This window comes from Pseudomonas sp. SDT291_1_S447, assembly GCF_054070155.1.
Map to the genome: position 1 here is coordinate 1 of NZ_JBSVXS010000031.1, position 55,600 is coordinate 55,600.

The 55,600-nt window shown below is 60.2% G+C and carries 55 protein-coding genes and 1 pseudogene; 26 read left to right on the forward strand and 30 right to left on the reverse strand.

Going from position 1 to position 55,600, the window contains the following annotated elements; genetic code table 11:
* Positions 1–67: 67 nt before the first annotated feature.
* Positions 68–475: a flagellar basal body-associated protein FliL gene (locus ACW9IR_RS12815; protein ID WP_026000663.1), complete on the reverse strand. Its 408-nt coding sequence runs from the start codon at positions 473–475 to the stop codon at positions 68–70.
* Between the two features lie 150 nt (positions 476–625).
* On the opposite strand from ACW9IR_RS12815, the gene ACW9IR_RS12820 reads away from it, so the two are divergent.
* Positions 626–1,603 (forward strand): NADPH:quinone oxidoreductase family protein, encoded by a 978-nt coding sequence (locus tag ACW9IR_RS12820; protein ID WP_457463506.1) that lies wholly within the window; start codon positions 626–628, stop codon positions 1,601–1,603.
* Positions 1,604–1,657: 54 nt separating this feature from the next.
* On the opposite strand, the gene ACW9IR_RS12825 is transcribed toward ACW9IR_RS12820, so the two are convergent.
* Together ACW9IR_RS12825 and ACW9IR_RS12830 are read right to left on the reverse strand one after the other, a co-directional pair.
* Entirely contained in the window at positions 1,658–2,269 is a 612-nt protein-coding gene (locus ACW9IR_RS12825) for an energy transducer TonB (RefSeq protein WP_102901407.1), read from the reverse strand.
* A gap of 188 nt (positions 2,270–2,457) precedes the next feature.
* A complete protein-coding gene (locus ACW9IR_RS12830) occupies positions 2,458–3,075 on the reverse strand; it encodes a flagellar basal body-associated protein FliL (RefSeq protein ID WP_457463509.1) in 618 nt (205 codons plus the stop codon).
* 224 nt (positions 3,076–3,299) lie between these two features.
* Here ACW9IR_RS12830 and glpT point away from each other — a divergent pair, with 224 nt between their 5' ends.
* Complete coding sequence (gene glpT / locus ACW9IR_RS12835) at positions 3,300–4,649, forward strand: glycerol-3-phosphate transporter (protein WP_457463511.1); 1,350 nt, start codon at positions 3,300–3,302, stop codon at positions 4,647–4,649.
* Here glpT and ACW9IR_RS12840 read toward each other — a convergent pair.
* The 7 genes from ACW9IR_RS12840 to ACW9IR_RS12870 all read right to left on the reverse strand — a co-directional run bounded on the left by ACW9IR_RS12840 (position 4,625) and on the right by ACW9IR_RS12870 (position 12,769).
* A complete protein-coding gene (locus tag ACW9IR_RS12840; protein WP_095119866.1) occupies positions 4,625–5,293 on the reverse strand; it encodes a gamma-glutamylcyclotransferase in 669 nt (222 codons plus the stop codon). The genes glpT and ACW9IR_RS12840 overlap by 25 nt on opposite strands.
* A 197-nt stretch (positions 5,294–5,490) precedes the next feature.
* The gene (locus ACW9IR_RS12845) at positions 5,491–6,459 is read right to left on the reverse strand and encodes a CDP-6-deoxy-delta-3,4-glucoseen reductase (RefSeq protein WP_102901409.1); all 969 of its coding nucleotides are present in this window, start codon (positions 6,457–6,459) and stop codon (positions 5,491–5,493) included.
* A complete protein-coding gene (gene ubiD, locus ACW9IR_RS12850; RefSeq protein ID WP_007911173.1) occupies positions 6,459–7,925 on the reverse strand; it encodes a 4-hydroxy-3-polyprenylbenzoate decarboxylase in 1,467 nt (488 codons plus the stop codon). The genes ACW9IR_RS12845 and ubiD overlap by 1 nt, the downstream gene beginning before the upstream one ends.
* Before the next feature lie 80 nt (positions 7,926–8,005).
* On the reverse strand, positions 8,006–9,961 hold the full coding sequence (locus ACW9IR_RS12855; RefSeq protein WP_457463514.1) for an acyltransferase family protein: 1,956 nt from the start codon (positions 9,959–9,961) through the stop codon (positions 8,006–8,008).
* A gap of 140 nt (positions 9,962–10,101) precedes the next feature.
* Entirely contained in the window at positions 10,102–11,361 is a 1,260-nt protein-coding gene (rho, locus tag ACW9IR_RS12860; RefSeq protein WP_003229334.1) for a transcription termination factor Rho, read from the reverse strand.
* A 250-nt stretch (positions 11,362–11,611) separates the two neighbouring features.
* On the reverse strand, positions 11,612–11,941 hold the full coding sequence (gene trxA / locus ACW9IR_RS12865; protein ID WP_008150340.1) for a thioredoxin TrxA: 330 nt from the start codon (positions 11,939–11,941) through the stop codon (positions 11,612–11,614).
* 120 nt (positions 11,942–12,061) lie between these two features.
* Complete coding sequence (locus tag ACW9IR_RS12870) at positions 12,062–12,769, reverse strand: FadR/GntR family transcriptional regulator (RefSeq protein ID WP_102901411.1); 708 nt, start codon at positions 12,767–12,769, stop codon at positions 12,062–12,064.
* A gap of 256 nt (positions 12,770–13,025) precedes the next feature.
* Between ACW9IR_RS12870 and ACW9IR_RS12875 the strand changes: the two genes are divergently transcribed.
* The 5 genes from ACW9IR_RS12875 to ppx all read left to right on the forward strand — a co-directional run bounded on the left by ACW9IR_RS12875 (position 13,026) and on the right by ppx (position 17,583).
* Entirely contained in the window at positions 13,026–13,811 is a 786-nt protein-coding gene (locus tag ACW9IR_RS12875) for a transporter substrate-binding domain-containing protein (protein ID WP_095119862.1), read from the forward strand.
* A 21-nt stretch (positions 13,812–13,832) separates the two neighbouring features.
* Positions 13,833–14,501, forward strand: a complete 669-nt coding sequence (locus ACW9IR_RS12880; RefSeq protein ID WP_007911165.1) for an amino acid ABC transporter permease — start codon at positions 13,833–13,835, stop codon at positions 14,499–14,501.
* Positions 14,498–15,148, forward strand: a complete 651-nt coding sequence (locus ACW9IR_RS12885; RefSeq protein ID WP_095119861.1) for an amino acid ABC transporter permease — start codon at positions 14,498–14,500, stop codon at positions 15,146–15,148. Before ACW9IR_RS12880 ends, ACW9IR_RS12885 begins: the two co-directional genes overlap by 4 nt.
* Entirely contained in the window at positions 15,135–15,872 is a 738-nt protein-coding gene (locus tag ACW9IR_RS12890; RefSeq protein ID WP_007911148.1) for an amino acid ABC transporter ATP-binding protein, read from the forward strand. The genes ACW9IR_RS12885 and ACW9IR_RS12890 overlap by 14 nt, the downstream gene beginning before the upstream one ends.
* A gap of 208 nt (positions 15,873–16,080) precedes the next feature.
* Positions 16,081–17,583 (forward strand): exopolyphosphatase, encoded by a 1,503-nt coding sequence (gene ppx, locus ACW9IR_RS12895; protein ID WP_457463519.1) that lies wholly within the window; start codon positions 16,081–16,083, stop codon positions 17,581–17,583.
* A gap of 249 nt (positions 17,584–17,832) precedes the next feature.
* On the opposite strand, the gene ppk1 is transcribed toward ppx, so the two are convergent.
* Both ppk1 and hemB read right to left on the reverse strand, forming a co-directional pair.
* A complete protein-coding gene (gene ppk1 / locus ACW9IR_RS12900; RefSeq protein ID WP_077574992.1) occupies positions 17,833–20,058 on the reverse strand; it encodes a polyphosphate kinase 1 in 2,226 nt (741 codons plus the stop codon).
* Positions 20,059–20,076: 18 nt separating this feature from the next.
* Positions 20,077–21,090 (reverse strand): porphobilinogen synthase, encoded by a 1,014-nt coding sequence (gene hemB, locus ACW9IR_RS12905; protein ID WP_457463521.1) that lies wholly within the window; start codon positions 21,088–21,090, stop codon positions 20,077–20,079.
* A gap of 207 nt (positions 21,091–21,297) precedes the next feature.
* Between hemB and ACW9IR_RS12910 the strand changes: the two genes are divergently transcribed.
* Together ACW9IR_RS12910 and elbB are read left to right on the forward strand one after the other, a co-directional pair.
* Positions 21,298–21,948, forward strand: coding sequence for a DedA family protein (locus ACW9IR_RS12910; RefSeq protein ID WP_150730804.1), 651 nt, complete (start codon positions 21,298–21,300; stop codon positions 21,946–21,948).
* A gap of 279 nt (positions 21,949–22,227) precedes the next feature.
* Entirely contained in the window at positions 22,228–22,896 is a 669-nt protein-coding gene (gene elbB / locus ACW9IR_RS12915) for an isoprenoid biosynthesis glyoxalase ElbB (RefSeq protein WP_038359087.1), read from the forward strand.
* A 120-nt stretch (positions 22,897–23,016) separates the two neighbouring features.
* Here the strand turns inward: elbB and ACW9IR_RS12920 are convergent, their stop codons facing one another.
* Both ACW9IR_RS12920 and ACW9IR_RS12925 read right to left on the reverse strand, forming a co-directional pair.
* Entirely contained in the window at positions 23,017–23,472 is a 456-nt protein-coding gene (locus ACW9IR_RS12920; RefSeq protein WP_007911138.1) for a YaiI/YqxD family protein, read from the reverse strand.
* Between the two features lie 105 nt (positions 23,473–23,577).
* Positions 23,578–25,473: an FTR1 family protein gene (locus ACW9IR_RS12925; RefSeq protein ID WP_457463524.1), complete on the reverse strand. Its 1,896-nt coding sequence runs from the start codon at positions 25,471–25,473 to the stop codon at positions 23,578–23,580.
* Between the two features lie 190 nt (positions 25,474–25,663).
* On the opposite strand from ACW9IR_RS12925, the gene ACW9IR_RS12930 reads away from it, so the two are divergent.
* The 5 genes from ACW9IR_RS12930 (at position 25,664) to ACW9IR_RS12950 (ending at position 30,427) form a co-directional block, all read left to right on the forward strand.
* Positions 25,664–27,064 carry a COG3014 family protein gene (locus ACW9IR_RS12930; protein ID WP_457463526.1) on the forward strand — a complete coding sequence of 467 codons (1,401 nt, stop codon included), beginning with the start codon at positions 25,664–25,666 and terminating at the stop codon, positions 27,062–27,064.
* 207 nt (positions 27,065–27,271) lie between these two features.
* Positions 27,272–28,666 (forward strand): COG3014 family protein, encoded by a 1,395-nt coding sequence (locus ACW9IR_RS12935; protein WP_457463528.1) that lies wholly within the window; start codon positions 27,272–27,274, stop codon positions 28,664–28,666.
* A gap of 15 nt (positions 28,667–28,681) precedes the next feature.
* Positions 28,682–29,056 carry a YcfL family protein gene (locus ACW9IR_RS12940; RefSeq protein ID WP_007911131.1) on the forward strand — a complete coding sequence of 125 codons (375 nt, stop codon included), beginning with the start codon at positions 28,682–28,684 and terminating at the stop codon, positions 29,054–29,056.
* 36 nt (positions 29,057–29,092) lie between these two features.
* Positions 29,093–29,680, forward strand: coding sequence for a penicillin-binding protein activator LpoB (gene lpoB / locus ACW9IR_RS12945; RefSeq protein WP_016772610.1), 588 nt, complete (start codon positions 29,093–29,095; stop codon positions 29,678–29,680).
* 3 nt (positions 29,681–29,683) lie between these two features.
* On the forward strand, positions 29,684–30,427 hold the full coding sequence (locus ACW9IR_RS12950) for a penicillin-binding protein activator LpoB (protein ID WP_102901418.1): 744 nt from the start codon (positions 29,684–29,686) through the stop codon (positions 30,425–30,427).
* 114 nt (positions 30,428–30,541) lie between these two features.
* Here ACW9IR_RS12950 and rhtB read toward each other — a convergent pair whose 3' ends face one another.
* From rhtB to ACW9IR_RS12965, 3 genes are all read right to left on the reverse strand, one after another.
* A complete protein-coding gene (gene rhtB / locus ACW9IR_RS12955; RefSeq protein ID WP_102901419.1) occupies positions 30,542–31,174 on the reverse strand; it encodes a homoserine/homoserine lactone efflux protein in 633 nt (210 codons plus the stop codon).
* Between the two features lie 156 nt (positions 31,175–31,330).
* Positions 31,331–31,912 carry a mechanosensitive ion channel family protein gene (locus tag ACW9IR_RS12960; RefSeq protein WP_102901420.1) on the reverse strand — a complete coding sequence of 194 codons (582 nt, stop codon included), beginning with the start codon at positions 31,910–31,912 and terminating at the stop codon, positions 31,331–31,333.
* Positions 31,912–33,822: an ATP-binding cassette domain-containing protein gene (locus ACW9IR_RS12965; RefSeq protein ID WP_457463532.1), complete on the reverse strand. Its 1,911-nt coding sequence runs from the start codon at positions 33,820–33,822 to the stop codon at positions 31,912–31,914. The genes ACW9IR_RS12960 and ACW9IR_RS12965 overlap by 1 nt, the downstream gene beginning before the upstream one ends.
* Before the next feature lie 50 nt (positions 33,823–33,872).
* Here ACW9IR_RS12965 and ACW9IR_RS12970 point away from each other — a divergent pair, with 50 nt between their 5' ends.
* Positions 33,873–34,334, forward strand: coding sequence for a TIGR02444 family protein (locus ACW9IR_RS12970; protein ID WP_457463533.1), 462 nt, complete (start codon positions 33,873–33,875; stop codon positions 34,332–34,334).
* Here the strand turns inward: ACW9IR_RS12970 and ACW9IR_RS12975 are convergent.
* Complete coding sequence (locus ACW9IR_RS12975) at positions 34,331–35,551, reverse strand: AlgP family protein (protein ID WP_457463535.1); 1,221 nt, start codon at positions 35,549–35,551, stop codon at positions 34,331–34,333. The genes ACW9IR_RS12970 and ACW9IR_RS12975 overlap by 4 nt on opposite strands.
* A 192-nt stretch (positions 35,552–35,743) precedes the next feature.
* On the opposite strand from ACW9IR_RS12975, the gene ACW9IR_RS12980 reads away from it, so the two are divergent.
* A complete protein-coding gene (locus ACW9IR_RS12980) occupies positions 35,744–36,409 on the forward strand; it encodes an FKBP-type peptidyl-prolyl cis-trans isomerase (protein ID WP_095119846.1) in 666 nt (221 codons plus the stop codon).
* A gap of 60 nt (positions 36,410–36,469) precedes the next feature.
* Here the strand turns inward: ACW9IR_RS12980 and ACW9IR_RS12985 are convergent, their stop codons facing one another.
* From ACW9IR_RS12985 to ACW9IR_RS13020, 8 genes and pseudogenes are all read right to left on the reverse strand, one after another.
* Positions 36,470–36,928, reverse strand: a complete 459-nt coding sequence (locus ACW9IR_RS12985) for an Rsd/AlgQ family anti-sigma factor (protein WP_038359126.1) — start codon at positions 36,926–36,928, stop codon at positions 36,470–36,472.
* Between the two features lie 183 nt (positions 36,929–37,111).
* Positions 37,112–37,663 (reverse strand): disulfide bond formation protein B, encoded by a 552-nt coding sequence (locus tag ACW9IR_RS12990; protein ID WP_102901424.1) that lies wholly within the window; start codon positions 37,661–37,663, stop codon positions 37,112–37,114.
* A gap of 218 nt (positions 37,664–37,881) precedes the next feature.
* Positions 37,882–39,120 (reverse strand): heme biosynthesis protein HemY, encoded by a 1,239-nt coding sequence (locus tag ACW9IR_RS12995; protein WP_186613380.1) that lies wholly within the window; start codon positions 39,118–39,120, stop codon positions 37,882–37,884.
* Entirely contained in the window at positions 39,117–40,259 is a 1,143-nt protein-coding gene (locus ACW9IR_RS13000; RefSeq protein ID WP_102901426.1) for a uroporphyrinogen-III C-methyltransferase, read from the reverse strand. The genes ACW9IR_RS12995 and ACW9IR_RS13000 overlap by 4 nt, the downstream gene beginning before the upstream one ends.
* A 16-nt stretch (positions 40,260–40,275) precedes the next feature.
* Positions 40,276–41,037: a uroporphyrinogen-III synthase gene (locus ACW9IR_RS13005; protein ID WP_102901427.1), complete on the reverse strand. Its 762-nt coding sequence runs from the start codon at positions 41,035–41,037 to the stop codon at positions 40,276–40,278.
* Positions 41,034–41,975, reverse strand: coding sequence for a hydroxymethylbilane synthase (gene hemC / locus ACW9IR_RS13010; protein ID WP_102901428.1), 942 nt, complete (start codon positions 41,973–41,975; stop codon positions 41,034–41,036). The genes ACW9IR_RS13005 and hemC overlap by 4 nt, the downstream gene beginning before the upstream one ends.
* A 138-nt stretch (positions 41,976–42,113) precedes the next feature.
* Positions 42,114–42,860: a LytR/AlgR family response regulator transcription factor gene (locus ACW9IR_RS13015; protein ID WP_095119840.1), complete on the reverse strand. Its 747-nt coding sequence runs from the start codon at positions 42,858–42,860 to the stop codon at positions 42,114–42,116.
* Positions 42,857–42,997 (reverse strand): annotated as a pseudogene (locus tag ACW9IR_RS13020) (sensor histidine kinase); the annotation flags it as partial. The gene ACW9IR_RS13015 and the pseudogene ACW9IR_RS13020, both read right to left, overlap by 4 nt.
* 335 nt (positions 42,998–43,332) lie before the next feature.
* Between ACW9IR_RS13020 and argH the strand changes: the two are divergent.
* Positions 43,333–44,727, forward strand: a complete 1,395-nt coding sequence (gene argH / locus ACW9IR_RS13025; protein WP_007911110.1) for an argininosuccinate lyase — start codon at positions 43,333–43,335, stop codon at positions 44,725–44,727.
* Positions 44,728–44,853: 126 nt separating this feature from the next.
* On the opposite strand, the gene ACW9IR_RS13030 is transcribed toward argH, so the two are convergent.
* Positions 44,854–45,513 carry a glutathione S-transferase family protein gene (locus ACW9IR_RS13030; RefSeq protein ID WP_110718096.1) on the reverse strand — a complete coding sequence of 220 codons (660 nt, stop codon included), beginning with the start codon at positions 45,511–45,513 and terminating at the stop codon, positions 44,854–44,856.
* A gap of 123 nt (positions 45,514–45,636) precedes the next feature.
* Between ACW9IR_RS13030 and ACW9IR_RS13035 the strand changes: the two genes are divergently transcribed.
* The 3 genes from ACW9IR_RS13035 (at position 45,637) to ACW9IR_RS13045 (ending at position 49,460) form a co-directional block, all read left to right on the forward strand.
* On the forward strand, positions 45,637–45,927 hold the full coding sequence (locus ACW9IR_RS13035; RefSeq protein ID WP_095119838.1) for a hypothetical protein: 291 nt from the start codon (positions 45,637–45,639) through the stop codon (positions 45,925–45,927).
* Between the two features lie 260 nt (positions 45,928–46,187).
* Positions 46,188–46,433 carry a TIGR02647 family protein gene (locus ACW9IR_RS13040; RefSeq protein WP_003229392.1) on the forward strand — a complete coding sequence of 82 codons (246 nt, stop codon included), beginning with the start codon at positions 46,188–46,190 and terminating at the stop codon, positions 46,431–46,433.
* 183 nt (positions 46,434–46,616) lie between these two features.
* The gene (locus ACW9IR_RS13045; protein ID WP_457463541.1) at positions 46,617–49,460 is read left to right on the forward strand and encodes a class I adenylate cyclase; all 2,844 of its coding nucleotides are present in this window, start codon (positions 46,617–46,619) and stop codon (positions 49,458–49,460) included.
* A 6-nt stretch (positions 49,461–49,466) separates the two neighbouring features.
* Here the strand turns inward: ACW9IR_RS13045 and rnk are convergent, their stop codons facing one another.
* From rnk to cyaY, 3 genes are all read right to left on the reverse strand, one after another.
* Positions 49,467–49,886, reverse strand: coding sequence for a nucleoside diphosphate kinase regulator (gene rnk / locus ACW9IR_RS13050; protein ID WP_016985881.1), 420 nt, complete (start codon positions 49,884–49,886; stop codon positions 49,467–49,469).
* A gap of 147 nt (positions 49,887–50,033) precedes the next feature.
* On the reverse strand, positions 50,034–50,255 hold the full coding sequence (locus tag ACW9IR_RS13055; protein WP_095119836.1) for a DUF1289 domain-containing protein: 222 nt from the start codon (positions 50,253–50,255) through the stop codon (positions 50,034–50,036).
* Positions 50,256–50,259: 4 nt separating this feature from the next.
* Positions 50,260–50,592, reverse strand: a complete 333-nt coding sequence (gene cyaY / locus ACW9IR_RS13060) for an iron donor protein CyaY (RefSeq protein ID WP_047596732.1) — start codon at positions 50,590–50,592, stop codon at positions 50,260–50,262.
* 328 nt (positions 50,593–50,920) lie between these two features.
* Here cyaY and lptM point away from each other — a divergent pair, with 328 nt between their 5' ends.
* The 6 genes from lptM to ACW9IR_RS13090 are packed head-to-tail and all read left to right on the forward strand — an operon-like array spanning position 50,921 to position 55,530.
* Positions 50,921–51,094 carry an LPS translocon maturation chaperone LptM gene (gene lptM, locus ACW9IR_RS13065; RefSeq protein WP_042561715.1) on the forward strand — a complete coding sequence of 58 codons (174 nt, stop codon included), beginning with the start codon at positions 50,921–50,923 and terminating at the stop codon, positions 51,092–51,094.
* Positions 51,095–51,103: 9 nt separating this feature from the next.
* Positions 51,104–52,351, forward strand: a complete 1,248-nt coding sequence (lysA, locus tag ACW9IR_RS13070) for a diaminopimelate decarboxylase (protein ID WP_064389521.1) — start codon at positions 51,104–51,106, stop codon at positions 52,349–52,351.
* 3 nt (positions 52,352–52,354) lie between these two features.
* Positions 52,355–53,185, forward strand: a complete 831-nt coding sequence (gene dapF, locus ACW9IR_RS13075) for a diaminopimelate epimerase (protein WP_110718098.1) — start codon at positions 52,355–52,357, stop codon at positions 53,183–53,185.
* 13 nt (positions 53,186–53,198) lie between these two features.
* Positions 53,199–53,924: a DUF484 family protein gene (locus ACW9IR_RS13080; RefSeq protein WP_102901433.1), complete on the forward strand. Its 726-nt coding sequence runs from the start codon at positions 53,199–53,201 to the stop codon at positions 53,922–53,924.
* A 2-nt stretch (positions 53,925–53,926) separates the two neighbouring features.
* Positions 53,927–54,826 carry a tyrosine recombinase XerC gene (gene xerC / locus ACW9IR_RS13085; RefSeq protein WP_007950060.1) on the forward strand — a complete coding sequence of 300 codons (900 nt, stop codon included), beginning with the start codon at positions 53,927–53,929 and terminating at the stop codon, positions 54,824–54,826.
* Positions 54,823–55,530: an HAD family hydrolase gene (locus ACW9IR_RS13090; protein ID WP_457463546.1), complete on the forward strand. Its 708-nt coding sequence runs from the start codon at positions 54,823–54,825 to the stop codon at positions 55,528–55,530. The genes xerC and ACW9IR_RS13090 overlap by 4 nt, the downstream gene beginning before the upstream one ends.
* Positions 55,531–55,600 lie beyond the last annotated feature (70 nt).

The following is a 55,600-nucleotide window of genomic DNA, read 5'->3' on the forward strand; positions in this document are numbered from 1 at the left end:
TACAGGGGAACGCATTCCAATGTAGGAGCTGACGAAGGCTGCGATCTTTTGACTTTCAGAATTTGTATTACTGAATGATCAGGTTGTTAAACAACAGATCCTCAACCACCGGCTTGCCGGTCTCGTCATTCATCACTTGCTGGGTCTGTTTCAGCGCTTCCTGACGCAGCTTCTCTTTACCTTCGATGCTGCCCATCGCCTCGGTTGTCTGCTGCGTGAACAATGCCACCAGTTGATTACGGATCAGCGGCTCGTTGGCCTTGACCAGTTTGCTCGCCTCTTCACCGGTCACGCGCAGTGCCACATCGGCCTTGTAGACCTTGAGCTTCGGCGTGCCGTCCAGCCCGTAGTTGCCCACGAACGGCGGGCTCAGGGTGATGTAGCTTACCTTCGGCGCCTCGCCTTCTTTGGCTTCTTCGGCCAGCGCTGCCACAGGCAGAGACAGGGCCAGCAACAACATGATCCACGCTTTCACAATTCGCTCCTTATCCGGTTTGCGGCCTAGCATAACGACCCGCCGCGCAAGCACAAGCTTATGGCTGACTATCAGGGCCGGGCATGCTCGTTGACCCGTTGACTGACACACCTACACTTATCGGCCATCACTCCCAAAGGAATAGCCCTGATGAAAGCCGTGCTGTGCAAAGCCTTCGGCCCTGCCGAATCGCTGGTGCTGGAAGACGTCGCCAGTCCTGTCGTGAAGAAGAACGAAATCCTGCTGGACGTGCACGCCGCCGGGGTCAACTTCCCGGACACGCTGATTATCGAGGGCAAGTACCAATTCAAGCCGCCCTTTCCGTTTTCACCGGGTGGCGAAGCGGCCGGCGTGGTCACGGAGGTCGGGGAAAAGGTCAGTCATCTGAAGGTCGGTGACCGGGTCATGGCCCTGACCGGCTGGGGCAGTTTTGCCGAACAGGTCGCGGTGCCGGGCTATAACGTGCTGCCGATTCCGCCGTCGATGGATTTCAACATCGCTGCCGCCTTCAGCATGACCTACGGCACCTCGATGCACGCGCTCAAGCAACGCGCCAACCTGCAACCGGGTGAAACCCTGCTGGTGCTTGGCGCATCCGGTGGCGTCGGCCTCGCGGCGGTGGAAATCGGCAAAGCCATGGGCGCCCGCGTTATCGCTGCCGCCAGCAGCGCGGAGAAACTGGCGGTGGCCAAAGCTGCCGGCGCCGATGAGTTGATCAATTACAGCGAAACCAGCCTCAAGGAGGAAATCAAACGCCTCACCGACGGCCAGGGTGCCGATGTGATTTACGACCCGGTCGGCGGCGATCTCTTCGATCAAGCCATCCGCGCCATCGCCTGGAATGGTCGTCTGCTGGTGGTCGGCTTCGCCAGCGGGCGCATCCCGGAGTTGCCAGTCAACCTCGCCCTGCTCAAAGGCGCGGCGGTGCTCGGCGTGTTCTGGGGCTCCTTCGCCCAGCGCCAGCCGCAGGACAACGCGGCGAACTTCCAGCAGTTGTTCGCCTGGTTTGCCGAGGGCAAGTTGAAACCGTTGGTGTCGCAGGTCTATCCGCTGAGCAATGCGGCGCAGGCAATCAATGATCTTGGCCAGCGCAAGGCGGTGGGCAAGGTGGTGGTGCAGGTGCGCTGAGTGACCTTTCGATAAAGGCCAGAATCTCCGGTTCGGTCGTTCTGGCCTTTGTTATCAAAGCAACTCACGAATCTCCTCCGGCAACAGGCTCATGAATTTGCGCGTAGGGCTGTCTCGACAAGCCCTGACGATCTTCTCAACCTGCCGGTTCATCTTGGCAATCATTGCCAGACGTTGTGCGTCCGGTAACTGAGTTTTAGGGAAGACGTTCGTAAGATAGGCGCGGGTTTGTGCGAACGCCGCCGAATCGATCCATGAGTACTCGGCAATGTTGGCGAGATTCTCGTTAACCGTTCGGCATCGCAAGACTTTCAGTTGCTGATTGACATGAATGGGCTGATCCAGATCGAGCCGAAAGGCTATCGGCGCGACGACTTCCTGCTTTTCGGGTTTGCCCTCCTCAACGGCCCAAGGCTCGAAACGCCACTGCGCCAGCGCGACTCTGACCGCCTCGGCCAGATCGGGGTGATCGCTTTTCAAGATGCTGATCTCGCCGACCGAGCCGTCCGCCCTGGCGATGAAACGGGCCTTCACCTCACCCGTAATCCCTGCCCTGGACAGCGCTTGAGGATAAACCGGTCTGGGGTTGTCTTCAGGAATCAAAAGCACCTCTCCGGGCGCAACACCGCCGACGACCAACAAAAACAACGCCACAATCCACCGCATACCCCACCCCCTAGCGCTCGAATGCCAATCCCGGCAACAACACAAAGGTTACGGAGCGATGACGCTTAACTGAATGGCGCAACTTCTGCTTTGGGTGCAGGACATTTCCCAAGATAAGACGGTAAATCGGGCGAAAAAGCGCCACGCGAATGCTCAGAGGTAACTCTTCTGACGGATTCCTTTACCGCTCAGCCTGCAATATCACCCGGCATCAGATGTTCCTGAACCTTTTCGCTACGCGACTGGATTAACTGCCCCTTGTCATCGAAGCGCAGAACAATCAGCCAATCGTAAACATCGACCGGCCATTTCGGCTGACCGATCAGTGCCGGGCCGTCTCCACCGAACGCCGCAATCAGTTTGTTGATGTGGCTGTGGTGCCAGGCGATCAACACGGTTTTCGCCTGATTATTCTTGCGCAGCGAGCTGACCAGTTTGTCGACGTCGTTATTGGCGTAGGGCTGCTCGATCGGCAGTTGCAGGCGTTGGGACAGTGGAATCAGCGTCTGACGCGGTCGGATGCTTTCCGGGCTGTCGGCGGTAGCGATCAGACGTTGGGGCGTGAGTGTCTGGTCGTCCAGTTGCAACGAGGTGAAATAGTCCGCGTAGGCAACGGCGCGCTGTTCGCCCCGGGCATTGAGTTCACGGCCCACCTCAGGCTTTTCCGCATGACGGACGATCAATACGGTGACATTGCGCAGGCCTGGCGCTGCAGAACCCTGCGCGAAGCTCAACACCAGCACTGAAGCAGCCACAACAGCAACCATCAACAGCCTAGGCAATAGCCTGCGAACTTTCGGGGTCATCGTTTATCTCGAGATATCAGTCGATCTGTAGATCGCGAGTCTAAGTCACAACGTCCCGAGCGCGACAAAAACGCCCCGTTCTTACAGCTGAGCGACAGGTTCGTAAAGGAACACGCGACATCCAACATTTTCCGCTATTTGCTCGATGCGAACCGGTGCTATTTTCGGTAACGAAACTGTAACATTCGCATCCGCAGTCAAAACAAGAAATCTGGAGCTCTTGAATGTTTGCTTTCTTTCGTCCTGCCGCACATCAGGCTCCATTGCCTGAAGAAAAAATAGACAGCACCTACCGACGCCTGCGCTGGCAGATCTTCGCCGGTATTTTCTTTGGCTACGCGGGTTACTACCTGCTGCGCAAAAACTTCTCGCTGGCCATGCCGTACCTGATCGACGAAGGCTACAGCCGCGGCGATCTGGGTCTGGCAATGTCGGCGATCGCCATTGCCTACGGTCTTTCCAAGTTCCTCATGGGCCTGGTGTCCGACCGTTCCAACCCGCGTTACTTCCTGACGTTCGGCTTGCTGGTCTCGGCCGGTGTGATGTTCATTTTCGGTTTCGCACCTTGGGCAACGTCCAGCGTGACCATGATGTTCATCCTGCTGTTCATCAACGGCTGGGCCCAGGGCATGGGTTGGCCGCCAAGTGGCCGGACCATGGTGCACTGGTGGTCGCAGAAGGAACGCGGCGGCGTGGTGTCCGTGTGGAACGTGGCGCATAACGTCGGTGGCGGCCTGATCGGCCCGCTGTTCCTGCTCGGCATGGGCTTGTTCAACGACTGGCATGCAGCGTTCTACGTACCGGCAGCCGTGGCGTTGGGCGTGGCCGTGTTCGCGTTCATCACCATGCGCGACACCCCGCAATCGGTTGGCCTGCCGCCGATCGAGAAGTACAAGAACGATTACCCGGAAGGCTACGACGCCAGCCACGAAGACGAATTCAGCGCGAAAGAGATCTTCGTCAAATACGTGCTGCGCAACAAAATGCTCTGGTACATCGCCATGGCCAACGTTTTCGTCTACCTGCTGCGCTACGGCGTGCTGGACTGGGCACCGACCTACCTGAAAGAAGCCAAGGGTTTCACCGTCGATAAAACCTCGTGGGCGTACTTCTTCTACGAGTGGGCGGGGATTCCGGGCACGCTGCTGTGCGGCTGGATGTCGGACAAGATCTTCCGTGGCAACCGTGGCCTGACCGGCATGGTGTTCATGGCGCTGGTGACCGTTGCGACCTTGGTTTACTGGCTGAACCCGGCCGGCAACCCGACCGTCGACATGATCGCGTTGTTCTCGATCGGCTTCCTGATCTACGGCCCGGTGATGCTGATCGGCCTGCAAGCGCTGGAACTGGCACCGAAGAAAGCCGCTGGCACTGCCGCAGGCTTCACTGGTCTGTTCGGTTATCTGGGTGGCTCGGTCGCGGCCAGTGCCGCGATGGGCTACACCGTTGACCATTTCGGCTGGGACGGTGGTTTCGTGCTGCTGGTGGGCGCTTGCCTGCTGGCGATGGCCTTCCTCGCCCCGACGCTATGGCACAAGCAAGTCGCCAGTCAGAGCCGTGAAGCGGTCGCTTGATCAGTCTGTGACTTACAGCGCTTGAGCCGCGCCTCCAGATTTCGATCTGGCATGGCGTGGCTGCGCAGGGCGTGTGCGGTCTGCTCGACATAATCGCGAGTGGTGCCGTAACGCCCGCTGGCGCTTTCGAACACCTGGCTTAGCACGTGATCCGGCAAGTTGCCGGCATAGCTGGGCAGGTGTCGCTCCAAAACGAATCCCAACGCCTGCACCTGAGTGCCATCTTCGAGCCGGCAGTTGAGCCAGTGTGGCCGATAGGACGGCACCGGCATTTCGCGTTTCCACAAGGCGTACAGCGCAGTGTCGAGATTGTCTTCCGGCAAGCGATAGGCGAAGCCGCTGCACGAACCGCCACGATCCAGACCAAACACCAGACCGGGCATTTCCGGCGTCCCGCGGTGCTCGTGGGACCACAGGTACAAGCCGCGATGGTAGCCGTGCACGCGTCCGCGCACCCGTTCTACCGCCGAGCATTCGGGCCGCCAGATCAGCGAACCGTAGGCGAACAGCCACACCGGCCCGCCCTTGTGGCGCGCCATGGTCGATTGCATGGAAGCGAGAAGTTGTTCGTGCGTCAGCTGCGGCCCAAGATCGAGCCGCGGAGGGTAATTCAAATTCAGAAAAGCGTTTTCAATGGCGCTCATGGCGAATAGCGTTCAGCTCCCCGCGGGTAAAGAATTACTTAATAGAACGCACCGCTGTAACAATAAGGCACATATGTTTTAAGGCAATTTGAGTGCCATGGCACAGTTCTTAATTGATTGCCTGATGGATATATAACCTAGCGGTATTTATGCAATTACATAAATACCGATCGGCTATATAGCGAGTTATAACGGATTCAGGAGCGGGGAGCGTAAGCGAACACGTCGGCACGCATTTGATGGGCGTCCATCCCGGCTTCGACCAATGCGTCCAGCGTGCCGTAGACCATGGCCGGCGAGCCGCTGGCATAGACGTGCAGCGGTTTCAGATCCGGGAAGTCTTCACAGACCGCCTCGTGCAGCATGCCGCAGCGCCCTTCCCAACCGCATTGATCACTGACGACTTTGTGCAGGAACAGATTGGGCAACTTCAGCCATTCATCCCAATGTTCGATCTCATAGAAATCTTCCGGACGGCGCACGCCCCAGTACAGATGCACCGGGTGTTTGAAGCCGTTGGCGCGGCAGTGTTCGATCAGGGCGTGAATCTGGCCCATGCCGGTGCCGGCGGCAACCAGCACCAGCGGACCATCCGGCAATTCGGCCAGATGCGTGTCGCCGAACGGCAGCTCGACCCGCACCATCGCGTTGCGTTGCAGCTGTTCGATCAGGCTCAGTGCACTGGCTTCGCGCGCCAGCACATGGATTTCCAGATCACGCCCACCGTGCGGCGCCGAGGCCATGGAGAACGCTGACTTCTCACCGTTCTCACGCTCGATCATCAAGTACTGTCCGGCGTGATAGCGCGGTGGCTTGCCCGCCGGCGCACGCAGACGCACGCGCCAGGTATCACCACCCACATCGCGGCATTCGATGACCTGACATGACAGGCTGCGCACCGGCAGTTCTCCCAGCGCGAGCACGCCATCCCACAGCAGGACGCAGTCTTCCAGCGGCTCGGCTATGCAAGTGTAGAACTCGCCGTGGTCATGCACCTTGCCGTCCTGCGCGACTCTACCTTCAACCAGCAGCGCCGCACACACATGACAATTGCCGTTGCGGCAGCTTTGCGGGCATTCGTAGCCCAAGCGCCGCGCGCCGTCGAGAATCCGCTCACCGGGCTGTATCTCAAGCACTGCTCCGGAGGGCTGCAGGGTTACACGCATCAATCTATTCCTAACTGATTCCAGATGGCATCGATCCGTTGGGTGACGGCGTCGTCCTTGACGATCACGCGGCCCCACTCGCGAGTGGTTTCGCCCGGCCACTTGTGGGTGGCATCGAGGCCCATTTTCGAACCCAGGCCAGAAATCGGCGAGGCGAAGTCGAGGTAGTCGATCGGCGTGTTATCGATCATCACCGTGTCGCGCTTGGGGTCCATGCGCGTGGTGATGGCCCAGATCACGTCGTTCCAGTCGCGGGCGTTGATATCGTCGTCAGTGACGATAACGAACTTGGTGTACATGAACTGTCGCAAAAACGACCAGACACCGAGCATCACGCGCTTGGCATGCCCCGGATACGACTTCTTCATGGTCACGATGGCCATGCGGTACGAGCAGCCTTCCGGCGGCAGGTAGAAATCGGTGATCTCAGGGAATTGCTTCTGCAGGATCGGCACGAACACTTCGTTCAGCGCCACGCCGAGAATCGCCGGCTCATCCGGCGGACGGCCGGTGTAGGTGCTGTGGTAGATCGGTTTGATCCGGTGGGTGATGCGTTCGACGGTGAACACCGGGAAGCTGTCGACTTCATTGTAGTAACCGGTGTGGTCGCCGTACGGGCCTTCATCGGCCATTTCGCCGGGGTGGATCACGCCTTCGAGGATGATTTCGGCGGTGGCCGGCACTTGCAGGTCATTGCCGCGGCACTTGACCAGTTCGGTGCGGTTACCGCGCAAGAGGCCCGCGAAAGCGTATTCGGAGAGACTGTCCGGCACTGGCGTCACCGCGCCAAGGATGGTCGCCGGATCCGCACCCAGGGCCACGGACACCGGGAACGGCTGACCCGGGTGCTTCTCGCACCACTCACGGAAGTCGAGGGCGCCGCCACGATGGCTGAGCCAGCGCATGATCACCTTGTTGCGGCCGATCACTTGCTGACGGTAGATGCCGAGGTTCTGGCGATCCTTGTTCGGGCCTTTGGTGACGGTCAGGCCCCAGGTGATCAGCGGACCGACGTCGCCGGGCCAGCAGGTCTGCACCGGCAGCATCGCCAGATCGACGTCGTCGCCTTCGATGACCACTTCCTGGCACACCGCGTCTTTGACGACTTTCGGCGCCATCGAGATGATCTTGCGGAAGATCGGCAGTTTCGACCACGCGTCTTTCAAGCCCTTCGGTGGCTCCGGCTCCTTGAGGAAGGCCAGCAGCTTGCCGATTTCGCGCAGCTCGCTGACCGACTCGGCGCCCATGCCCATGGCCACCCGTTCAGGCGTACCAAACAGGTTGCCGAGCACCGGAATGTCATAGCCAGTCGGTTTTTCGAACAGCAGCGCCGGGCCCTTGGCCCGCAGCGTGCGGTCGCACACCTCGGTCATCTCCAGCACCGGCGAGACGGGAATCTGGATGCGTTTCAACTCTCCGCGCTGCTCAAGCTGCTGCACGAAATCCCGAAGATCCTTGAATTTCATTGACGATGGCACCCTCAAAATAGGCGTACATCCTACCTGCTCTGACGGGCAAACAGCAGCCCGTCAGGCACCGGCATCGCTCAATTGTGCCTCGCGCCCAGCAGCAGCGGTGCAAACAGCGGGCTCAGTCGGACGCTGCCGACATCCGACAGGTGATCCTCATCCTTGTACTGCGAATGACCATTGACCTCGATGCTGCAGACTCCGTTCGCACACATCAGCGGTGTTGGATCGATCACGTGAACTCCCGGATCGGCGGCGCTCATGGCGTCGAACAAGGTACTGAGGAACTGCTGTCGCGCCAGATGCTCTTCAAGCGGACGGCCCAGCCCTTCGGCCGAACGCCCGATGCGCGCCAGACTGGTCAACCGGTTGATGATGCCTTTACGTTGTAAAGGCACTTCTTTGAACAACCAGACTTGCGCGCCCGCCGCTCTCAGCGCGGCCACTCGCGCCTTGAGTGCAACGGCCATGCGTTGCTCAGCCTGGGCAGTAGTGTCGTGGGCGTTGAGCAGTACTTTTTTATCGCCGTCTTCACGGCCGTACACATAAAGGCTCCAGTTCGAGGCCAGCACTACGTCCTTGATACCCAGACTGCGCACACGCTCCATGGTTTGTTCGTTGAAGTCTTTGCAGCGCTGACGCGGATCATCGCTCAGAATCGGTGGGCAGGCGCTCATGCTGTACAGCCACACCGGACGTCCTTCGCGGCGGGCATTGCTTTCGATGGCCGGCAGCAACGCAGCGGTGTGGCTGTCGCCCCAGAACAATTGCGTGGCCGGGACATCCTCGCGGCCACCCACCAGGCATGCCTTGTCCAGCGACTTGTCCTGGGTGACCAACATGCACTTCATCTGCCCGGCGCGCCATTCCCGCGACTGTGCATATTCCAGCGCTTTGCCGGTCAGCCGTTGTGGCACCCCGTCAGCTGAACGGATCGCCGAGCCCGTCGCCACCAACACGACAATCGCAGCCACAGCCCCGGCCAATATGGCGTTACGCCCGGCCAGCAAGCGTTTTTCCCGAAACGGCAACTCGACATAGCGCAGGCTCAGCCACGCCAGTCCCAGCGCCATGGCCATCCAAGCGAACGCCTCGACAGGCTGAATACCGTCGATGGAAATCGCGTTGGCGTAGACAAAGACCGGCCAATGCCACAGGTACAGCGAATAGGAGAGCAACCCGACCCAGACCAACGGCCGCAGGCTCAAGAGTTGCGCGGTCCAGCTCTGACCCTGGGCGCCCGACCAGATCAATGCCGTGGTACCCAGTACTGGCAGCAACGCCGCCCAGCCCGGAAACACCGTAGATTTGTCGAACGTAAACACCGCAAACAGCACGGCAGCCAGACCCGCGATGCCAACCGCTTGATACAACCATGGGCGCACCGCCTGCTTCGGCGCCGGCGTCACCGCGAGCATCGCGCCGCAGAGCAGCTCCCAGGCCCGGGTCGGCAGCGAGAAGAAGGTGAATTCCGGTTTGTGTTCGATATACGCGATATTCAAGCCGAACGACACCAGCAACACCGCAAACAACATCCAGCGCCAATGCCGGACATAACGGATCAGCACCGCCATCAGCAGTGGAAAGAAGATGTAGTACTGCTCTTCTACCGCCAGCGACCAGGTATGCAGCAGCGGCTTCAGATCGGAGGCCGGCTGGAAGTAGCCATCCTCACGCATGAACAGGATGTTGGAGATGAACAATGACTGATAGCGCACTGTTCGCCCAAGCTCGGAGAAGTCCTTGGCCGTCAGCAGCAGCCAGCCCAGCGCCAACGTGACCAGCATGACCACGCTCAGCGCAGGAATGATGCGACGGGCACGGCGCGCCCAGAAATCAATGAAACTGAAGCGCTGTGCGCTGATTTCACGGAACAGAATGGTGGTGATCAGGAACCCGGAAATGACGAAAAAGACGTCCACCCCGACAAAACCACCACTGAATGTACTGAATCCGAAATGAAACAGTACGACAGGAATAACCGCCAGTGCCCGTAATCCGTCGATATCACGGCGATTGCCAAACGTGTGCATGAAAAACCTTTCTCTTTTTGGATACAGCGTCCCTGGAAAGCGCGAAAGTTATCAGCAGCGTACATTTCAATCCAGACACAAATAATCCGGCGCAAAAAAAACGCCCCTTTCGGGGCGTTCTTTTTCAAACCGCTTACGTATTACTTGCGCTTCATCGACAAGAAGAACTCGTCGTTGGTCTTGGTCGTTTTCAGCTTGTCGACCAGGAACTCGATGGCAGCCACTTCGTCCATCGGGTGCAGCAGCTTGCGCAGAATCCACATGCGCTGCAGTTCGTCGTCGGCGGTCAGCAACTCTTCGCGACGGGTACCGGAGCGGTTGATGTTGATGGCCGGGAACACACGCTTCTCGGCGATCTTGCGATCCAGAGGCAGTTCCATGTTGCCGGTACCCTTGAACTCTTCGTAGATCACTTCGTCCATCTTCGAGCCGGTTTCAACCAGCGCGGTGGCGATAATGGTCAGCGAGCCGCCTTCTTCGATGTTACGCGCGGCACCGAAGAAACGCTTTGGCTTCTCCAGAGCGTGGGCATCGACACCACCGGTCAATACCTTGCCGGAGCTCGGGATCACGGTGTTGTAGGCACGGGCCAGACGGGTGATGGAGTCGAGCAGGATCACCACGTCTTTCTTGTGCTCGACCAGGCGCTTGGCCTTCTCGATCACCATTTCAGCAACCTGCACGTGACGGGTCGGCGGCTCGTCGAAGGTCGAGGCAACCACTTCGCCGCGCACGGTGCGCTGCATTTCGGTCACTTCTTCCGGACGTTCGTCGATCAGCAGCACGATCAGGTGAACTTCAGGGTTGTTACGGGCGATGTTCGCTGCAATGTTTTGCAGCATGATCGTTTTACCGGCTTTCGGCGGTGCAACGATCAGACCGCGCTGGCCTTTGCCGATCGGGGCGCACAGGTCGATTACACGACCGGTCAAGTCTTCAGTGGAACCGTTACCGGCTTCCATCTTCATGCGCACGGTCGGGAACAGCGGGGTCAGGTTCTCGAAGAGAATCTTGTTTTTCGCGTTCTCGGGACGATCGAAGTTGATCGTATCGACCTTGAGCAGAGCGAAATACCGCTCGCCTTCCTTCGGAGGGCGGATCTTGCCAACGATGGTGTCACCGGTGCGCAAGTTGAAGCGGCGGATCTGGCTTGGCGAGACGTAGATATCGTCCGGGCCGGCCAGGTAGGAAGCGTCAGCGGAGCGCAGGAAGCCGAAGCCGTCCTGGAGAATCTCCAGCACGCCATCACCGGAGATTTCCTCGCCGCTTTTCGCGTGCTTTTTCAGCAGGGAGAAAATCACGTCCTGCTTGCGCGAACGGGCCATATTTTCTATGCCCATCTGTTCGGCCAATTCGAGCAGTTCGGTAATCGGCTTTTGCTTGAGTTCAGTCAGATTCATATAGGAATGACGTAATCATTTATGGAGGGGGGGAAATTAAGCTTTTGGCTTAATGAGGCCGCGCCGCGGAGAAGGCGACAGGATCGCGAACTAATTCGAAAAGGAGTGCGTCGGCGACGGCTAGCAGGGGGCAATGGAGAAACCAGTGCGGGGCCGAATGTACCACCTGAGTTTCGGAGCGTCTAGCCCTGAATACGCAAAAAGCCCCGCTATTTTGCGGGGCTTTTTTTCAGGCACTTTACAGCGACGCTTAGATGTTGGCGTCGAGGAAAGCAGCCAGTTGCGACTTCGACAGGGCGCCGACTTTGGTCGCTTCAACGTTGCCGTTCTTGAACAGCATCAGGGTCGGGATACCACGCACGCCGTGCTTGGCCGGGGTTTCCTGGTTCTCGTCGATGTTCAGTTTGGCAACGGTCAGCTTGCCTTTGTAAGTCTCGGCAATCTCGTCCAGAACCGGAGCGATCATTTTGCAAGGACCGCACCATTCGGCCCAGTAATCGACCAGGACAGCGCCTTCGGCCTTGAGGACGTCAACGTCGAAGCTAGCGTCGGTGACGTGTTTGATAAGATCGCTGCTCATGGAATTCTCCAGGTTGTAAGCAAAAAAACGTGGCCCATCATAGCCGCCCTTCCCCTGTTCAGGAAGCCGCAGTTGATTGAGTCTTGCTATGGCACTCGATGAGTTTGGGTATAGCTCAAGTCACGCCGTGGCGGGGGCGATGAAGGAAATTCCGGTACGCAGGGCGGCGTTGCGCACGTGTTCCTGCATGGCTTTTTGCGCCGCACCCGACGCCCGGCGCGCGAGGGCGCGGAGGATCTTGCGGTGTTCCTGCCAGGTTTCCATGGCGCGTTCGGCACGGATGAACGGTAGTTTCTGGCTTTCCAGGAACATTTCAGCGCTGGCCGTAAGGATGCTCAGCATCGCCTGATTGCCGCTGGCCAGCAGAATGCGTCGGTGGAACTCGAAGTCGAGTTTCGCCGCCGCGTCAAAGTCGCCGGCCTTCAACTGATCGCGCATGGCTGCGACATTGTCTTCCAGCGCATCCAGATCGAACGTGCTCAACGTCACCGCCGCCAGCCCCGCCGCAAATCCTTCCAGCGCATAGCGCAGTTGAAAGATGTCCAGTGGCGACGCCTGCGCCGCGAACGACCAGCCCGGTGCGTTTTCGCCACGCGACAATTCCACTGGCGACTGCACGAACACGCCTTTGCCCGGCTGAATACTGACCACACCCAGCGCACTCAGCGACGACAACGCCTCACGCAACGACGCTCGACTCACGCCCAATTGCAGCGCCAGATCCCTTTGCGACGGCAAGGCATCACCCGCGCCGAAACCCTGCTCGGTGATCAGTTTGCGGATCGCTTGCAGCGCCACTTCGGGTACCGCACGGGAAATCGAATTCATGGTTTTTCAGACGCGCCAGGCCAATGTGCGGCTAGTTGTAAAGCTATTCGCCGAGTCCGGCAAGTCGTGCCCCAGCGGGGTTCGGTGCTGCGGAGCGATGCGCGATAGCGGTGCGAAAAACAACCTGACTGTTCAGACCAGTAAGACCGAACAAACCCGCTGAAACCGCGGCCTGCCACGACGAAAGCCACGTATTGGCACGGCCCATGCTCTGTCCGAACGCAGAAATCACTTCCCGCCGATCCGGAGATTGTCCATGACCAAGCGTTACAGCGCCCTCCTCGCCGCCCTGTTTTCCTCTCTGTTGCTCAGCCAGGCTCCCGCTCACGCCGACGGTCTCGACGACGTGGTCAAACGCGGCACGCTGAAAGTCGCCGTGCCCCAGGACTTCCCGCCGTTCGGCTCGGTCGGCCCGGACATGAAACCTCGTGGTCTGGACATCGACACGGCGAAATTGCTGGCCGATCAACTCAAGGTCAAACTCGAACTGACCCCGGTCAACAGCACCAACCGCATTCCGTTCCTGACCACCGGCAAGGTCGACCTGGTGATCTCCAGCCTCGGCAAAAACCCCGAGCGCGAGAAAGTCATCGACTTCTCCCGCGCTTATGCACCGTTCTACCTCGCCGTGTTCGGCCCGCCGGACGCCGCCATCACCAGCCTCGACGACCTCAAGGGCAAGACCATCAGCGTCACCCGTGGCGCCATCGAAGACATCGAACTGACCAAGGTCGCCCCCGAAGGCGTGACCATCAAACGCTTCGAAGACAACAACTCGACCATCGCCGCCTACCTCGCCGGCCAGGTCGACCTGATCGCCAGCGGCAACGTGGTGATGGTCGCGATCAGCGAAAAGAACCCGAAACGCGTGCCGGCGTTGAAAGTGAAGCTCAAGGATTCGCCGGTCTACGTCGGCGTGAACAAGAACGAAGCGGCGCTGCTGGCCAAGGTCAACGACATCCTGACCACCGCCAAGGCTGACGGCGCACTGGAAAAGAATTCGCAGACCTGGCTGAAAGAGCCGCTGCCGGCCGATCTCTGATCGACTGCGCGGGAGATTTTCATGGCTTATCAGTTCGATTTCATGCCGGTGGTGGAAAACACCGACCTGTTGCTGCGCGGGGCGCTGTTTACCCTTGAGCTGACGGCCATCGGAGCGCTGCTCGGGGTTGGCGTCGGGATTGTCGGGGCGCTGGTGCGGGCGTGGAACATCCGCCCGTTCTCGGCAATCTTTGGCGTCTACGTCGAGTTGATCCGCAACACGCCGTTTCTGGTGCAGTTGTTCTTCATCTTCTTCGGTTTGCCGTCGCTTGGCGTGCAGATTTCCGAATGGCAGGCGGCGGTGCTGGCGATGGTGATCAACCTCGGCGCCTATTCGACCGAGATCATTCGCGCCGGCATTCAGGCGATCCCGCGCGGGCAACTGGAAGCCGCAGCGGCGCTGGCGATGACGCGCTTCGAGGCGTTTCGCCACGTGGTCCTGCTGCCAGCGCTGGGCAAGGTCTGGCCGGCACTGAGCAGCCAGATCATCATCGTCATGCTCGGCTCGGCGGTGTGTTCGCAGATTGCCACCGAAGAGCTGAGTTTTGCCGCCAACTTCATTCAGTCGCGCAACTTCCGCGCCTTTGAAACCTACGCGCTGACCACGCTGATCTACCTGTGCATGGCGCTGCTGATCCGCCAGTTGCTGAACTGGATCGGCCGGCGCTACATCAGCAGGAGCCGCGCATGAGCGATTTCACCTTCTGGGACATCCTGCGCAACCTGCTCGTCGGCCTGCAATGGACGCTGGCGCTGTCGCTGGTGGCGTTTGTTGGCGGCGGGATCGTCGGGCTGCTGATCCTGATCATGCGCATCTCGAAAAACTCTCTGCCAAGCAGCATTGCCCGCACCTGGATCGAGCTGTTTCAGGGCACGCCGCTGTTGATGCAGCTGTTTCTGGTGTTCTTCGGTGTGGCCTTGGCGGGGATCGAAATCTCGCCGTGGATGGCCGCAGCGATTGCCCTGACCTTGTTCACCAGCGCCTATCTGGCAGAGATCTGGCGCGGCTGCGTCGAGTCGATCTCCAATGGCCAGTGGGAAGCCTCGGCGAGTCTGGCGCTCAATCCGCTGGAGCAACTGCGCTACGTGATCCTGCCGCAGGCACTGCGCATCGCCGTAGCGCCGACCGTGGGTTTCTCGGTGCAAGTGGTCAAGGGCACCGCCGTCACCTCGATCATCGGTTTCACCGAGCTGACCAAGACCGGCGGCATGCTCGCCAACGCCACATTCGAACCGTTTATGGTCTACGGCCTCGTCGCCCTCGGCTACTTCCTGCTCTGCTACCCCTTGTCCCTCAGTGCGCGCTACCTGGAAAGGAGACTGCATGCCTCTGCTTAGAATTTCCGCCCTGCATAAATACTACGGCGATCACCACGTGCTCAAAGGCATCGACCTCAGCGTCGAAGAAGGCCAGGTCGTGGCAATCATCGGCCGCAGCGGCTCGGGCAAATCCACCCTGCTGCGCACGCTCAATGGTCTGGAATCGATCAACGACGGCGTGATCGAAGTCGACGGCGAATACCTCGACGCCGCCCGCGCCGATCTGCGCAGCTTGCGGCAGAAGGTCGGCATGGTGTTTCAGCAGTTCAACCTGTTCCCGCACCTGACCGTGGGTGAAAACGTCATGCTCGCGCCGCAGGTGGTGCAGAAAGTGCCGAAAGCCAAGGCAGCGGAACTGGCGCGCGAAATGCTCGAACGGGTTGGTCTCGGAGAAAAATTTGATGCCTTCCCGGATCGCTTGTCCGGCGGACAACAGCAACGCGTGGCGATTGCCCGGGCGCTGGCGATGTCGCCGAAGGTTTTGCTCTGCGACGAGATCACCTCGGCGCTCGACCCGGAACTGGTCAATGAAGTGCTCAGCGTGGTGCGGCAATTGGCCAAGGAAGGCATGACGCTGATCATGGTCACCCACGAAATGCGCTTTGCCCGTGAGGTTGGGGATAAATTGGTGTTCATGCACCATGGCAAGGTGCATGAGGTGGGGGATCCGAAGGTGTTGTTTGCAAATCCGCAGACGGCGGAGCTGGCGAACTTTATTGGCACGGTAGAAGCGACAGCCTGAAATATCTCCTGAGGCAGTGATGACCTCTTCGCGAGCAAGCTCGCTCCCACATGGGAATGCGGTCACCTGTGGGAGCGAGCCTGCTCGCGAATGGCCGCGCCGCGATCTCCAGACTTTCTGCGCTGAATCAACGGTTTGAACCATGCGCGTTGGCGCCAGCCTTTGATCGTGGCACGATGACGGGGTTATCGACCGAGACCCCCTGACCATGCCGCAATCCCAAGCCAAGAATCTGTCCCTGATCGCCGCAATCGACCTGGGCTCGAACAGCTTTCACATGGTCGTGGCCAAGGCCCAGAACGGCGAAATCCGCATTCTCGAGCGCCTCGGCGAGAAGGTTCAGCTGGCTGCCGGCATCGACGATGAGCGCAAACTCAACGAAGAATCGATGCAACGCGGCCTCGATTGCCTCAAGCGTTTTGCCCAACTGATCAACGGTATGCCGCTCGGCGCCGTGCGCATCGTCGGCACCAACGCCCTGCGTGAAGCGCGCAACCGCCTCGAATTCATCCACCGCGCCGAAGAAATCCTCGGCCACCCGGTGGAAGTCATTTCCGGCCGTGAAGAAGCGCGACTGATCTACCTCGGCGTGTCGCACACCCTCGCCGACACCCCGGGCAAACGGCTGGTCGCCGACATCGGCGGCGGCAGTACCGAGTTCATCATCGGCCAGCGCTTCGAGCCGCTGCTGCGCGAAAGTCTGCAAATGGGCTGCGTCAGCTTCACCCAGCGCTATTTCAAGGACGGCAAGATCACCCCGGCCCGCTACGCCCAGGCTTACACCGCAGCGCGGCTGGAGATCATGAGCATCGAACACGCTCTACATCGGCTGACCTGGGATGAGGCCATCGGCTCCTCAGGCACCATCCGCGCCATTGGCCTGGCGCTGAAGGCCGGCGGCCACGGCACCGGCGAAGTGAATGCCGAAGGCCTGGCGTGGCTCAAGCGCCGGCTGTTCAAGCTCGGTGACGTCGACAAGATCGATTTCGAAGGCATCAAGCCTGATCGCCAGACCATTTTCCCGGCGGGCCTGGCGATTCTCGAAGCGATTTTCGACGCCCTCGAACTGCAACGCATGGATCACTGCGACGGCGCGCTGCGTGAAGGAGTGCTCTACGACCTGCTCGGCCGCCATCATCACGAAGACGTGCGCGAACGTACGTTAACTTCGCTGATGGAGCGTTACCACGTCGATCTGGAGCAGGCAGCGCGGGTGGAGCGCAAAGCCTTGCACGCATTCGATCAGGTAGCCGCGGACTGGGAGCTGGATGACGGTATCTGGCGCGAACTCCTCGGCTGGGCAGCAAAAGTGCACGAAGTCGGCCTCGATATCGCTCACTATCATTACCATAAGCACGGCGCTTATCTGATCGAGCACTCGGACCTTGCCGGGTTCTCCCGCGAAGACCAACAGATGCTCGCGCTATTGGTGCGCGGCCACCGCCGCAACATTCCCAAGGACAAGTTTGCCGATTTCGGTGACGACGGCGACAAGCTGATTCGCCTGTGCGTATTGCTGCGCTTTGCGATCCTGTTCCATCACATTCGTGGCACCCAGGCAATGCCGCAGGTGGTGTTGCATGCGAAGGGCAACACCCTCGATGTGGAGTTTCCGGAGAATTGGCTGGATGAGAATCAGCTGACTCAGGCGGATTTCGGGCTTGAGGCGGATTGGCTGACGCGGGTGGGGATTGTGCTTACGGTGCATTGAGTTAGTGAGTCAGGCACAAAAAAGGCGATCCGTTGGGATCGCCTTTTTATTGGGTTCGACTTGAGTGAAGAGGTGAACCTTCCCCCTCACCCCAGCCCTCTCCCGAGGGAGAGGGAGCCGATCTCCGTTGGCTTCAAGGCCTGAGTTCGACTCGGTAGTTCAGGTCGGCGTAACTCGCCCATCCAACCCGGTCAGTCCCCTCTCCCTTCGGGAGAGGGCTAGGGTGAGGGGCTTTTGACCTTCAAGGCTTTAGCTGCTAACCGGCAATATCGGACTACCCAACCGCTCCAGCAACGTCGCCTGCGCACTCCTCGGGTTCTGGTTACCGGTCGGCGTGTTGCGGATGTAACGGCCATCCGACTGCAAGCTCCAGCTATGAGTGTTATCAGTCAGATACAGCTCCAGCTCTTTCTTCACCCGGGTCAGCAGTTTCTTGCCTTCGACTGGGAAGCAAGTCTCGACACGCTTGTCGAGGTTGCGCTCCATCCAGTCGGCACTGGAAAGGAACATCTGCTCATCACCGCCATTGAGGAAGTAGAACACCCGCGTGTGCTCAAGGAAGCGGCCGATGATCGAGCGCACATGGATATTGTGCGAAACCCCGGCAATCCCCGGACGCAGACAGCACATGCCGCGCACCACCAGATCGATGCGCACGCCGGACTGGCTGGCCTTGTACAGCGCGCGGATGATCTTCGGATCGGTCAGCGAGTTGAACTTGGCGATGATGTGCGCCGGCTTGCCTTCAACAGCGAACTGGGTCTCGCGGGCAATCATGTCGAGCATGCCCTTCTTCAGGGTGAACGGCGCATGCAGCAGCTTCTTCATGCGCAGGGTTTTACCCATGCCGATCAACTGGCTGAACAGTTTGCCGACGTCTTCGCACAAGGCGTCGTCGGAGGTCAGCAAGCTGTAGTCGGTGTAAAGCTTGGCGTTGCCGGCGTGGTAGTTACCGGTGCCGAGATGCGCGTAACGGACGATTTCGCCGGCCTCACGCCGCAGGATCAGCATCATCTTGGCGTGGGTCTTGAAGCCGACCACGCCGTAGATCACCACCGCACCGGCCGCTTGCAGACGGCTGGCCAGTTGCAGGTTGGACTCTTCGTCGAACCGCGCACGCAGCTCGATGACCGCCGTGACTTCCTTGCCGTTACGCGCGGCATCCACCAGCGCATCGACGATTTCGGAGTTGGCGCCGGAGCGGTACAGGGTCTGACGCACAGCGAGAACGTGCGGGTCTTTGGCGGCTTGACGCAGCAGGTCGACCACCGGGGTGAACGACTCGAACGGGTGCAGCAAGAGGATGTCCTGCTTGCTGACCACGCTGAAGATGTTTTCGCTGTTCTGCAGCAGTTTCGGGATCTGCGGGGTGAACGGCGTGTATTGCAGCTCCGGATGGCTGTCCAGACCGGTGATGCTGAACAGCCGCGTCAGGTTGACCGGGCCGTTGACCTGATACAGCTCGCTCTCGCTCAGATTGAACTGCTTGAGCAGGTAGTCCGAAAGATGTTTCGGGCAAGTGTCGGCGACTTCCAGACGTACCGCATCGCCGTAGCGGCGCGAGAACAACTCGCCACGCAGCGCGCGGGCCAGGTCTTCGACGTCTTCGGAGTCGAGCGCCAGGTCGGCGTTTCGGGTCAGACGGAACTGGTAGCAGCCTTTTACCTTCATGCCCTGGAACAGGTCATCGGCGTGGGCGTGGATCATCGACGACAGAAACACATAGTTGTCGCCCGGGCCACCGACTTCTTCCGGCACCTTGATGATCCGTGGCAGCAGACGCGGCGCCGGGATGATCGCCAGACCGGAATCGCGACCGAAGGCGTCGATACCTTCGAGCTCGACGATGAAGTTCAGGCTCTTGTTCACCAGCAACGGGAACGGGTGCGTCGGGTCGAGGCCGATCGGGGTGATGATCGGTGCGATCTCGTCACGGAAGTAGCGGCGCACCCAGGTTTTGATCTTGACCGTCCAGTGGCGGCGACGGATGAAGCGCACTTGGTGCTTTTCCAGCTCCGGCAACAGAATGTCGTTGAGGATCGCGTACTGACGATCGACGTGACCATGCACCAGCTCACTGATCCGCGCCAGCGCTTGATGCGGCTGCAAGCCGTCAGCACCGGCCTGTTCACGGGCGAAGGTAATCTGCTTCTTCAGGCCGGCGACGCGAATTTCAAAGAATTCGTCAAGGTTGCTGGAGAAGATCAGCAAGAACTTCAGGCGTTCCAGCAACGGATAGGACTCGTCCAGCGCCTGTTCCAGCACGCGGATATTGAATTGCAGTTGCGAAAGCTCACGGTGGATGTACAGGCTGCTGTCATCCAGGCCCGGTATGGCAATCACTGGCGCCGCCGCGACAGGTTCGGTGACTGGCGCGGGTGGCGCAGGCTCCAGTTCCGGCGGGGTCTCGGTGATTTGCTCGACCACCGGTTGAGCTTCTTTTACTGCAACTTCCGTGAGTCCTTCGGTATTCATTGAATGTTCCTGGGAGGGCTATTTCTGCTCTCGTAACAATTGAGCGGCGCGGACAGCAAAGTAAGTCAGGATGCCATCAGCGCCGGCACGTTTAAAGGCGGTCAGTGATTCGAGAATCACCGCCTCGCTCAACCAGCCATTCTGGATCGCCGCCATGTGCATGGCGTATTCGCCGCTAACCTGATAGACGAAGGTCGGCACTTTGAAGGCATCTTTTACCCGGAAAAGAATGTCCAGATATGGCATTCCCGGTTTGACCATGACCATGTCCGCGCCTTCAGACAAGTCCGCACCGACTTCGTGCAGCGCTTCGTCGCTGTTGGCTGGGTCCATCTGATAGGAGGCCTTGTTGGCCTTGCCGAGGTTCGATGCCGAGCCGACCGCATCGCGAAACGGGCCGTAATAGGCGCTGGCGTACTTGGCCGAGTAGGCCATGATCCGCACATTGACGTGGCCGGCGATTTCCAGCGCTTCGCGGATCGCCTGAATGCGACCGTCCATCATGTCCGACGGCGCAACGACCTGCGCACCAGCTTCGGCATGGGACAAGGCCTGGCGGACCAGCGCGTCGACGGTGATGTCGTTCTGTACGTAGCCTTCTTCGTCGAGAATGCCGTCCTGGCCGTGGGTGGTGAACGGATCAAGCGCAACGTCGGTGATCACCCCCAGCTCCGGGAAACGCTCTCGCAGCGCGCGGGTGGCGCGCTGGGCGATGCCTTTGGGGTTCCAGGCTTCGGCGGCGTCGAGGGATTTCAATTCAGGTGGAGTGACCGGGAACAGCGCCAGCGCCGGAATCCCCAGTTCGACCCACTTCGCAGCCTCTTCGAGCAACAGATCGATAGTCAACCGCTCTACCCCGGGCATCGAGGCCACGGCTTCGCGGCGGTTTTCACCGTCGAGCACGAACACCGGCAGGATCAGGTCATCGACCGTCAGCACATTTTCCCGCACCAGCCGACGCGAAAAATCATCACGACGATTGCGGCGCAGGCGTGTGGCAGGGAACAGACGATTGGCAGGGGTAAAGCTCACGGCGGACTCCTGAGCCCGCGCAAACGGGCGAGCGTGACAGTTATAGACGGCCATTATGACGAACAGATGACAGTTATGTGTGCCCCGTGACATGTAGCCGCATTCCATTGTCAGTGTAGGAATTGTTCACGTCGAGACACATTTGGACACTTTCATGAATGTGTCCGAAGGGTTAGGCTGCGCGTTCATTTCGCCAGCACCCAGACAATGCTCCAACAATTTCTGCATGACTTTGGCTACTTTGCCTTGTTCCTCGGCACGTTTTTCGAAGGCGAAACCATTCTGGTGCTCGCGGGCTTCCTCGCGTTCCGTGGATACATGGACATCAATATGGTGGTGGTCGTGGCGTTCTTCGGCAGCTATGCCGGTGATCAGCTGTGGTATTTCCTGGGACGCAAGCACGGACGCAAATTGCTCGCGCGCAAACCGCGCTGGCAGATGATGGGCGACCGCGCGCTGGAGCACATTCGCAAGCATCCGGACATCTGGGTTCTGAGCTTCCGCTTCGTCTATGGCTTGCGCACAGTGATGCCAGTGGCGATCGGTCTGTCGGGTTATCCGCCGGGGCGTTATCTGCTGCTCAACGGTATCGGTGCAGCGATCTGGGCGACCGCGCTGGCCGCTGCGGCTTACCACTTCGGGGCGGTGCTGGAAGGCATGCTCGGCAGTATCAAGAAGTACGAGCTGTGGGTGTTGGGTGCATTTCTGGTGCTGGGCGTTGGCTTGTGGCTGCGCCGTCGTTTCAAGAATGCCCGTCTCGCCAGGCAGGTCTACGCCGACGAGCAAGCCGCAAAAGCTGCACTGCTGAATCAAGCTGAAGTGTCCAAACCTGCCGAACCGAAGACGCCAGCCGAGTAACTCGCTGGCGACTGGCATACAGCCCTGTGCACAGCGCGGGCTGGCCGCCTCTTTCAGTCATTTATCCCCCTCTGCGCTAGCGGACTTCCGTTCGTCAGCCGCGTTCTCACGCCAAAAATCACCCGGTCATCACGCAACAGACTTGGCAAATAATGAACACCCCGCCGTTGTTGCGATCCATGTAGAAAGCGCTCCATGCAGGTGCAGCCGCGACTTGGGCCTATGGCAACGCGCGACAATTTAGTGGACATTTAGCGCCATGAATCTGGAGAGAAACCCATGAGCAAAAAAGTTGCAGTGATCCTGTCCGGCAGTGGCGTGTACGACGGCGCCGAGATCCATGAAAGCGTCATCACCCTGCTGCGCCTCGACCAACGCGGCGCGCAGGTGCAGTGCTTCGCCCCGAACATCGCGCAATTGCATGTGATCAATCACCTGACCGGCGAAGAAATGCCCGAGTCGCGCAACGTTCTGGTGGAATCGGCACGCATCGCCCGTGGCAACATCAAGGACATCCGCGAAGCCGACGTCGACGATTTCGATGCGCTGATCGTGCCCGGGGGTTTTGGTGCGGCGAAGAACCTCTCGAACTTCGCTGTCGAAGGCGCAGGCTGCAGCGTGCAGCCGGAAGTGCTGGCACTGGCCGAGGCGTTTGCCGAAGCGGGCAAACCGGTGGGCCTGATGTGCATTTCCCCGGCATTGGCGGCGAAGATCTATGGCCCGGGCGTAACTTGCACCATCGGCAACGACGCCGACACGGCCACGGCAATGAACAAGATGGGCGCCACCCACGAAGACTGTGCGGTGACGGAGATTATCGAAGACAAGGCGCGCAAACTGGTGACGACCCCGGCTTACATGCTGGCGCAGAACATCAGTGAAGCGGCGTCGGGGATCAATAAACTGGTCGACCGCGTCCTCGAACTGACCCACGAAAACGACGCCTGACACGGTCTACTGTAGGAGTGAGCCTGCTCGCGATGGCGGTGTATCAGGCGGCACATATCTGTTGAATGACCGACCGCTATCGCGAGCAGGCTCACTCCTACAAGGGGATTTGTGTAGGGCTTAAGGTTTGCGCGTCAGTCGGGTGAGGATCCGGTCCAGCGCATTGGCAAACGCCTGTTTTTCGCGATCGCCAAACGGTGCAGGTCCACCGCTCATCTGGCCTTGTTCGCGCAGATCGGTGAACAGGTTGCGCACGGCCAGGCGCTCGCCCATGTTCTGCGCATCGAACTCCTTACCGCGCGGATCCAGCGCCGCGACGCCCTTCTTCACCAGCCGGTCGGCCAGCGGGATATCGCTGCAAATCACCAGTTCACCCGGCACCGCGTGCTCGACCAGATAGTCGTCTGCCGCATCCGGGCCGCTCGGCACCACGATCAACTTGACGATGGCCAGCCCCGGTTTGATCTGCGGCTGCCCGGCCACCAGCACCACTTCGAACTGGCGCTTGAGCGCAAACTTCACCACCAGATCCTTCGCCGCCCGTGGGCAGGCGTCGGCATCGATCCATACACGCATTTTTCTAACCTCCAAAAACAATTCGCGAGCAGGCTCACTCCCACAGAATACACACCGTCCCTGTGGGAGCGAGCCTGCTCGCGAATGTGAGCGCAGCGAATGCTGTCAGGCGACTACCCGCCGCTTCTCCGCCATCCAACTGCGCCCATACAACACAGCAATCGCCAGAATCGCCACCGCCTGCGCCGTCAACGAATACGCATCGGCATGAATTCCCAGCCAGTCGAATTCAAAGAACGCCACCGGCCGCGTGCCGAAGATCCCGGCTTCCTGCAAGGCCTTCACACCGTGCCCGGCAAACACCACCGACAGCGCACACAGCAGCGCCGCGTTGATGCTGAAGAACAGCGTCAGCGGCAGTTTCGCCGAACCGCGCAGAATCACCCACGCCAGCCCCACCAGCAGCACCAGTGCGGTCGCGCCGCCGGCGAGCACGGCGTCATGCCCGGCCGGGCCGGCCTGCAGCCACAGGGTTTCGTAGAACAGGATCACTTCGAACAACTCGCGGTACACCGAGAAGAACGCCAGAATCGCGAAGCCGAAACGTCCGCCGCCACCGACCAGACTGCTCTTGATGTAATCCTGCCAGGCCGCTGCGTGGCGACGGTCATGCATCCACACACCCAGCCACAAGACCATGACACTGGCGAACAGCGCCGTCGCGCCTTCGAGCAGTTCACGCTGCGAACCACTGACATCGATGACATACGCCGCCAGCGCCCAGGTGCCCAAACCCGCCAGCAGCGCGAGGCCCCAACCGACGTTGACGCTGCGCACCGCCGATTGCTGGCCGGTGTTGCGCAGGAACGCGAGGATCGCCGCCAGCACCAGAATCGCTTCCAGACCTTCGCGCAGCAGAATCAGCAGTCCGGAGATGTAGCTCAGCGACCAGCTCAGGCCATCACTGCCGAGCAACCCGGCGGACTCTTTCAACTTCGCCTTGGCCGCGTCGAGACGCTGCTCGGCCTGCTCGACGGGCAAGCCGTCCTGCAAAGATTGCCGATAGGCCATCAAGGATTTTTCAGTATCCTTGCGCACAGTGGCGTCGACGTTATCCAGCGAACTCTCGACCAGTTCGAAGCCTTCCAGATACGCCGCTACCGACAGGTCATAAGCCTGATCGTGTTCACCGGCGCGGTACGCGGCAAGACTCTTGTCCAGGGTTGCCGCGGTGTAGTCGAGCAACTGCGCCGGGCCACGCTTGACCTGCGGCGGCTGCGCGCGTTGCGCACGGAACGTCACCGCCGCTTGCGGGCCTTCGGCAGCCTGCACTTCGGCCGGGGTCTGGCGCGCCAGATCGGCGATGTTGTAGCTCTTCTCCGACTTGGCCGCCGCCGGATCGGCGCTGAAGCCGGCGATGTAAGTCGCCAGATCCCAACGCTGGCGATCATCGAGCTGATCGGCAAACGCCGGCATGTCGGTGCCTTCGACGCCTTGGCCGAGGGTGTTGTAGATCGCGTACAGGCTCAGGTGATCCAACCGCGCCGCATCACGCAGATTGGCCGGTGCCGGGGTCATGCCGAGTCCCGCCGGACCGTCACCGGCGCCGCTGTCACCGTGGCACACCGAGCAATTCTGCGCATAGAGCGGTGCGCCGCGAGTCGGATCCGGAGTGATGATCGGTGCCTGGCTGACTTCATACGCCACCGCCAGTTGCGCGCCCAGTTGCCGCGCCTGACGGGCCACTTCGGCGCCGTCCTGCTTCGCGGTGATCGCTGTTTTCAATGCGCTGACACCTTGCTCCAACGCAGCTTTTTCAGGCTTGGCCGGCATGCCGGCGATCAAGCCTTGCAGCGCTTGGGTGAACTCCAGTTGCTCGCGATATTCGGAGTCATCGACCACCTTGCCTGCGGCTACCGTCGGCGGGTAGTCGGCGCTGATGTAGTCGAGCAGGTGCAGCGCTTGCGGTGCGCCTTCCACGGTATCAGCCAGCAGATTGAAGCTGCTCAGGGCAAACAGCGGGAACACCAGCCAGGCCAGAAAACGGGACGAGGCAGTCATGGAGGATTCTCAAATGGAAATGCGAAGTTACATATTGTTCACTTCGAACGCGTTTCCCTCAAGCTTTGTCGACGTAGCGCCACACATGACGCGAGCCATCGGCCTACAAAAAATGCCACATCACTTAGCCACTATTGCACCCTATACTGCGCGACCTGTCGCATTTCCCGCTCAAGGATGAACCCCTTTCATGCGCCATCGCTTGTACTTGCCCCTGTTGATCGCCGCCGTTGTGCACCTGAGCGGCTGCGGTGCGTATCGCAATTACGATCTGGAACTGCAACAGACCACCGATCAGTTCAAGTCCGGCAACATCGACAGCACCCTGTCCGTGATCGAGGCGAACAACCCGGCTGCGGAAAAAGACCTGCTCTACTATTTCGAAAAGGGCACTGTACTGAGTGCCGGCGGCGAGTTTGCGCAGAGCCAGACAACCTGGCGCAGCGCCGAGCAGATGATCATCGAGCGCCAGGACACCATTGAAACCACCGGCGACAAGTTGCTCGCCGCCATGGGCAATCACTGGGGCAGCATCATCAATGACAAGCTGCGCCGCTACGATGGCTACGACTACGAAAAAGTCATGCTGACCACGCAAATGGCCCTCAACCAACTGGCCATGAATGACTTTGACGGTGCTCGCGCCGACATCAAGAAAACCCACGAGCGCGAAGCGCTTATAGCCCGCCAGCGGGAGCTGGAATACGAGCGTGTCGAAGAAGCGGCCAAGGCCCAGGGCGCGCGCGTGCATTACACGGATCTGCAGGGTTACCCCGTGGTAATGCTCGAATCGCCTGCGGTGATTGCTCTTAAAAACGGTTACCAAAGTGCATTCAGTCACTATCTCGCCGGCTTCACTTACGAAGCGCTGGGCGAGAAAGATCTGGCAGCGCCCGGCTATCGTCAGGCAATAGAACTGCGCCCGGACATGGCGTTTTTCCAACAGGCATTGCGCGACCTCGACAGCCCTGGCTTGAAGGCAGACGAAAGCGATGTGCTGATCATCGTGCAGAGCGGCCTGGCGCCGGCCCGAAGCTCCGTGCGCGTGCCCTACCCGGTGAAGCTCGCGGACGGGCAAGTCATCGTCGCCAATGTTTCGTTTCCTGTGATGGTTCCCGACACCTCGACCCCGGCATTCAATCAAGTGGCTATTGATGGTCGTCAGAAAAAGCTGATTGCGGTCAACAGCATTACCGACATGTCCCTGCGCACCCTGCGTGACGACATGCCGGGCATTATCCAGCGCACAACCTATCGGGCATTTCTGGCGGCCGATGTTCAGGCTACGGACAATCGACGCGATCCGAGCAAAGCCTCCTACGTCACGCACTGGGATGGCTTCGAGCAGGCCGACACCCGCACCTGGCGCACCCTGCCCAACCTCACCCAGGTCGTGCGCCTGCGCCTGAAAAAAGGTGACCACCTGATCAGCCTGCCTAACGCGTCCGGGGCTGCGCCACTGAAAATCCGTATCGACCAGAACCGCCAGGTTATCGGCCTGCGTGCCTTGGGTGATCGGGTGTTTGCCAATGGCAGCGCATTTCAGTCGGATGGGGCGCCGGCAAAGAGCGTGGTATCCAACCTGAAATAAGTAATGGCACCAAACTAACAAGTGCGATTAAAAAGCTATTACATAGCCATCACCGCCTGCTTATAATGCCGCGCCCGCGTTATTGCGATCGGGCATTAAAGCTCCTCAGGTTATGAGGAATTGGCAGGAGGCCAGCGCCACTGTCGATGGGTCACACCAGCCCGACCAGCATTCGCGGCTGTTTTACTCCAGGGAAGAAGTACCCCCATGGCATTCCGCGCCCCCACCTTGATCGCGCTCAGCGCCGTCACTCTGCTGTCCGGCTGTTCGGCGTTTCGCAACTACGACTCCGAACTGGCACAGACCAACCAGCAACTGGCCAACGGCAACGTTGACGCCGCGCTGACCCTGCTGGAAAAGAACAACACCGGCCCCGACAAAGACCTGCTCTATTACTTCGAGAAAGGTGAGTTGCTGCGCGCCAAGGGTGACCTCTCCGGCAGCCAGAATGCCTGGAGCAGCGCCGATGGGGTGGTCGGTCAGTGGGAAGACGCCGTCAAGCTCGACACCGGGAAGTACCTGGCCCAGTTCGGCAGCTTCATCGTCAACGACAAAGTGCGTCGCTACGAAGGCTACGACTACGAAAAAGTCATGCTGACCACGCAGATGGCCCTGAACCTGCTGGCGGTCAATGACTTCGACGGTGCGCGTACCGCGATCAAGAAGACTCACGAACGTGAAGCGGTGATCGCCGAGTTGCGTGACAAGGAATACCTCAAGAGCGAAGAAGAGGCCGAGAAAGAAGGCATCAAGACGCAGTACAAAGACCTGCAGGGCTATCCGGTCGCCAGTCTCGACGCGCCGGAAGTGGTCGGTCTGAAAAACAGCTACCAGAGTGCGTTCAGCCATTACCTGTCCGGTTTCGTCTATGAAGCCCTGGGCGAAAAAGGCCTGGCTGCACCGGGCTACCGCAAGGCTGCCGAACTGCGTCCGAACACGCCGCTGCTGGAGCAGGCGCTGGTCAACCTCGACAAGCCGAGCAAATCCGCCGACAGCGACATCCTGATCGTGGTGCAAAGCGGTCTGGCGCCAGCCCGTGACTCGATCCGCGTGCCGTTGCCATTGCCGATCTCCAACAACGTGGTGATCACACCGTTGTCGTTCCCGATCATCAAGCCTGACACCTCCACGGCGACTTTCGCGCAGATCGGTGTCGACGGTCAGCAGGTCGATCTGACCGCGCTCAACAGCACCACCGCGATGTCCCGCCGCGCCCTGCGCGACGATATGCCGGGAATCATCGTGCGCACCACCGTGCGGGCGATCACCAAGGGTGTAGCGCAGAAGCAGATCAACGAAACCAACCCGCTGGCCGGTCTGGCAGTCGGTATCTCTTCAGCTGTGCTCGAAGGTGCCGATACCCGTACGTGGCGCACCCTGCCGGATTACACCCAAGTGGTGCGTCTGCGTCTGAAAAAGGGTGAGCATCAGGTTACCCTGCCAAGCGCCGTCGGCGGTTCAGTGGTCAAGGTCACTGTCGATCAGCGTTATCAAGTGATCACTCTGCGCGCCGTGGGCAACCAGGTGTTCGCCGGTGGCCTCGCCGCACACGTCATCCCGAGCGCCGGCGCGACCAACGTCGCCAGCCTCAAACAACCTTAAGAACGGAGTCTTTGCATGCGCTTCAAACTCATCGCCGTCGCCGCCCTCGCCTTGTTGGCGAGCGGCTGCGCCACCCCGCCACCGCCAGAGCCGGGCAGCGCCGCGAGCAAAGTCGTGGCCATGGGTCCGCAGAAACACATCGTCGTCGGCGCCATGCGCGTCGCTCGCGAAAACGGTTTCATGACGGTCAATGTGCAGTTGAGCAACACCCTCAACAGCAACAAGATTTTCTACTACCGCTTCGCCTGGCTCGGCGCGGAAGGCTTCCCGATTGCCGAAGAAGAAGTCTGGAAAAGCCAAATGATGTACGGCGCCCAGACCAGCTTCATTCAGGGGATTGCCCCGACCCCGAAAGCCGTGGACTTCCGTCTGGAAATCAAGACGCCGTAAGCCTGCCACCCTATTCCTGTTTTAGAGAGCACTCCCATGTTTGCACGCTTTTCCTGCATCGCCGTCATCGCCCTGCTGGCCTCCGGTTGCGCCAACACTTCGCCGACCCTGGGCAGCAAGAACATCAGCTACGGCGACACCAAAGCGGTTGAAACCGTGACCAACGAATTCGGTTCGACCGACCTGCAAATGATCGCCGAATCGATGACCCGCTCGCTGGCTCAGTCCGGCATCCTGCAGGGCCGTCCGGTGGTTCAGGTCTACGACGTGAAGAACAAGACCAGCGAGTACATCGACACCCGCGAAATCACCACCAGCATCAAGACCCAGCTGATGAAGACCGGTGTGGCACGCTTCGCCAGCGACAACAACGCGATGCAAAGCCAGGTTGACCAGCTCAAGCTGCAAAACCAGAGCGGTCTGTACAAGAAAAGCACCGTGGCCAAGACTGGCAACATGGTTGCCGCCAAGTACCGCATCGAAGGTTCGATCAGCTCGATCGTCAAGCGCAGCAGCGACTACAAGGACGTCTTCTACAAATTCAGCCTGCAACTGATCGACGTTGAAAGCGGTCTGGCCGAGTGGATGGACGAAAAAGAGATCCGCAAAACCACGGAGCGTTAATTGATGCGCGCATGGATTGGCATGATGGCCCTGGCTTGCGCGTTCAGCGTGCAAGCGGCCCCGAAAGTCGCGGTGACGGATCTGGCTTACCAGGAACGTGTGGAGCAATACATCCACATCGTTTCGGCCCAGAGCAATCATCGCGAGGGTTACTACAGCTCCAGTGGCTCTTCGAGCTACAACGAGATTGAAGCAACGACCAGCTACATCGAACAGACCGAGCTGCGCAAATTCACTGGCGACATCAAGGGTGAAATTCTGCGTACCGGCATGTTCCAGCTGGTGCAGGGCACGCCGTACACCGCGTCGTCCAAGGGTGACGTCTACGACGTGATCAAACGCATCAAGGCCGGTAACTTCAAGGGCGCCGACTACGTGCTGTTCGGCACTGTTTCGGACATCGACTTCACCCAGGACATCAACGAGCTGGCGAACACCGACAGCTATTCGGCGGTGCTGGGCCTGACGCTGGTGGCGGACTTCAGCCTGATCAACACCAAGACCTTCGAGATCACCTCGGCCTTCACCGCGATGGGCGAAGCGCAGGACACCAAACTGGTGAACCACCGCGACATCAAAATCTCGCTGAACCGCCCACGGGTGGTGCGTGACGTGTCGAAGGCGCTGGGTGAGGACGTGGCCGGGCAACTGAGCATGCAGCTCGGTGGCGGCGGTTACGAGCAGCCGCGCGAAGCACCGCAGCGCAACAATCTGCCGCGTGATACCGCGCCGGTGATTTTGCGCTGATGACTGGCCCCTGATCTTTCCCATGCACCGCGTCGGAATGCATCCCGGAACGCTCCGCGTTTCAGCCACAAAAAAGGCGACCGGCAAAGGTCGCCTTTTTTCTGCCCGCGCTGTTTACACCGCCGCTTTACGCAACGTCGCCATAAACGCCGCGGCACCGATGAACAGCCCGGCAAACGTGCGGTTCATGCGCTTCTGCTGCTGCGGTGTGCGCAACAGACGCAAGACCTTCGATGCGAGACCGGTGTAGCCCGCCATCACGATCAGGTCGACGCAGACCATGGTCACGCCAATCACTACATACTGAATCAGCAACGGCGCATGCGGGTTGATGAACTGCGGCAGCACCGCGAGCATGAAGACCAAGGCTTTGGGGTTGCTGATGTTCACCAGAAAGCCACGGAATATTAGCGCCAGCGGCTTGCCGATCGGCCGCACCGCCGCGTCATCACTCATGTCCATGGGCAGCGCGCGCCATTGCTTGATGGCCAGGTACACGAGGTAAGCCACACCAAACCATTTGATCGCGTGGAAGGCCGTTGCCGAAGCGGTCAGGATCGCGCCAACACCGGCGCCGACAATCGCGATTTGCACCGCCAGGCCAATCTGCAGGCCGAGGGCGTTCCAGTAACCGCGCCAAAAACCGTATTGCAGACCGCTGGACATCGACGCAATGGCGCCAGCACCCGGAGACAGACTGATCACCCAGCAGGCGGCAAAAAACGCCAGCCATGTTTGAAGCTCCATCGCACACCTCGCATCTGAATCGTGACAGACGCTCAAGCTAATGCGGATTGGGGCTAAAAGCAAAAGATCGCAGCCTGCGGCAGCTCCTACACGGGATTGACGTTCACCCTGTAGGAGCTGCCGAAGGCTGCGATCTTTTGATCTTGCTTGGAAAATCTACTTCTCGAATCCGCTGGAAGGAAACACATCCGTCCCGCGCCAACGCCGCACCGAGCGCTGGAAAAACAAGCTGTTCGGCACCTGCACCATCGCGCTGCCAGTGCCCAATTCCTCAGCCTCGATCAACGTGGTGTAGAGCAGATTGATCGCCACCACTCGCCCCTTCACGCCGGGCTTGTCCGTGGTGTCCACCAGCTCAACGATATCGCCCAGCCGAAACGGCCCGACCGTGAAGATCAGAATCGCGCAGAGCAAATTCGACAGCACACTCCACATCGCAAAGAACGCCACCGCCGCCACCGCGACGAACCCCGACAGCGCCGTCCACAGCACCGTGGCCGAGACACCGAGACGTTCCAGCACAAATATCAGTGCACTGCCCATGATCAGCCAGCGCAGCACACCACGCAGCGGCATCAGCAACTGCGGCGGGAACGGATAGCGCTCACCCAATCTTGTCAGGCCTTTGGCGACGAAGCGCTGGGTGAGGTAACCGGCCAGCAGGATCAGCAGAATCTGCACCGTGAACCAGACCGGCTCGACCCACACCGCCGGCAGCGGCAGCTTGAACGCATCCATCAGGACAGCGCCTCCAGCTCCGCCTGCATGCTTTCCAGCACCTCGAGGGCTTCCATCCACGCTTCTTCCAACTCGCCTTCGCGAACCTTCAGTTTGGCCTGCTCGGCGAGCAGATCACGCAGTTCGTTCTTGCGCGCCGGCTCGTAGATGTCGCTGTCGCCGAGGCTGGCATCGACCTTGGCGAGTTTCTCGTGAAGCTTGCCAAGCTCAGCTTCAAGCTTGTCGGCTTCACGCTTGTGCGGGGCCAGTTGCTGACGCAAGGCAGCTGCAGCCTGACGCTGAGCCTTCTTGTCGGTCTTGTCCGGATTGACCGGGGTGTTGCTGACCGGCGCGTTGCGCTGGCGGTATTCCACCAGCCAGCGCGCGTAGTCTTCGAGGTCGCCATCGAACTCTTCGACCTTGCCGTCAGCGACCAGGTAGAAATTGTCGGTGGTGCTCTTGAGCAAATGCCGATCGTGAGACACCACCAGCACCGCGCCACTGAATTCCTGCAGCGCCATGGTCAGCGCCAGGCGCATTTCCAGATCGAGGTGGTTGGTCGGTTCGTCGAGCAGCAACAGGTTCGGGCGTTCCCAGGCGATCAACGCCAGGGCCAGACGCGCCTTTTCGCCACCGGAGAAATTCAGTACCGGCTCATCGATGCGCGCGCCACGGAAGTCGAAACCGCCGAGGAAGTCGCGCAGGGTCTGCTCGCGTTCGGTCGGCGCCAGACGCTGCATGTGCAACAACGGGCTGGCCTTGGAATCCAGCGAATCGAGTTGATGTTGAGCGAAATAGCCGACCACGGTGTTCTCGCCACGGGTCAGGCGCCCGGCGATCGGTGACAGCTCGCCGGCGAGGTTCTTGATCAGCGTCGATTTACCCGCGCCGTTCGGGCCAAGCAGGCCGATCCGCGCACCCGGGGTCAGTTGCAGCTTGACCTTCTCCAGGATGGTTTTTTCGCCGTAACCCAAGCTGGCATCGGACAGGTCGATCAGCGGGCTGGAGATCTTGCTCGATTCGCGGAAGACGAAGTCGAACGGCGAATCGACGTGGGCCGCCGACAGCTCTTCCATCCGCTCCAGTGCCTTGATCCGGCTCTGCGCCTGACGGGCCTTGGTCGCTTGCGCCTTGAAGCGGGCGATGTAGCTTTCCATGTGCGCACGTTGCGCCTGCTGCTTCTCGTAGGCCTGTTGCTGCTGGGCCAGACGCTCGGCACGCGCACGTTCGAACGCGGTATAGCCGCCGCGATACAAAGTGATCTTGCGCTGATCGACATGCGCGACGTGATCGACGACTTCGTCGAGGAAATCGCGGTCGTGGGAAATCAGCAGCAAGGTGCCCGGGTAGCTTTTCAGCCACTCTTCGAGCCAGATGATCGCGTCGAGGTCCAAGTGGTTGGTCGGTTCGTCGAGCAACAACAGGTCCGACGGGCACATCAAGGCCTGCGCCAGGTTCAGACGCATCCGCCAGCCACCGGAGAAATCGCCGACCTGACGATCCATCTGCTCGTTGGTGAAGCCGAGACCGGCGAGCAGCTTGCGCGCCCGCGCATCGGCGGTGTAACCGTCGGCGCTGTCGAGTTCCGAGTGCAGACGGGCCTGAGCGGCACCGTCGTGCGCCGCTTCGGCGGCGGCGAGGTCACGTTGCACCTCGCGTAGACGCAGGTCTCCATCGAGCACATAGTCGACGGCAAGGCGCTCGAGCGTCTCGATTTCCTGGCGCATGTGGGCGATGCGCCAGTCAGCCGGCAGGAAGCAATCACCCGAGTCGGGGTGCAGCTCACCCCGAATCAGGGCGAACAGGCTCGATTTGCCGGCGCCGTTGGCACCGATGAGGCCGGCTTTGTGGCCGGCGTACAGGGTCAGCTCGGCGTCTTCTAGCAGACGTTGCGGGCCACGCTGTAAAGTCAGGTTCTGAAGTCGGATCATAATGGCGGCGGAGTCTACCAGCTTCGCTCACAACTGGCGCGAGTAGCACGATGTCCTCTGACCTGTGGAGCTTTTCCCTTGCCACCTACGCCCGACCGGGCGTGGAAGACGCCTGCCTGCAACTGCAAACGGCGGGCGCCAATGTCTGCCTGCTGCTGTGCTGCTTATGGCTGGAACAACGTGGCGCAACCTGCGACGAACAACGCGTAAGGCAGCTTCAGGCGCTGACCGGACAGTGGGATATCGAGGTGGTGCAGCCGCTGCGAACCCTGCGCATGCAATGGAAAGCGCGGGCGGTGGATGACGCGGTTTTGAAAGGCATGCGCGAGCAGATCAAATCACTGGAGCTGGAAGCTGAGCGAGCGTTGCTGTCACGGCTTGAAGGTGTGGCGCAGGAGTGGACGCGAAACGATGCTGGTTCAACAACCTGGCTTGAAGAGTTGGCCGGCACGGTGGCCAACCCGAACCGCGACGCGCTGCAAGTGCTGCGCGTCGCGGCAACCGACACTTAGGAAGCGCTGGTTGGGTTGTTGCTGGTGCTCGACACAGCGGCTGGCGATGGCGCAGTCGATGGCGTCGAGGTAGTCGCGGCTGGAGCAGCTGCCGATGGCGCAGCCGACGCTGCCGGTGCGGCAGGCTTAGCGGCAGGCGCGGTAGCCGGTTTAGCGGCAGCTGGTTTGGCAGCGGCTGGCTTTTTAACGGCTGGTTTTGCAGCTGGCTTGGCGGCTGGTTTTGCAGCAACAGGCTTGGCAGCAGCAGTCGCTGGTTTGGCAGCAGCGGCCGGTTTAGCGGCTGGCTTGGCTGCCGGTTTGGCGGCGGCATTCACGGCTGGCTTGGCAGCAGCTTTTGCTGGTGCTTTTGCTGGTGCTTTTGCAGCTGGTTTGGCGGCAGCTGGTTTAGCGGCAGTCTTGGCAGCTGGTTTTGCAGCAGCAGTTTTAGCAGCAGGTTTTGCGGCAGCTTTGGCAGCAGGTTTAGCTGCGGCAGTTTTCGCTGGAGCAGCTTTTGCTGCAGCTGGTTTGGCGGCTGGTTTAGCAGCGGCGGCACGGGTAGCCGGCTTGGCAGCGGCAGTACGCGCAGCAGGTTTTGCCGCCGTGGTTTTAGCCGCTGGTTTTGCAGCGCTCGCCGCAGCAGGTTTCTTCGCTGCAGGTTTTGCGGCCGCTTTGGCAGCTGGTTTTGCAGCGGCTTTCACCGGTGTTTTTGCAGCTGGCTTGGCAGCGGTTTTAGCAGCAGCTTTTGCAGCAGGCTTGGCCGCTGCGGTTTTCGCTGGAGCTTTTGCAGCAGCAGGTTTGGCCGCGGCTTTCTTCGCCGGTGCCGCTGCCGGTTTGGCTGCGCGGGTGGACAATACTTTGCCCACGGCTTCTTGAACGCGACCAACACCCTGAGCCAGTTTCAGGCTTTCCTGGGCATCGCGCTTGAGTTGCAGAATGTAGCTGCGAGTGTCGGACTGACGATCCTTCAAGGCATCGAGCAGGTCTTCCAGTTCTTTCACGGCGCCTTTGGCTTTGGTCTGTGCCTTGGCTTTGCCGGCGGCAGCTGCGTCCTGCAATTTGGTGCGGGACTTGTGCAGTTTTTCTTGCGCCTTGCCGCGTTGCTTTTCCAGTTTGGCGAGCAGTTTTTCAGCATCAGCCAAAGCTTGAGAGCAAGCGTTTTCCAGATGCTCGAGCAAACTGCCCGAGAGTTGTTGGAGTAAGTGCAACGGAGTATTTACAGGCTTCTTGGTGGCCGACATGGTTTACCTCCTGGCTGACGTGAGTGCGGCTCATACTAGACCTCTGCAGTTACCGCCGCTAGGGCATCTTGACAGTATCGATTGCGTTGCGTTGCACCGAATCGAAAATGTTCTGCGCGAAGTCAAAAGCAGTTCACCGTTGGCGACGTTCGCGCTGGCATAATCCACCGCATCTCAGGACGGAGAGTGCCCATGTCGCGCTACTTTTTTTTATCCCTCTGGATGATTTTTTCGGCCGCTCATGCGGACGAAAAAACCACCGCGAATGATGCTCACGATCTGGCCTACAGCCTCGGTGCCAGCCTCGGTGAACGACTGCGCCAGGAAGTCCCGCAATTGCAGATTCAAGCGTTGGTCGACGGCTTGCAGCAAGCCTATCAAGGCAAGCCGCTGGCGCTGAGCGAGGCACGGATCGAGCAGATTCTGGCCGATCACGAATCGCAGAATGCCGAACACTCGGCACAGCCTTCGAGCGACGCGGCGATGGAAAACGAACAGCGTTTTCTCACCGCTGAAAAAGCCAAACCAGGCGTGAAGGAACTGGCCGACGGCATCCTGCTCACCGAGCTGACGCCTGGCACCGGCACCAAGGCCGGGCCCGATGGAAAAGTGCAGGTGCTGTATGTCGGTCGATTGCCCGACGGCACCGTGTTCGATCAGAACACTCAGCCGCAATGGTTCAATCTCGACAGTGTGATTGCCGGGTGGCGCACTGCGTTGCAGAACATGCCGGTGGGCGCGAAATGGCGTCTGGTGATTCCATCGGATCAGGCCTATGGCGCCGACGGTGCCGGCGACTTGATCGCTCCGTTCACACCGCTGGTATTTGAAGTGGAGTTGCGCGGCGCCACCAGTTGAGCAGGCAATAAAAAACGGTGCGCTTTTGGGCGCACCGTTTTTTTCGATCAGGGAAAAAGATCAGGCCTGAACCGGATCCTCTTCCTTGTGTGCTGTGTGCAGCACTTCAATCAGGCAGTCTTCGAGTTCGAAGCGCTCGTGCAGCAGGCCACCGAGTTCCTTGAACTTCTCGGCTACGCACTTGCCTTCATCGCACAGATCGTTGAAGGCGAGCAGCTTCTCGGTGATGACGTCGATGCGCGGATAGATCGTCTCGGCGAGCTCCAGACCGCGCTTGTCGTTGAACGCCTTGGCTTCACCAGTCAGCTGTTCATAGATTTCGAAGTGCCCGGCCGATACATAATCGACCAACACACCGCAGAATTCCTGCAAGGGCTTGCGGCTCTCGGCCAGCGACTCAGGCTGTGCGCCGAGCTTGTCGTAGGCGCCGATCAGCTCTTCACGCTCCTGCAACCAGCGGTCGATCAGCAGATGAACTCCACCCCAGCGTTCCTGAGCATTCTGACAACTTTCGAGCATGGCGATCTCTCTTCCCTTGTGGGTCATGCTGCTCTACACCCGCGCCCCTCTTTTGAGTTTGACTTGGGGGACGGCCGGGCAGAGCTTCATCGAGCAACATAAATCCAATGACACGTGCGGGCCAGATTATGCCCGCACGCCTATGGCTTCAAGGTACGCAGGAGATAAAGTTCATACAAGTGTTTAATCCCGCAGCAGCTGCCGGTGCGACGCTTCGCCGCTGAGCGGGCGTTGCAGAGCACTCCAGACCAGCCGTAACAATTGATATACCGCCAGTATCGATACCGCGACAAAGAACAACAGGCTCCACTCCGGGATGCTCAGGTCGAACAGCGTCCAGGATATTTCCGCGCAATCGGTGCCGCCGCTAAACATCTTTTGCAAGGCGCAGATCCAGGGCAGACCACTGAACAATGTCTCGGGGTGCGGGGTACATTTGAGCAGTTGCAGCATCGGGTCACTCTGTATCAATACCTGTCGCCAGGCAGCCGTAGTGCCGCCCAGGCTCGCGACCAGCGTCAACAGCCAGTAGAACCACAAACCGACACGCCCGGGGCCGTGCACCGCTGCCATGCCACTGGACACGCACAGCAGCGTGAGGAACAGGCGCTGCACCAGACACAGGCTGCACGGCGTCAGACCGACAGCATATTCAAGATAATAGGAAGCTCCCAGAGCAAAGGCCCCCGCAGTGAAAGCCATGAAGAACAAGGAGCGTGAGCAGGCCAACGACATGGCTTTTCCGTAACAGTAGAGACAGACGGTTACGGTAGAGGAAAGCGTGTCAGCCTTTCAAGGCGAGGCCCTGCCGACAGTTCACCAGAGGTGTAAGGAAAACCCGACAGGTTCAAGAGGAAATGGTGTAGCCCGCTGTAGGACTTTGCCTGGGACGATTGCTGAAGTTGAAATTTCAGCCACAAAAGGTAAGCGAGGGAGCGAGCTCCCTCGCCACTTCAGACCTGCGCTGGAACCGGCAACGGCGCGGCCAGCAGGCGTTCGTCCAGCAGACCGAGGCCTTCCTGGAACAACTGATTGCTGCGTTCGGTATCGCCCAACTGTGCAAGCAGGCGCGCCAGCTCTGCACAGGCCTCCGGATTGCGCTGCACACGCAGGCTGCTTTCCAGATAATCCCGCGCTTTACCCCAAAGGCTGGTTTGCAGACACAACCGGCCGAGGGTCAACAGCAAGCTCGGATCGTTCGAATGTTCCTTCAGCCAGCCTTCGGCGGTTTGCAACTGACGGGCCGGATCGCTGCCGCGCACCAGACCATAGAGGCGGGCCAGATGGCTGTCGTACTTGCGCTTGAGGGCAGTGCGCAGCACTTCTTCCGCTTCGACCTGAGCGCCCAATTGCCGCAACTGTTCGGCATACGCCAGTACCAACGGCGGTTCCTGACGCTGCGCCGAGGTGAGTTGCTCCCAGGCGCGCGTGAGCGACTGCAAGCCAACGCTGCCATCCTCTTCACGCTGTGCGGCCAGAGACAGGTTTTCACCCCAGGCGCGGCGTTCGAGTTCGGCCAGTTCAGCACGCGGCAGGACTTTGTCCTTGCGCAATTCCGGCAGCAAACGAATCACCGCCGACCATTCGCCGCGCTGCTGATACAAGCGCTGCAACTGACGCAGCGTCTGTGCATTGTGTGGATGCCGATCGTGCATCGCTTGCAGGGTCACCAAGGCACCGTCGGTATCACCACGATCGGTCTGCAACTGCGCATGGCTCAAGGCAATCGCCAACTCTGCCTGCGGCTGACGCTCCAGTGCGCGCTCCAGCAAACGATCGCACTCTTCGTAATTGCCTTGTTCGTTGGCCGCGCGGGCAGCGCCGAGGTAGTACAGCAGCGGCTGGCGCTCGGCCTCAGCCGCTCGATACAGATGACGCTGCGCGCTGGCCCAGCGACCTTCGGCCAGATCCAGTTGACCGTGCTCGATCGCCACTTGCACGCGCCGACTGCGGTTGCGTCGCGACCAGGGATTGACCACGCCACTCGACGTCATGACCAGCTCGACCAAGGCCTTGATGCCCCAGATCAGCAGCCACAACACCGCGATCACCGCCAGCGTTGCCCAAAGGCTCGCTTCGTAACGGAAGCTCTTGTAGGCAATCAGCACGTAGCCGGAATGCTGGGCCACTGCAAAGCCCAGTGCCGCCGTCGCCGCGATCACCAGAAACACGATCACATACAGGCGTTTCATGGCGTGGCCTCCTGCGCAGTATTGGCCGCAGGTTTGGCAAAGGGTTTCACCGACTCTTCGGCGTTGACGTTGCGTCGCTCAAGGTAGGCTTGCACGGCACTGAGGGTGCCGGCCAGATCAGGCGTCGTGACCGTGACCGGTTCCTTGCTCAACTCACCGACCTGTTCGAGCATCACTTTGCTTTGCGGATTGTCCGGATTGAAATTGCCCTTGAGCACATCGCGCGCTTCGGCCAGCGCCTGGGTGTAGACCGGCGCCTGCCCGTTGAGGGCGGCCCACTGCGCCTGCTCCAGTGCCAGGCTCAGCGCCAGGCGCACCTGACTCAGGCTCTGCCCGGCCAGCAGCGGCCGCACATTTTTGTCGGCGTTGAAATCGATACGGATGTAGCGCGAGACCTGATCCCACCACTGCGCCCAACGACTGGCACCGTCACCGTCAGCGGTCAGGCCCAGCAGTGATTCGCCGCGATCCTTGTACTCCGGCGCCAGCTCGGTGAGTTCGATGACTTGATCACGCAGTGCGCCGAGACGCAGGAACAGTCCGGTGCGATCCGGCTGCGCGGTGCTGCGCAGCGCCACCAGGGTTTTCGCTACTTGCTCGCGAGCGGCGAAAGAGCCGGGATCGTTTTGCTCACGAAGAATTTCGTCAGCGCCCTGCACCAGCGCTTGAGCACTGCTGATGTCCTGCAACGCCGAAAGACGCAAGCTGGCCAGACGCAGCAGGTGCTCGGCCTCGGCCAGACGCCAGTCCTTGCGGCTGGCACCGAGAACCGTTTCCAGACGCTGATTAAGGCGCTGTTGATCGCCCTGAAGTTGCGTCACCAGACGCTGGCGCTCGGCAAGTTCGTCGGCCCCCGGCAACTGCGCGAGGCGCTCGGTCAGGCGCTGCTCATTGAGCTTCAGGCTCTGCGCCTGATCGTTCAATGCCTGCACTTCACCGGACTGCTGCTGAGTATTGGTCTGCAGGTGACGGACCTGCCAGACACCCCAGCCGCCGATCGCGACGCCGGCAGCGCCGAGCAACAGGGCGACGATGGCCAGTCCATTGCCTCGGCGCGGCTCTATGGCCGGCGGTGGAGTTTCAACCTGGGTTTCAATCACAGGTTGCACATCATCTTTAGGCAAGGCTGTTTCGCTCACGTATCCATCCTTTGCATTAGAAAACGGGTACGGGATGCTCCCGTAGCGCCGTCAGCAAAGCCGCGGCACTCGCGCCGCGGCAATCCACAACTGTTTGAGCCCCGGCGGCAAATGCCTGCTCGGCGACTCTTGGGCTTGGTACAAACAACGGCAATTGCGCGATTGTCGGCCAGGCATCGCCGGCCATCTGACGCAGGTGCTCGAAACCCTGTCCACTGCTGACCACCAGCCCGTTCAAGCGTTCCGCTTCGATCCGCCGCGACAGTTCCTTCGGGGCGTAGGCTGGCAGATCACGTCGATACAATTCCAGATACTCGACACTAGCACCTAGCTCGCGCAGGCGCTCGGCGAGTAGTTCGCGGCCGCCCTCACCGCGCAGGATCAACACCCGCGCACCGGACTGGCCGACCGCCTCACGCAGACGCGGCAATTGCAGCAAGGCTTCGCTGTCATCACCGGCGGCCGGGAAATTCGCGTCCAGACCGTGATCCAGCAGAATCTGCGCGGTCGCCGCGCCGACACTGAACCAAGGCATCGTCAGCGCAGAACTGCCGTTGAGCAGATCCAGCGCAATACGTGCCGCGGGCTTGCTGACGACGATCACTGCGCTGCAACCGGACAGCTGCGCCATCGACTGACGCATTTTGTCAGAGACTGGCAGCGGGACAATTTCCAAAAGCGGCAGGCAACTGCTGAAAATCCCCTGCGCGGCCAACGTCGCGGCCAGCGCCGCACAGTCTTGCGCAGGGCGTGTCAGCAGTAGGCGCCAGCCAGTCACTCGTGACCTGCCTCGCCGTAGACCGCTTTGAGAATGTCGTCGGCGCCCTGGCTGAGCAAGTCTTCAGCGACCTTGACGCCCAATGCTTCGGCATCGGTACGCGGCGCGCGCGCCTCAGCGCTCAGCAGCTTGCCGCCACTCGGTTCACCGACCAGACCACGCAACCACAACTGCTCGCCTTCGAGCACCGCATAGCAGGCGATCGGCACTTGGCAGCCGCCATTCAAATGTTTGTTGAGGGCACGTTCAGCGGTGACCCGCGACGAGGTATCGGCGTGATGCAGCGGCGCGAGCAAGGCGTGGATTTCAGTGTCGGCGCTACGGCATTCAATGCCGACCGCACCTTGGCCACCGGCCGGCAGACTGTCGTCGACGCTGATCGCCGAGGTGATGCGGTCTTCGAAACCAAGACGGATCAGACCGGCCGCCGCGAGGATGATCGCGTCGTACTCACCGGCATCGAGCTTGGCCAGGCGCGTGTTGACATTGCCACGCAAGAAGCGGATTTGCAGGTCCGGACGACGAGTCAGCAACTGTGCCTGACGACGCAGACTCGACGTGCCGACAATGCTGCCGGCAGGCAACGCCTCCAGGCTGGCATAGGTGTTGGAGACGAAAGCATCACGCGGATCTTCACGCTCGCAGATGCAGAACAGGCCAAGGCCTTCAGGGAAGTCCATCGGCACGTCTTTCATCGAGTGCACAGCGATATCGGCTTCGTTTTCCAGCAGCGCGGTTTCCAGTTCTTTGACGAACAGGCCCTTGCCGCCGATCTTCGACAGGGGCGAATCAAGCAGCTTGTCGCCGCGACTGACCATGGGCACCAGCGTCACCAGCAAACCCGGATGGGCCGCTTCCAGACGAGCTTTGACGTATTCGGCCTGCCAGAGGGCCAGCGCACTTTTACGGGTGGCGATGCGGATTTCGCGAGAGGACATGGATCAATCCGTACTGAATAGATACGGCGGATAATAACAGCTCAGCCAAATCCACTTTGACTTGAATCAGAGTCGGCACGGCCTCCCTGGCCGGCAATGCCTGGTAAATAGAATGAAGAACCGCCCGGAATGACCGGGTTAGAGCCCCTGCATCATCTTGCGCACACCGGCCACATGCCGACGGCTGACGATCAGCGCATCACCATTGAGACCTTTGAGGAACAACTGGAAATGCCCCAGCGGCGTACGTTGCAGCCGCTCGATACGATCGCGGGCAACCAGCGCGTTGCGGTGGATACGCACGAAGCGTTCACCGAATTCGTCTTCAAGGGCCTTGAGCGGCTCGTCCAGTAACACTTCACCGGCCTCGTGACGCAGGGTCACGTATTTGTGGTCGGCGATGAAGTAGACCACCTGATCCAGCGGGATCAGTTCGATGCCTTTGCGGGTACGGGCACTGATGTGGCTGCGCGGGCCGGTGCCGCTTTCGGCAGCGGGACGGGTCAGGGCCGAGAGTTGCGTCCGATTGGGACGTTCAGCCCGTTTCAGGGCGTCATGCAGATGTTCAGTTCGCACGGGTTTCACCACATAGCCCACGGCGCTGGCCTGCAGGGCTTCCACGGCAAATTCATCGGGGCTGGTGCAAAACACCACAGCCGGCGGCGTTTCGCGTTCGCACAGACGGGCAGCGACCTGCAGGCCATCGAGGCCTGGCATACGGATATCGAGTAGCACGATATCCGGCTTGTGGCTGTCGATCAGTGCCAACGCCTCTTCGCCATTCGTGGCGCTGGGCTCCAGAACTGTATAACCCTCGAGCTCGCTCACCATTCGGCTGAGGCGCTCGCGAGCCAGTGGTTCGTCATCAACGATCAGGACATTCATATTGCGCTGGATTCCTGCGTGAGTCTCGCACAAGGATAGCGTAGACAGGTGAAGTGACGTCCGTCACCGCGATCCACGCTAAGACTAGCCCGAGCGCCAAAAAGTGCCGTACGTCGGCCAGCAATATTTGCCAGTGTCCGGGTCGTACTGCTCAAAGCCCGCTGTTTCCTGCGTTTTTCACGGGGATTGCCGAAGGACAATTACACCCATCCCCTCTTCTTATAGTCGGCGGCCAGACCTTTGCGCGATCCGCGTTCGCGCCGACCCTTATGTCCTACTGTAGACGCTCGTCGGGCCGATATTGCTCAATCGAAAAATATCCTTGCGCAAATCCCCCGGGCGCAGCGCCGACTATGGCGCACACAATGAGAAAAAAACGTATCGACCGGTGTCAGCGACAGTCTGGGCAACCCTGTTATTATCCGCGCCAGCGTTTCACGCCTTTTTTCTTCAAGCCGATACGAGCGAATTCATGAGCACTGACAAGACCAATCAGTCCTGGGGCGGCCGCTTCAGTGAACCCGTCGACGCCTTCGTCGCCCGCTTCACCGCCTCCGTCACTTTCGACCAGCGCCTGTATCGCCACGACATCATGGGTTCGATCGCCCACGCCACCATGCTGGCCAAGGTCGGCGTGCTGACCGATGCCGAGCGCGACAGCATCATCGATGGCCTGAAGACCATTCAGGGCGAAATCGAGGCCGGCCAGTTCGACTGGCGCATCGACCTCGAAGACGTGCACATGAACATCGAAGCACGCCTGACCGACCGCATCGGCGTCACCGGCAAAAAGCTGCACACCGGGCGCAGCCGCAACGACCAGGTCGCCACCGACATCCGCCTGTGGCTGCGTGACGAAATCGACCTGATCCTCGCTGAAATCACCCGCCTGCAAAAAGGCCTGCTGGAACAAGCCGAGCGCGAAGCCGCGAGCATCATGCCGGGTTTCACCCACCTGCAGACCGCGCAGCCAGTGACTTTCGGTCATCACATGCTGGCCTGGTTCGAAATGCTCAGCCGCGACTACGAGCGTCTGGTCGACTGCCGCAAGCGCACCAACCGCATGCCGCTGGGCAGCGCTGCGCTGGCTGGCACCACCTACCCGATCGACCGCGAATACACCGCGCAGCTGCTGGGTTTCGACGCCGTCGGCGGCAACTCGCTGGATAACGTGTCCGATCGTGACTTCGCCATCGAATTCTGCTCGGCCGCGAGCATCGCGATGATGCACTTGTCGCGTTTCTCCGAAGAGCTGGTGCTGTGGACCAGCGCGCAGTTCCAGTTCATCGATCTGCCGGATCGTTTCTGCACCGGCAGCTCGATCATGCCGCAAAAGAAAAACCCCGACGTGCCAGAGCTGGTGCGTGGCAAGACCGGCCGCGTGTTCGGCGCACTAATGGGCCTGCTGACCTTGATGAAGGGCCAACCGCTGGCCTACAACAAGGACAATCAGGAAGACAAAGAGCCACTGTTCGACGCCGCCGACACTTTGCGCGACTCGTTGCGCGCCTTCGCTGACATGATCCCGGCGATCAAGCCGAAGCACGCGATCATGCGTGAAGCGGCGCTGCGTGGTTTCTCCACCGCGACCGATCTGGCGGATTATCTGGTGCGTCGTGGTCTGCCATTCCGTGATTGCCACGAGATCGTTGGTCACGCCGTGAAATACGGTGTCGACACTGGCAAGGATCTGGCCGAGATGAGCCTGGAAGAACTGCGCCAGTTCAGCGATCAGATCGAGCAGGATGTGTTTGCCGTGCTGACCCTGGAAGGCTCGGTGAATGCCCGTGACCATATCGGCGGCACTGCGCCGGCGCAGGTCAAGGCAGCGGTGGTTCGCGGCCAGGCGCTGATCGCCAGCCGCTAAAAGCCAAAAGCTTCGCGAGCAGGCTCGCTCCCACAGGTTTTGCGTCGGACACGTAATCGTGTTTCAGCACATCACTCTGTGGGAGCGAGCCTGCTCGCGAATGCGAGCTTCAGAACAGCAAAAAAATCACTTCTTGGCAGCGATCATCGCCAAAAACGCCGGCATCGCCGCATCCTTGTCCGCTGCAATCTTCTGCACATGCGGATTCTGTTCAAGCCGCTCCAGCAACGCCTTCGCCTGTGGCATCTCAGCCAGCAAATCAATCCCGAACAGCTTCTGCCCGACCGCACAGGCCAGCGGCACGCTGTAAAGGAAGTACAAATCGGCAATGCTCAAACTGTCGCCCGCCACGTACGGGGCGAATTTGCCATGCCGGCCTAGCGCCGCAAAACCCAGCTGCAATTCAGTCTTGGTCTTTTCCTTGATCGCCTCCGGCAGGGTCATGCCAAAGAACGCCTCGCCGTAACAAGCGCGTCCCGGCAACTCGATGTACAGCTCGATTTCCTTGGCAATTGCCAGCACCTGCGCGCGCTCGAACGGATCGCTCGGCAGCAGCGGCGTGCCCTTCTGGGTCTGTTCGAGGTATTCGAGAATGATCGCGGTCTCGTTAATGAAACCGGCGTCCACGCCCAGCACCGGCACCTTTCCGCGCGGGCTGATGGCCAGTGATTCCGGGGTCTGCGCCGGGTAGAACGTGACCTCCTCGAACGGCAGGCCTTTTTCCAGCAGCGCCAGTTTGACCATGTTGTAGTAGTTGCTGACTGAGAATCCGTAAAGCTTGAACATCAAATAGCCTCCAGGCCGTGCGGGGTGGGCAGTGCCTGTTTATAGATCGCGCAGGCGAATCGCGCCAGCAGCATCACGCCGCTGAATGCGGGTAAACTGGCGCCTTTCCTTGAGGAGCCTGCCATGAGCGAGCCGACAGACATCGACAACGACAATGACGAAGAAGAGTTCGCCGAGGCTACGTTGATCGAAGCCATCGAGAACCAGATCGAAAGCGACAACCCGCCAGCGGCCAAAGCGACTTTCAACAAGCTGACACTGGTCGGAACTGAGCGTGAAGAAATCCTCAACCTGATGGCGCATGTGCTGGCCTATGAGATTGACGCGATGCTCGATGAAGACCGCGCGTTCAATACCGAATGGTACGAAGCGGCGTTGCGTGCATTGCCAGAGTTGCCACCCGAAAAGCAGTAACAACACATTCCCACCTGTGGGAGCGAGCTTGCTCGCGAAGGCGTTTTATCAGTCAACTTATTTGGTGAATGACACACCGCTTTCGCGAGCAGGCTCGCTCCCACACAATTTGTCACCCATCCATCCAGCCAACTCCCCGGCCGCGACTACACTGGAACCCGCCTCAAGACAAAATCCCTGATCTGAGCACTGGACATGCCGCAAAAGCGGGTTCACCTTAGGGACGCTGTCGTCCAATTCCTAGAAAGTCTGGAGTCCTTATGTCGCTTACCCCTGAGTTGGTTGCCGAACTGGAAGTCCTCGCACTCTTCAACCTGGACAGTTCCCAGGAAGGTCTGAAAATTCATCAGACCGCTGCCCCGAAACACATTGCTGCCGCCAAACGCCTCTTCGAAAAAGAACTCACCGATCAGCCCGATGGCGGGTATCTGACCAGCCTCGGTCGCGACGCCGCACAGAATGTGCAAACCGTGCTGACCATTCTGAGAGAGCAAGAAACCGCCTGATTCCCCCTGACTTCGCCCACGGGAACTCCTGCCACGGGATTTCCGCGGGCCTGCCCGGCCTCCCGCGATATAAATCTGACGTCAAAAAACAAATTCAGCTTAAAAGTCCCGCTGCGCTAAGGCTAAACTGCCTGACATTCCGAGACCCTCTACGTCCGAGCCTGCGAGCCGGTTTGAGCTGACATGACGCGCACCCACGAAATCCGACCCGACCTGGACGAAGGCATCGACCGCAAGGTCCTCAGCCAGCTACGCGCGCGCTTTCTCAAACTCAATGAAGGCCGCCTGGGCCGCGCCCTGGAAGGTTTGTCGACGCGCCAACAGAGCGTGTTGACGCTGTTGCCGCTGTTCTTCCACGTCAACCATCCCCTGCTGCCGGGTTATGTTTCGGGCAGTACGCCGGCCGGTCTGTCGAATTACGAGCCGGACACCAATACGCTTGCCGAAGCGCAACGCCTGACCCGTTCGTTCTCCTACAAGCCGCGCCACGGCAGCAACCCGCCACGACCGATCCACGGCCTGTTCCTGATGGGCAGCCTTGGCACGCTGGCACAGGCCGATCAGAGCGACATGGACGTGTGGGTCTGCCACGCGCCTGACTTGAGCGAAAGTGAACTCAGTGAGCTGAGCAAGAAATGTCAGTTGCTCGAAACCTGGGCTGCGAGCCAAGGCGCCGAAGCGCATTTTTTCCTGATCGACCCGGAGCGCTTCGTCAAAGGCGAACGCGACACCCAGCTCAGCTCGGAAAACTGCGGCAGCACTCAGCACTATCTGTTGCTGGACGAGTTTTACCGCACCGCAATCTGGCTGGCCGGGCGCACGCCGATCTGGTGGCTGGTGCCGGTTTACGAAGAAACCGCCTACGACCTCTACACCCACACCCTGCTGTCCAAGCGTTTCATCCGCGCCGACGAAACCCTCGACCTTGGTCATCTGGCGAGAATCCCGCCAGGCGAGTTCATCGGCGCCGGATTGTGGCAGTTGTTCAAAGGCATCGAGTCACCGTACAAATCGGTGCTCAAACTGCTGCTGACCGAGGTCTACGCCAGCGAACACCCGCAGGTGCAGTGCCTGAGCCTGCGCTTCAAAAAAGCCGTGTTCGCCAACCAACTGGATCTGGATGAACTGGACCCGTACATGGTCGTGTACCGGCGTATCGAGGAATACCTCACCGCGCGCAACGAGCCGGAGCGGCTGGAACTGGTGCGCCGCGCGCTGTACCTGAAGATCAACCGCAAGCTCACCGGCAACAGCCGCACCCAGAGCTGGCAACGCACGTTGCTGGAACGGCTTGCCAGCGAGTGGCATTGGGATCAGCGACAACTGACCCTGCTCGACAGCCGCAGTCAGTGGAAAGTCCGCCAGGTCAGCGCCGAACGCCGCGCGCTGGTCAATGAGCTGAACTACAGCTATCGCTTCCTGACCCAATTCGCCCGCACCGAGCAGACCGTCAGCCTGATCAACAAGCGCGACCTCAATGTGCTCGGCCGTCGGCTCTACGCAGCCTTCGAGCGCAAGGCCGACAAGGTCGAGTTCATCAACCCCGGCATCGCCCCGGATCTGGCCGAAGACACCCTGACGCTGGTGCAGTCGCGTAACAAAAAGGAACCGGGGCAAACCCAGTGGGGCCTGTACAACGGCAGCCTGACCGCATTGGAGTGGGAACACTTCGCGCCAATCAAGCGCAGCCGCGAGTTACTGGAGCTGTTGACCTGGTGCCACCGCAACGGTGTGATCGACAGCAGCACTCGCCTGGCTTTGCATCCCGGCACCAGCGACCTGAGCGAATTTGAGCTGTTCAACCTGCTCGGCAGCCTGCAACAGTGCATCGCCCTGCCCCTGCCTACAGTGGCTGAAGAGCCATTGCTGCGCGCCGCGGTGCCGAGCGAAGTGCTGATTCTGGTCAACGTAGGGATTGACCCGCTAAAACATCACCGCGACCTCAATATCCTGATGACCACCGAGCGTACCGACTCGCTGAGTTACGCCGGCGTGCGCGAAAACCTCGTGTTGACCCTCGATCAAGTCACGCTCAACAGCTGGAACGAAGTGCTGGTCAACCGCTTCGATGGCCCGCACGCCCTGCTCGATTGCCTGCGCGATTACCTCAACAACCTGCCACGCGGGGCTTTGCAGCCGTCGTTGAAGGTGCGCTGCTTCTGCCACAACCGTGCACAGTTCATCGCCCGTCGCGTCGAGGAAATCATCGACACCGCACAGAATCTGTTGCTCAGCGAGTTGAATCATCGCTACCTGATTCAAGTGCAGCAGCACTATCACGTGCTGGAGTTGGTGCCGGGCCAGGTCAACCATATCGCCCTCGCCACCCTGCCCGCCCTGCTCGATTACCTCGGTGAAGAACAGCCGCGCTACAGTCCGCTGCACCTGGATCCGATGGCGCTGGAAGATCACGACCTCGCGCTGATCCTGCCGATGGGCCAGCCGGAATGTATTCAAGTGTTCTACCGGATCACCGAACAGCAGGCCGAGTTGTACGTATTGGATGAGTTCAATGCGCTGTGGCAGCAACATTTGCCCTATCACGACGAGCAGAGTCTGTTGGTGCCGTTGCAGCGTTTCCTGCAATCGATCTTGTTCCGCCGCGAAGCCGTGCTACCGATGGACGCCGGCCCGGATAGCCGCCTTGAAACTTTGTATTACCAGTTATTGCCTTCCGGCCCGGGGCGCGCACGACGGGTCGAAACACGGCCGGCACCGCAGACGCCAGTGAACAAGCCGTTCTACGACGTGCAGGCGATCGTCGGCAAAGCCGCACCGGGCGAAGTGCAGGTCACTTTGTATTGCAATCAACGGGAATTCAGCGAGCTGGAACATGGCGACCAGCTGTTCAGCGTGGTCGCCCGGGAGATTGTCGAACAGCGCCGCGACAGCGAACGCTATCGCTGCTACATCACCGACCTCGACCTTTCGGGCCTGCTCGGTGACGGGCAGAGTTCAAGCAATCTGTATCTGCGCTACAAGGCTGACCTGGAGCGCGCCCTGAACGAGGCACTCGAACAGGTCTGAGGCGGGTTACTCGGGAAAAGCGCCACCGTTGGCCGGTTGCGATTCGACTTCCAGCAAAGTCAGTTTGAGGGTCTTGCCACCGGGTGCCGGCCAGTCGATGTGCTGACCGACTTTCAAGCCCAGCAACGCGCTGCCGACCGGGGCCAGGATCGAGATCTTGCCTTCATCGGCGTTGGCATCCTTCGGATAGACCAGCGTCAGGTGGTAATCCTTGCCACTGCCTTCTTCGCGGCAATGCACACGGGAATTCATCGTCACGACATCGGCGGGCACTTCATCGTGGCCGACCACGGTGTCGGCGCGGTCCAGTTCGGTTTGCAGCGCAATCACGCCCGGCGCAGCCTGGTCTTTATCGTTCAGGCTATCGATCAGGCGTTCCAGACGTTGCACGTCCAGACGGGTAAGGGTGATGGAAGGTGCGGTCATGATCCGGGCAGACTCCTTTCTTCTGCACACAAAAAAAGCAAAACCCCGCCAAAAAAGACGGGGTTTTCACCAGGCCTCGATGGGTTGAGGCGTGTTCGGACACTATCACAGCTCAAAAAATATACAAGTCACCCACCCGGCCGGCCCCTACATTGAGGAATTGCGGCGGTCTGCGGCTTGGGCGCAGATGACCCGGCGGCGTTGATCGTCCGCCGAGCGCCATTCGCGAATGTCTTCGACATGGCGGAAGCAGCCGAGGCAGACCTTTTGCTCGTCCAGTCGGCATACACCGCTGCACGGCGAAGGCACTGCCGCGCTGACATTGCTGTAAAGCGGCTTCGGCGGACGAGCGGGAGCAGTATCAGTCACGGAATCACAGACCTTCGAAGTCGAATTCAACGCCGGCCTGCTGCTTGACGATGCGCTCGAGCATTTCGCCCAATTGCTCTTCGCTCTTGTCGCACATCCAGCGCTCGCTTTCTTCGTCGTAGTCGAAGTGGAAACCACCGGACACCGCCGCCAGCCACAGCTGACGCAGCGGCTCCTGGCGGCTGAAGATCAGCTGCGAGCCGTTTTCGAACTTGACGGTCAGCACACCGGCCGAGCTCTCCAGGTCGATATCCAGATCACTTTCGTCAAAGATGTCTTCCAGTTTTTCCTGGGTTTCATCGACCAGATCGTGAAAACGGGCTTCGGACAAACTCATTGCGGCAACCTCAAAAAATGTCTGATCAGGCACAAGCGCCGAAAGATACGGACGCTGCCGGCCGATTGCAAAGATTAACGACCAAGCACCCTGCCCCACTCCTGACACCAAACCCTTGTAGGAGTGAGCCTGCTCGCGATAGCGGTGTGTCAGTCAGCATATAGGTATCTGACACTCCGCTATCACGAGGAGGCTCACTCCTACAGGAGATTGCGGCGGTTCGAGCAGCTTTAGGCAAGCCCCGCCGGACGGGAACCCCCTCGCATAGGCAAGCCGCCGGGTGGCCGGTATACTCCGGCGCAATTAACGCATTTTCAAGGATTTCGCCATGAAGCGCCTGATCTCTTCCCTTGCTGCGCTCGTCGCGGTTGCCTGCCTTGTTTCGGCCTGCGGTCAAAAAGGCCCGCTGTACCTGCCCGATGATGATCAGGACCCGGCCGAGCAAGCCCAGTCTTCGCAAAAGCAGCCTGCTTCGAAAGCACACAAGCACGACGTTTACTAAGGGATCGCCATGGACGCTTTTAACTACCGTGGCGGGGAGCTGTTCGCGGAAGGCGTGGCGCTGTCAGCCATCGCCGACCGTTTCGGCACGCCCACTTATGTTTATTCGCGCGCGCACATCGAAGCCCAGTATCTGGCCTACGCCGATGCGCTTGCCGGCATGCCACATCTGGTTTGCTTCGCGGTCAAAGCCAACTCCAACCTCGGCGTGCTGAATGTCCTGGCCCGTCTCGGTGCCGGTTTCGACATCGTTTCCCGTGGTGAGCTGGAACGCGTTCTCGCCGCTGGCGGCAGTGCTGACAAGATCGTCTTCTCCGGTGTCGGCAAGACCCGTGACGACATGCGTCGCGCACTGGAAGTCGGCGTGCACTGCTTCAACGTCGAATCCACCGATGAGCTCGAGCGCCTGCAAGTGGTTGCCGCCGAACTGGGCGTTCGCGCACCGGTGTCGCTGCGGGTGAACCCGGACGTCGATGCCGGCACCCACCCGTACATTTCCACCGGTCTCAAAGAGAACAAGTTCGGCATCGCCATCGCCGACGCCGAAGACGTGTACGTGCGCGCCGCGCATCTGCCGAACCTCGAAGTGGTCGGCGTCGACTGCCACATCGGTTCGCAACTGACCACGCTGCCACCGTTCCTTGATGCCCTTGATCGTCTGCTGGATCTGGTCGATCGCCTCGGCGACTGCGGCATTCACCTGCGCCACATCGATCTTGGTGGTGGTTTGGGCGTGCGTTATCGCGATGAAGAGCCGCCATTGGCTGCCGACTACATCAAAGCCGTGCGCGAGCGTCTCAACGGTCGTGATCTGGCGCTGGTGTTCGAGCCGGGCCGTTTCATCGTTGCCAACGCCGGCGTGCTGCTGACGCAGGTCGAGTACCTCAAGCACACCGAACACAAAGATTTCGCCATCGTCGACGCGGCAATGAACGACCTGATTCGCCCGGCGCTGTATCAAGCGTGGATGGACGTTACCGCGGTCAAACCGCGTGACACCGCTGCGCGCAAATACGACATCGTCGGCCCGATCTGCGAAACCGGCGACTTCCTCGCCAAGGATCGCGAACTGGCCCTGGCCGAAGGCGATCTGCTGGCCGTGCATTCGGCCGGTGCCTACGGTTTTGTAATGAGTTCGAACTACAACACCCGTGGCCGTGCGGCCGAAGTGCTGGTAGACGGTGACCAGGTTTTTGAAGTGCGCCGCCGCGAAACCGTGGCTGAGCTGTTTGCCGGCGAAAGCCTGCTGCCGGAGTAACCCATGCTGCTGCGTTTTACTAAAATGCACGGCTTGGGCAATGACTTCATGGTTCTCGACCTGGTCAGCCAGCACGCGCATATTCAGCCAAAGCACGCCAAGCAATGGGGCGACCGCCACACCGGTATCGGTTTCGACCAGTTGCTGATCGTCGAGGCGCCGAGCAACCCGGACGTGGATTTCCGTTACCGGATCTTCAATTCCGATGGCTCGGAAGTCGAGCAGTGCGGCAACGGTGCGCGCTGTTTTGCGCGCTTCGTGCTCGACAAGCGTCTGACCGCCAAACGGCAGATTCGCGTCGAGACCAAGGGCGGCATCATTGAACTGGACGTGCGTAACGACGGCCAGATCGGCGTGAACATGGGCGCCCCGCGTCTGGTGCCGGCGGACATTCCGTTCGACGCGCCGGCTCAGGCCAGCAGCTATCAGCTGGAAGTCGACGGCACCACGGTCGAACTGGCCGCCGTGTCGATGGGCAACCCGCATGCGGTATTGCGCGTGCAGGACATCAACAGTGCGCCAGTGCATGAACTGGGGCCGAAAATCGAACACCATCCGCGCTTCCCCGCGCGAGTGAACGTCGGTTTTCTCCAGGTCATCGACCGCAACCGTGCGCAATTGCGCGTGTGGGAACGCGGTGCCGGGGAAACCCAGGCCTGCGGTACCGGCGCGTGTGCAGCGGCTGTCGCTGCGATCAGCCAGGGGTGGATGGATTCGCCGCTATTGATCGATCTGCCCGGCGGGCGTCTGTCCATTGAATGGGCAGGCCCTGGCCAACCGGTACTGATGACCGGTCCGGCAGTGCGTGTATACGAAGGACAAGTGCGTCTTTGAGTGAGCAGAAACCATGACCGATAAGCCTCAGGTACCCGCCCGACAGTCCGACGAATCAGCGTCCGAGAGCCTCGAGGCGGCAGCGGTTGCCGCATACCTCGAGGCGCATCCGGACTTCTTCGTCGAGCACGAAGAACTGCTGCCCGCCTTGCGCATTCCTCACCAGCGCGGTGACACCGTTTCGCTGGTCGAGCGGCAGATGACTATCCTGCGCGACCGCAACATCGAGATGCGTCACCGCCTCTCGCATTTGATGGACGTCGCCCGCGACAACGATCGCCTGTTCGACAAGACCCGTCGTTTGATCCTGTCCCTGATGGACGCCAGCAGCCTGGAAGACGTGGTGATCAGCGTCGAAGACAGTCTGCGTCAGGATTTTCAGGTGCCTTTTGTCAGCCTGATCCTGCTCGGTGACAACCCGGCACCGGTCGGTCGCTGGGTTACCCACGCTGACGCCCAAGTCGCCATCGGCGGCTTGCTCACCGAAGGCAAAAGCGTCAGCGGCAGCCTGCGCGAGCATGAACTGGACTTCCTCTTCGGCGAAGAACAGCGCAAGCAAATCGGCTCTACCGCCGTGGTCGCGGTCAGCCACCAAGGCATCCACGGCATTCTGGCGATCGCCAGCCGTGACCCGCAGCACTACAAGAGTTCGGTAGGTACGCTGTTCCTCAGCTACATCGCCGAAGTCATGGGCCGCGTGCTGCCACGGGTCAACAGCTCCCTGCGCTCGGTACGCTGAACATGGAACGGCAACTGGACGCTTACTGCGAACACCTGCGCAGTGAGCGACAGGTGTCGCCGCACACGCTGTCCGCCTACCGCCGCGACCTCGACAAAGTCCTCGGCTGGTGCGTGAAACAGAACATCGGCAGCTGGGCCGCGCTGGATATTCAACGCCTGCGCAGCCTGATCGCCCGTTTGCATGCGCAGGGACAATCCTCGCGCAGCCTCGCGCGGCTGCTGTCGGCGGTGCGTGGGCTCTATCACTACCTCAACCGCGAAGGCCTTTGCGACCACGATCCGGCGACCGGTCTGGCGCCGCCGAAAGGCGAACGCCGTCTGCCGAAAACCCTCGACACCGACCGCGCGCTGCAACTGCTTGAAGGTGCGGTCGAGGATGATTTTCTTGCGCGTCGGGATCAGGCGATTCTTGAGTTGTTCTACTCCTCCGGCCTGCGTCTTTCCGAGTTGACCGGGCTCAACCTCGATCAACTCGACCTCGCCGATGGCATGGTTCAGGTGCTCGGCAAGGGCAGCAAAACCCGTTTGCTGCCGGTGGGTAAAAAGGCCCGCGAAGCACTGGAGCAATGGCTGCCGTTGCGGGCCATGACCAACCCGGCGGACGATGCCGTGTTCGTCAGCCAGCAAGGCCGACGCCTTGGCCCGCGAGCGATTCAGGTGCGGGTCAAACTGGCCGGCGAACGTGAGCTGGGGCAGAACCTGCACCCGCACATGCTCAGGCATTCCTTCGCCAGCCATCTGCTCGAATCCTCGCAGGATCTGCGCGCGGTGCAAGAATTGCTCGGCCACTCCGATATCAAGACCACGCAGATTTATACCCATCTGGACTTCCAGCACCTGGCGGCGGTCTACGACAGCGCCCATCCACGGGCCAAACGCATGAAAGGCGACGATTCATGAGCATCCAGTTGATCACCTTCGACCTCGACGACACCCTGTGGGACACCGCCCCGGTGATCGTCAGTGCCGAGGCGATATTGCGCGAATGGCTGAGCGAACATGCGCCGAATCTGGGCGCGGTGCCGGTCGAACATTTGTGGTCGATCCGTGAGCGGGTATTGGCTAATGAACCGGGACTCAAGCACCGGATCAGCGCTCTACGTCGGCGGGTGTTGTTTCATGCGATGGAGGACGCCGGCTACGCCCATGGTGAAGCAACCGACCTGGCAGACAAGGGCTTTGAAGTGTTTCTGCATGCGCGGCATCAGATCGAAGTGTTCCCTGAAGTCGAGCCAGTGCTGGAGATTCTCGCCAATCACTATGCGCTTGGCGTGGTCACCAATGGCAACGCCGATGTGCGCCGGTTGGGGTTGGCGGATTACTTCAAGTTCGCGCTGTGCGCCGAAGATATCGGCATCGCCAAACCGGATGCCCGGTTGTTTCATGAAGCGTTGCAGCGCGGTGGCGCTACTGCGGAAACCGCCGTGCACATAGGTGATCATCCGGGGGATGACATTGCCGGGGCGCAGCAAGCCGGGTTGCGGGCGATCTGGTTTAACCCGGCGGGCAAGGTCTGGGAAGCGGACCGTTTGCCGGACGCCGAAATCCGCAGCCTGACCGATTTGCCAGCCGTACTCGCACGCTGGAATGCCACCTCGAACTGACACAGTTCCCTTGTAGGAGTGAGCCTGCTCGCGATAGCGGTGTGTCAATCAACGTAGATGTATCTGACAC

Coding starts and splice junctions, on each gene's coding strand:
- ACW9IR_RS12820 (WP_457463506.1), top strand. CDS start 626: ATGAAAGCCGTGCTGTGCAAAGCCTTCGGCCCTGCCGAATCGCTGGTG.
- ACW9IR_RS12825 (WP_102901407.1), bottom strand. CDS start 2,269: ATGCGGTGGATTGTGGCGTTGTTTTTGTTGGTCGTCGGCGGTGTTGCG.
- ACW9IR_RS12830 (WP_457463509.1), bottom strand. CDS start 3,075: ATGACCCCGAAAGTTCGCAGGCTATTGCCTAGGCTGTTGATGGTTGCT.
- glpT (WP_457463511.1), top strand. CDS start 3,300: ATGTTTGCTTTCTTTCGTCCTGCCGCACATCAGGCTCCATTGCCTGAA.
- ACW9IR_RS12840 (WP_095119866.1), bottom strand. CDS start 5,293: ATGAGCGCCATTGAAAACGCTTTTCTGAATTTGAATTACCCTCCGCGG.
- ACW9IR_RS12845 (WP_102901409.1), bottom strand. CDS start 6,459: ATGCGTGTAACCCTGCAGCCCTCCGGAGCAGTGCTTGAGATACAGCCC.
- ubiD (WP_007911173.1), bottom strand. CDS start 7,925: ATGAAATTCAAGGATCTTCGGGATTTCGTGCAGCAGCTTGAGCAGCGC.
- ACW9IR_RS12855 (WP_457463514.1), bottom strand. CDS start 9,961: ATGCACACGTTTGGCAATCGCCGTGATATCGACGGATTACGGGCACTG.
- rho (WP_003229334.1), bottom strand. CDS start 11,361: ATGAATCTGACTGAACTCAAGCAAAAGCCGATTACCGAACTGCTCGAA.
- trxA (WP_008150340.1), bottom strand. CDS start 11,941: ATGAGCAGCGATCTTATCAAACACGTCACCGACGCTAGCTTCGACGTT.
- ACW9IR_RS12870 (WP_102901411.1), bottom strand. CDS start 12,769: ATGAATTCGATTTCCCGTGCGGTACCCGAAGTGGCGCTGCAAGCGATC.
- ACW9IR_RS12875 (WP_095119862.1), top strand. CDS start 13,026: ATGACCAAGCGTTACAGCGCCCTCCTCGCCGCCCTGTTTTCCTCTCTG.
- ACW9IR_RS12880 (WP_007911165.1), top strand. CDS start 13,833: ATGGCTTATCAGTTCGATTTCATGCCGGTGGTGGAAAACACCGACCTG.
- ACW9IR_RS12885 (WP_095119861.1), top strand. CDS start 14,498: ATGAGCGATTTCACCTTCTGGGACATCCTGCGCAACCTGCTCGTCGGC.
- ACW9IR_RS12890 (WP_007911148.1), top strand. CDS start 15,135: ATGCCTCTGCTTAGAATTTCCGCCCTGCATAAATACTACGGCGATCAC.
- ppx (WP_457463519.1), top strand. CDS start 16,081: ATGCCGCAATCCCAAGCCAAGAATCTGTCCCTGATCGCCGCAATCGAC.
- ppk1 (WP_077574992.1), bottom strand. CDS start 20,058: ATGAATACCGAAGGACTCACGGAAGTTGCAGTAAAAGAAGCTCAACCG.
- ACW9IR_RS12910 (WP_150730804.1), top strand. CDS start 21,298: ATGCTCCAACAATTTCTGCATGACTTTGGCTACTTTGCCTTGTTCCTC.
- elbB (WP_038359087.1), top strand. CDS start 22,228: ATGAGCAAAAAAGTTGCAGTGATCCTGTCCGGCAGTGGCGTGTACGAC.
- ACW9IR_RS12920 (WP_007911138.1), bottom strand. CDS start 23,472: ATGCGTGTATGGATCGATGCCGACGCCTGCCCACGGGCGGCGAAGGAT.
- ACW9IR_RS12925 (WP_457463524.1), bottom strand. CDS start 25,473: ATGACTGCCTCGTCCCGTTTTCTGGCCTGGCTGGTGTTCCCGCTGTTT.
- ACW9IR_RS12930 (WP_457463526.1), top strand. CDS start 25,664: ATGCGCCATCGCTTGTACTTGCCCCTGTTGATCGCCGCCGTTGTGCAC.
- ACW9IR_RS12935 (WP_457463528.1), top strand. CDS start 27,272: ATGGCATTCCGCGCCCCCACCTTGATCGCGCTCAGCGCCGTCACTCTG.
- ACW9IR_RS12940 (WP_007911131.1), top strand. CDS start 28,682: ATGCGCTTCAAACTCATCGCCGTCGCCGCCCTCGCCTTGTTGGCGAGC.
- lpoB (WP_016772610.1), top strand. CDS start 29,093: ATGTTTGCACGCTTTTCCTGCATCGCCGTCATCGCCCTGCTGGCCTCC.
- ACW9IR_RS12950 (WP_102901418.1), top strand. CDS start 29,684: ATGCGCGCATGGATTGGCATGATGGCCCTGGCTTGCGCGTTCAGCGTG.
- rhtB (WP_102901419.1), bottom strand. CDS start 31,174: ATGGAGCTTCAAACATGGCTGGCGTTTTTTGCCGCCTGCTGGGTGATC.
- ACW9IR_RS12960 (WP_102901420.1), bottom strand. CDS start 31,912: ATGGATGCGTTCAAGCTGCCGCTGCCGGCGGTGTGGGTCGAGCCGGTC.
- ACW9IR_RS12965 (WP_457463532.1), bottom strand. CDS start 33,822: ATGATCCGACTTCAGAACCTGACTTTACAGCGTGGCCCGCAACGTCTG.
- ACW9IR_RS12970 (WP_457463533.1), top strand. CDS start 33,873: ATGTCCTCTGACCTGTGGAGCTTTTCCCTTGCCACCTACGCCCGACCG.
- ACW9IR_RS12975 (WP_457463535.1), bottom strand. CDS start 35,551: ATGTCGGCCACCAAGAAGCCTGTAAATACTCCGTTGCACTTACTCCAA.
- ACW9IR_RS12980 (WP_095119846.1), top strand. CDS start 35,744: ATGTCGCGCTACTTTTTTTTATCCCTCTGGATGATTTTTTCGGCCGCT.
- ACW9IR_RS12985 (WP_038359126.1), bottom strand. CDS start 36,928: ATGCTCGAAAGTTGTCAGAATGCTCAGGAACGCTGGGGTGGAGTTCAT.
- ACW9IR_RS12990 (WP_102901424.1), bottom strand. CDS start 37,663: ATGTCGTTGGCCTGCTCACGCTCCTTGTTCTTCATGGCTTTCACTGCG.
- ACW9IR_RS12995 (WP_186613380.1), bottom strand. CDS start 39,120: ATGAAACGCCTGTATGTGATCGTGTTTCTGGTGATCGCGGCGACGGCG.
- hemC (WP_102901428.1), bottom strand. CDS start 41,975: ATGTCCTCTCGCGAAATCCGCATCGCCACCCGTAAAAGTGCGCTGGCC.
- ACW9IR_RS13015 (WP_095119840.1), bottom strand. CDS start 42,860: ATGAATGTCCTGATCGTTGATGACGAACCACTGGCTCGCGAGCGCCTC.
- argH (WP_007911110.1), top strand. CDS start 43,333: ATGAGCACTGACAAGACCAATCAGTCCTGGGGCGGCCGCTTCAGTGAA.
- ACW9IR_RS13030 (WP_110718096.1), bottom strand. CDS start 45,513: ATGTTCAAGCTTTACGGATTCTCAGTCAGCAACTACTACAACATGGTC.
- ACW9IR_RS13035 (WP_095119838.1), top strand. CDS start 45,637: ATGAGCGAGCCGACAGACATCGACAACGACAATGACGAAGAAGAGTTC.
- ACW9IR_RS13040 (WP_003229392.1), top strand. CDS start 46,188: ATGTCGCTTACCCCTGAGTTGGTTGCCGAACTGGAAGTCCTCGCACTC.
- ACW9IR_RS13045 (WP_457463541.1), top strand. CDS start 46,617: ATGACGCGCACCCACGAAATCCGACCCGACCTGGACGAAGGCATCGAC.
- rnk (WP_016985881.1), bottom strand. CDS start 49,886: ATGACCGCACCTTCCATCACCCTTACCCGTCTGGACGTGCAACGTCTG.
- cyaY (WP_047596732.1), bottom strand. CDS start 50,592: ATGAGTTTGTCCGAAGCCCGTTTTCACGATCTGGTCGATGAAACCCAG.
- lptM (WP_042561715.1), top strand. CDS start 50,921: ATGAAGCGCCTGATCTCTTCCCTTGCTGCGCTCGTCGCGGTTGCCTGC.
- lysA (WP_064389521.1), top strand. CDS start 51,104: ATGGACGCTTTTAACTACCGTGGCGGGGAGCTGTTCGCGGAAGGCGTG.
- dapF (WP_110718098.1), top strand. CDS start 52,355: ATGCTGCTGCGTTTTACTAAAATGCACGGCTTGGGCAATGACTTCATG.
- ACW9IR_RS13080 (WP_102901433.1), top strand. CDS start 53,199: ATGACCGATAAGCCTCAGGTACCCGCCCGACAGTCCGACGAATCAGCG.
- xerC (WP_007950060.1), top strand. CDS start 53,927: ATGGAACGGCAACTGGACGCTTACTGCGAACACCTGCGCAGTGAGCGA.
- ACW9IR_RS13090 (WP_457463546.1), top strand. CDS start 54,823: ATGAGCATCCAGTTGATCACCTTCGACCTCGACGACACCCTGTGGGAC.